Annotated in this window: 50 protein-coding genes (2 of these 50 running past the window's edge); 34 read left to right on the plus strand and 16 right to left on the minus strand. The window is 74.8% G+C overall.

Annotated elements, in window-relative coordinates; translation table 11 throughout:
* The 6 genes in view from EKG83_RS47675 to EKG83_RS13500 are tightly spaced (at most 17 nt apart) and all read left to right on the plus strand, a layout consistent with a single transcriptional unit that may run on beyond the window.
* Positions 1–76: the final stretch of an Agd3-related carbohydrate-binding protein gene (locus tag EKG83_RS47675; protein WP_228122599.1), read on the plus strand. The gene continues 1,991 nt to the left of window position 1, outside the view; only the last 76 of its 2,067 coding nucleotides appear in the window; the start codon falls outside the window, past its left edge; its stop codon occupies positions 74–76.
* The gene (locus tag EKG83_RS13480; protein ID WP_228122600.1) at positions 73–2,121 is read left to right on the plus strand and encodes a polysaccharide deacetylase family protein; all 2,049 of its coding nucleotides are present in this window, start codon (positions 73–75) and stop codon (positions 2,119–2,121) included. Before EKG83_RS47675 ends, EKG83_RS13480 begins: the two co-directional genes overlap by 4 nt.
* Entirely contained in the window at positions 2,118–3,569 is a 1,452-nt protein-coding gene (pelF, locus tag EKG83_RS13485; RefSeq protein WP_051765641.1) for a GT4 family glycosyltransferase PelF, read from the plus strand. Before EKG83_RS13480 ends, pelF begins: the two co-directional genes overlap by 4 nt.
* The gene (locus tag EKG83_RS13490) at positions 3,566–4,921 is read left to right on the plus strand and encodes a hypothetical protein (protein ID WP_033430839.1); all 1,356 of its coding nucleotides are present in this window, start codon (positions 3,566–3,568) and stop codon (positions 4,919–4,921) included. The genes pelF and EKG83_RS13490 overlap by 4 nt, the downstream gene beginning before the upstream one ends.
* A gap of 17 nt (positions 4,922–4,938) precedes the next feature.
* Positions 4,939–5,679 carry a nucleotidyltransferase family protein gene (locus EKG83_RS13495; RefSeq protein WP_033430840.1) on the plus strand — a complete coding sequence of 247 codons (741 nt, stop codon included), beginning with the start codon at positions 4,939–4,941 and terminating at the stop codon, positions 5,677–5,679.
* Positions 5,667–6,584: an NAD-dependent epimerase/dehydratase family protein gene (locus EKG83_RS13500; protein WP_211269078.1), complete on the plus strand. Its 918-nt coding sequence runs from the start codon at positions 5,667–5,669 to the stop codon at positions 6,582–6,584. Before EKG83_RS13495 ends, EKG83_RS13500 begins: the two co-directional genes overlap by 13 nt.
* A gap of 56 nt (positions 6,585–6,640) precedes the next feature.
* Here EKG83_RS13500 and EKG83_RS13505 read toward each other — a convergent pair whose 3' ends face one another.
* Positions 6,641–7,525, minus strand: a complete 885-nt coding sequence (locus tag EKG83_RS13505; protein WP_228122601.1) for an endo alpha-1,4 polygalactosaminidase — start codon at positions 7,523–7,525, stop codon at positions 6,641–6,643.
* A gap of 227 nt (positions 7,526–7,752) precedes the next feature.
* On the opposite strand from EKG83_RS13505, the gene EKG83_RS13510 reads away from it, so the two are divergent.
* Together EKG83_RS13510 and EKG83_RS13515 are read left to right on the plus strand one after the other, a co-directional pair.
* A complete protein-coding gene (locus tag EKG83_RS13510) occupies positions 7,753–8,379 on the plus strand; it encodes a hypothetical protein (protein ID WP_194283014.1) in 627 nt (208 codons plus the stop codon).
* Positions 8,380–8,439: 60 nt separating this feature from the next.
* Entirely contained in the window at positions 8,440–10,242 is a 1,803-nt protein-coding gene (locus EKG83_RS13515; protein ID WP_033430841.1) for a hypothetical protein, read from the plus strand.
* Positions 10,243–10,303: 61 nt separating this feature from the next.
* On the opposite strand, the gene EKG83_RS13520 is transcribed toward EKG83_RS13515, so the two are convergent.
* On the minus strand, positions 10,304–11,476 hold the full coding sequence (locus EKG83_RS13520; protein WP_063741324.1) for a DUF4041 domain-containing protein: 1,173 nt from the start codon (positions 11,474–11,476) through the stop codon (positions 10,304–10,306).
* Between the two features lie 231 nt (positions 11,477–11,707).
* Here EKG83_RS13520 and EKG83_RS47680 point away from each other — a divergent pair, with 231 nt between their 5' ends.
* Entirely contained in the window at positions 11,708–11,902 is a 195-nt protein-coding gene (locus EKG83_RS47680; RefSeq protein ID WP_033430842.1) for a hypothetical protein, read from the plus strand.
* Here EKG83_RS47680 and EKG83_RS13530 read toward each other — a convergent pair.
* Entirely contained in the window at positions 11,872–12,882 is a 1,011-nt protein-coding gene (locus EKG83_RS13530) for a helix-turn-helix transcriptional regulator (protein ID WP_051765642.1), read from the minus strand. The two genes, EKG83_RS47680 and EKG83_RS13530, sit on opposite strands and share 31 nt — an antisense overlap.
* Before the next feature lie 110 nt (positions 12,883–12,992).
* On the opposite strand from EKG83_RS13530, the gene EKG83_RS13535 reads away from it, so the two are divergent.
* Complete coding sequence (locus tag EKG83_RS13535; RefSeq protein ID WP_033430843.1) at positions 12,993–13,388, plus strand: RidA family protein; 396 nt, start codon at positions 12,993–12,995, stop codon at positions 13,386–13,388.
* A 92-nt stretch (positions 13,389–13,480) separates the two neighbouring features.
* Positions 13,481–14,464 (plus strand): GNAT family N-acetyltransferase, encoded by a 984-nt coding sequence (locus EKG83_RS13540; RefSeq protein ID WP_033430844.1) that lies wholly within the window; start codon positions 13,481–13,483, stop codon positions 14,462–14,464.
* Positions 14,465–14,477: 13 nt separating this feature from the next.
* On the opposite strand, the gene EKG83_RS13545 is transcribed toward EKG83_RS13540, so the two are convergent.
* Positions 14,478–15,203, minus strand: coding sequence for an alpha/beta fold hydrolase (locus EKG83_RS13545; RefSeq protein ID WP_033430911.1), 726 nt, complete (start codon positions 15,201–15,203; stop codon positions 14,478–14,480).
* 151 nt (positions 15,204–15,354) lie between these two features.
* Between EKG83_RS13545 and EKG83_RS13550 the strand changes: the two genes are divergently transcribed.
* Together EKG83_RS13550 and EKG83_RS13555 are read left to right on the plus strand one after the other, a co-directional pair.
* Positions 15,355–15,768, plus strand: a complete 414-nt coding sequence (locus EKG83_RS13550) for a winged helix-turn-helix transcriptional regulator (RefSeq protein WP_033430845.1) — start codon at positions 15,355–15,357, stop codon at positions 15,766–15,768.
* Between the two features lie 52 nt (positions 15,769–15,820).
* Positions 15,821–16,453: a TOPRIM nucleotidyl transferase/hydrolase domain-containing protein gene (locus tag EKG83_RS13555; protein ID WP_211269079.1), complete on the plus strand. Its 633-nt coding sequence runs from the start codon at positions 15,821–15,823 to the stop codon at positions 16,451–16,453.
* Between the two features lie 39 nt (positions 16,454–16,492).
* On the opposite strand, the gene EKG83_RS13560 is transcribed toward EKG83_RS13555, so the two are convergent.
* Entirely contained in the window at positions 16,493–17,173 is a 681-nt protein-coding gene (locus EKG83_RS13560) for a TetR/AcrR family transcriptional regulator (RefSeq protein ID WP_033430846.1), read from the minus strand.
* A gap of 68 nt (positions 17,174–17,241) precedes the next feature.
* Between EKG83_RS13560 and EKG83_RS13565 the strand changes: the two genes are divergently transcribed.
* Positions 17,242–18,357 carry an FAD-dependent oxidoreductase gene (locus EKG83_RS13565; protein WP_033430847.1) on the plus strand — a complete coding sequence of 372 codons (1,116 nt, stop codon included), beginning with the start codon at positions 17,242–17,244 and terminating at the stop codon, positions 18,355–18,357.
* 35 nt (positions 18,358–18,392) lie between these two features.
* Here EKG83_RS13565 and EKG83_RS13570 read toward each other — a convergent pair whose 3' ends face one another.
* The 5 genes from EKG83_RS13570 to EKG83_RS13585 all read right to left on the minus strand — a co-directional run bounded on the left by EKG83_RS13570 (position 18,393) and on the right by EKG83_RS13585 (position 23,551).
* Complete coding sequence (locus EKG83_RS13570; RefSeq protein ID WP_063741325.1) at positions 18,393–20,087, minus strand: M14 family zinc carboxypeptidase; 1,695 nt, start codon at positions 20,085–20,087, stop codon at positions 18,393–18,395.
* Between the two features lie 75 nt (positions 20,088–20,162).
* On the minus strand, positions 20,163–20,288 hold the full coding sequence (locus EKG83_RS49000; RefSeq protein ID WP_265590332.1) for a hypothetical protein: 126 nt from the start codon (positions 20,286–20,288) through the stop codon (positions 20,163–20,165).
* A 51-nt stretch (positions 20,289–20,339) separates the two neighbouring features.
* Complete coding sequence (locus tag EKG83_RS13575) at positions 20,340–20,627, minus strand: hypothetical protein (RefSeq protein WP_033430848.1); 288 nt, start codon at positions 20,625–20,627, stop codon at positions 20,340–20,342.
* A gap of 161 nt (positions 20,628–20,788) precedes the next feature.
* Complete coding sequence (locus EKG83_RS13580; RefSeq protein WP_051765644.1) at positions 20,789–22,303, minus strand: ankyrin repeat domain-containing protein; 1,515 nt, start codon at positions 22,301–22,303, stop codon at positions 20,789–20,791.
* Positions 22,304–22,555: 252 nt separating this feature from the next.
* Positions 22,556–23,551: an aldo/keto reductase gene (locus EKG83_RS13585; RefSeq protein WP_033430915.1), complete on the minus strand. Its 996-nt coding sequence runs from the start codon at positions 23,549–23,551 to the stop codon at positions 22,556–22,558.
* A 120-nt stretch (positions 23,552–23,671) separates the two neighbouring features.
* Between EKG83_RS13585 and EKG83_RS13590 the strand changes: the two genes are divergently transcribed.
* From EKG83_RS13590 to EKG83_RS46840, 5 genes are all read left to right on the plus strand, one after another.
* The gene (locus EKG83_RS13590) at positions 23,672–24,511 is read left to right on the plus strand and encodes an MmyB family transcriptional regulator (RefSeq protein WP_033430916.1); all 840 of its coding nucleotides are present in this window, start codon (positions 23,672–23,674) and stop codon (positions 24,509–24,511) included.
* A gap of 198 nt (positions 24,512–24,709) precedes the next feature.
* Positions 24,710–26,044 (plus strand): NAD(P)/FAD-dependent oxidoreductase, encoded by a 1,335-nt coding sequence (locus EKG83_RS13595; protein ID WP_033430849.1) that lies wholly within the window; start codon positions 24,710–24,712, stop codon positions 26,042–26,044.
* The gene (locus tag EKG83_RS13600) at positions 26,041–27,642 is read left to right on the plus strand and encodes an aminotransferase class I/II-fold pyridoxal phosphate-dependent enzyme (RefSeq protein ID WP_033430850.1); all 1,602 of its coding nucleotides are present in this window, start codon (positions 26,041–26,043) and stop codon (positions 27,640–27,642) included. Before EKG83_RS13595 ends, EKG83_RS13600 begins: the two co-directional genes overlap by 4 nt.
* A 98-nt stretch (positions 27,643–27,740) precedes the next feature.
* Complete coding sequence (locus EKG83_RS13605; RefSeq protein ID WP_153278051.1) at positions 27,741–27,911, plus strand: hypothetical protein; 171 nt, start codon at positions 27,741–27,743, stop codon at positions 27,909–27,911.
* Positions 27,912–28,631: 720 nt separating this feature from the next.
* Entirely contained in the window at positions 28,632–29,000 is a 369-nt protein-coding gene (locus tag EKG83_RS46840; protein ID WP_051765645.1) for an STAS domain-containing protein, read from the plus strand.
* Positions 29,001–29,008: 8 nt separating this feature from the next.
* Here the strand turns inward: EKG83_RS46840 and EKG83_RS13615 are convergent, their stop codons facing one another.
* The gene (locus EKG83_RS13615) at positions 29,009–30,451 is read right to left on the minus strand and encodes a sugar porter family MFS transporter (RefSeq protein ID WP_051765647.1); all 1,443 of its coding nucleotides are present in this window, start codon (positions 30,449–30,451) and stop codon (positions 29,009–29,011) included.
* Positions 30,452–30,852: 401 nt separating this feature from the next.
* Between EKG83_RS13615 and EKG83_RS13620 the strand changes: the two genes are divergently transcribed.
* The 7 genes from EKG83_RS13620 to EKG83_RS13650 all read left to right on the plus strand — a co-directional run bounded on the left by EKG83_RS13620 (position 30,853) and on the right by EKG83_RS13650 (position 39,884).
* Positions 30,853–32,289 carry a mannitol dehydrogenase family protein gene (locus EKG83_RS13620; RefSeq protein WP_033430851.1) on the plus strand — a complete coding sequence of 479 codons (1,437 nt, stop codon included), beginning with the start codon at positions 30,853–30,855 and terminating at the stop codon, positions 32,287–32,289.
* 13 nt (positions 32,290–32,302) lie between these two features.
* Complete coding sequence (locus tag EKG83_RS13625; protein WP_033430852.1) at positions 32,303–33,052, plus strand: HAD family hydrolase; 750 nt, start codon at positions 32,303–32,305, stop codon at positions 33,050–33,052.
* On the plus strand, positions 33,049–34,386 hold the full coding sequence (locus EKG83_RS13630) for a hypothetical protein (protein ID WP_033430853.1): 1,338 nt from the start codon (positions 33,049–33,051) through the stop codon (positions 34,384–34,386). The genes EKG83_RS13625 and EKG83_RS13630 overlap by 4 nt, the downstream gene beginning before the upstream one ends.
* Complete coding sequence (locus EKG83_RS13635; RefSeq protein ID WP_033430854.1) at positions 34,373–35,179, plus strand: inositol monophosphatase family protein; 807 nt, start codon at positions 34,373–34,375, stop codon at positions 35,177–35,179. Before EKG83_RS13630 ends, EKG83_RS13635 begins: the two co-directional genes overlap by 14 nt.
* A gap of 283 nt (positions 35,180–35,462) precedes the next feature.
* Complete coding sequence (locus tag EKG83_RS13640) at positions 35,463–36,440, plus strand: nucleoside hydrolase (RefSeq protein WP_033430855.1); 978 nt, start codon at positions 35,463–35,465, stop codon at positions 36,438–36,440.
* Positions 36,441–36,506: 66 nt separating this feature from the next.
* Positions 36,507–37,991: a mannitol dehydrogenase family protein gene (locus EKG83_RS13645; protein WP_033430856.1), complete on the plus strand. Its 1,485-nt coding sequence runs from the start codon at positions 36,507–36,509 to the stop codon at positions 37,989–37,991.
* A 372-nt stretch (positions 37,992–38,363) separates the two neighbouring features.
* Entirely contained in the window at positions 38,364–39,884 is a 1,521-nt protein-coding gene (locus EKG83_RS13650; protein WP_153278053.1) for a non-reducing end alpha-L-arabinofuranosidase family hydrolase, read from the plus strand.
* A gap of 82 nt (positions 39,885–39,966) precedes the next feature.
* Here EKG83_RS13650 and EKG83_RS13655 read toward each other — a convergent pair whose 3' ends face one another.
* The gene (locus EKG83_RS13655) at positions 39,967–41,097 is read right to left on the minus strand and encodes a Vgb family protein (protein ID WP_033430920.1); all 1,131 of its coding nucleotides are present in this window, start codon (positions 41,095–41,097) and stop codon (positions 39,967–39,969) included.
* A 469-nt stretch (positions 41,098–41,566) separates the two neighbouring features.
* Entirely contained in the window at positions 41,567–43,018 is a 1,452-nt protein-coding gene (locus EKG83_RS13660) for an amidase (protein WP_033430857.1), read from the minus strand.
* 99 nt (positions 43,019–43,117) lie between these two features.
* Here EKG83_RS13660 and EKG83_RS13665 point away from each other — a divergent pair, with 99 nt between their 5' ends.
* The 7 genes from EKG83_RS13665 to EKG83_RS13695 all read left to right on the plus strand — a co-directional run bounded on the left by EKG83_RS13665 (position 43,118) and on the right by EKG83_RS13695 (position 50,198).
* Positions 43,118–43,660: a GNAT family N-acetyltransferase gene (locus EKG83_RS13665; RefSeq protein WP_051765652.1), complete on the plus strand. Its 543-nt coding sequence runs from the start codon at positions 43,118–43,120 to the stop codon at positions 43,658–43,660.
* A 40-nt stretch (positions 43,661–43,700) separates the two neighbouring features.
* Positions 43,701–46,472: an AfsR/SARP family transcriptional regulator gene (locus tag EKG83_RS13670; protein WP_033430858.1), complete on the plus strand. Its 2,772-nt coding sequence runs from the start codon at positions 43,701–43,703 to the stop codon at positions 46,470–46,472.
* Between the two features lie 82 nt (positions 46,473–46,554).
* A complete protein-coding gene (locus tag EKG83_RS13675) occupies positions 46,555–46,890 on the plus strand; it encodes a hypothetical protein (protein ID WP_033430859.1) in 336 nt (111 codons plus the stop codon).
* Positions 46,891–46,893: 3 nt separating this feature from the next.
* The gene (locus EKG83_RS13680; RefSeq protein ID WP_051765656.1) at positions 46,894–48,333 is read left to right on the plus strand and encodes a PPE domain-containing protein; all 1,440 of its coding nucleotides are present in this window, start codon (positions 46,894–46,896) and stop codon (positions 48,331–48,333) included.
* Positions 48,330–49,100, plus strand: a complete 771-nt coding sequence (locus EKG83_RS13685; RefSeq protein WP_033430923.1) for an ESX secretion-associated protein EspG — start codon at positions 48,330–48,332, stop codon at positions 49,098–49,100. Before EKG83_RS13680 ends, EKG83_RS13685 begins: the two co-directional genes overlap by 4 nt.
* A gap of 28 nt (positions 49,101–49,128) precedes the next feature.
* Complete coding sequence (locus tag EKG83_RS13690) at positions 49,129–49,449, plus strand: hypothetical protein (protein WP_033430860.1); 321 nt, start codon at positions 49,129–49,131, stop codon at positions 49,447–49,449.
* A complete protein-coding gene (locus tag EKG83_RS13695) occupies positions 49,446–50,198 on the plus strand; it encodes a hypothetical protein (RefSeq protein ID WP_033430861.1) in 753 nt (250 codons plus the stop codon). The genes EKG83_RS13690 and EKG83_RS13695 overlap by 4 nt, the downstream gene beginning before the upstream one ends.
* Positions 50,199–50,261: 63 nt before the next feature.
* Here the strand turns inward: EKG83_RS13695 and EKG83_RS13700 are convergent, their stop codons facing one another.
* The 3 genes from EKG83_RS13700 to EKG83_RS46845 all read right to left on the minus strand — a co-directional run bounded on the left by EKG83_RS13700 (position 50,262) and on the right by EKG83_RS46845 (position 54,411).
* Complete coding sequence (locus tag EKG83_RS13700) at positions 50,262–51,734, minus strand: cellulose binding domain-containing protein (RefSeq protein ID WP_194283015.1); 1,473 nt, start codon at positions 51,732–51,734, stop codon at positions 50,262–50,264.
* 286 nt (positions 51,735–52,020) lie between these two features.
* Positions 52,021–53,649: a tannase/feruloyl esterase family alpha/beta hydrolase gene (locus EKG83_RS13705; RefSeq protein ID WP_033430925.1), complete on the minus strand. Its 1,629-nt coding sequence runs from the start codon at positions 53,647–53,649 to the stop codon at positions 52,021–52,023.
* Between the two features lie 282 nt (positions 53,650–53,931).
* Positions 53,932–54,411: a hypothetical protein gene (locus tag EKG83_RS46845; protein ID WP_051765660.1), complete on the minus strand. Its 480-nt coding sequence runs from the start codon at positions 54,409–54,411 to the stop codon at positions 53,932–53,934.
* Between the two features lie 315 nt (positions 54,412–54,726).
* Between EKG83_RS46845 and EKG83_RS13715 the strand changes: the two genes are divergently transcribed.
* Positions 54,727–57,335 carry the 5' portion of an AfsR/SARP family transcriptional regulator gene (locus EKG83_RS13715; protein ID WP_033430862.1) on the plus strand. Its footprint extends 262 nt past the window's final position, so the window shows 2,609 of its 2,871 coding nt (coding positions 1–2,609); the start codon lies at positions 54,727–54,729; its stop codon lies beyond the right edge, outside the window.

Raw genomic sequence — 57,335 nt, forward strand, 5'->3', positions numbered from 1 at the left:
CGGCGCCGACACCGTCAGCCGGGTGCCGATCACGGCCGGGGTCGCCCTCGTGGCCACCGCGGCCCCGCGCGCATGAGCCCGGTCGGCGCGCGGCTGCGCATCCCGCTGCTGGTGGCCGTCACCCTCGCCGTGGTGGTGATCACGCTGACCAGCCCGCCGCCACCGGACCCCGGCGCCGCGACCGGGGAACCGGTCCCGGCCGCCGCGCCGCTGCCGGCCGCGGTCAAGCAGCGGGTGCCGGTGCGGTCGGCGCACCCGGCGGGCGGCGCGCCGCGCCCCGGCGACCGGGTGGCGCTGCGCCAGCTCGTCGTCGCCGCCGGCGCGGACGACGCCGGCCTGGCCACCTGGCGGGCGGTGCTGGACGGGATCGGCACGCCGTACGACGTGCTGGTGGCCGACCGCGAGCCGCTGACGCCCGGGCGGCTGGTCGGCCCGGACGGCGTCGGCCGGTACAACGGCGTCCTGCTGGCGGACGGCGGCGGGTACGCCGGCGCGCTCGACCCCGCGGAGTGGGAGGCGCTGTGGGCCTACGAGCGCGCGTACGGGATCCGCCAGGTGGCGCTGAACGCGCGCCCCGGCGCGTTCCCCGAGGACCACTGCCTGCGCGACGGCCCCGCGGGCGAGGTCGGCGCGGAACCGGTCCGGCTCGCGCTGACCCCGGCCGGCACGGGGGTCTTCGACCACCTGCGCCCCGAGGCGGTGGTCCCGCTGACCGCCACCCACCTCCTCCGGGCCGGGTTGGCGCCCGGCTGCGCCGCCGAACCCGTGCTGTCCGCGCCGGACGGCGTGGCGGGGGTGGTGAGCCGGTCGCCGGACGGCCGCGAGCGCCTGGCGCTGACCTTCGCCGCCGGGCCGGACACCGCGGCCACCGCGCTGCTGGGCTACGGCCTGGTGCGCTGGGCCACCCGGGGCGTGCTGCTCGGCGAGCAGCGGCACTGGTTCACCGTCGACGTGGACGACTGGTTCAACGCCACGACGCGCCGCCGGGCCGGCGGCGAGGTCGAGCTGTTCCGGCTGGGCGACCGGGACGCGGTCGCGGCCCGCGACCGGCAGCGCGCGCTGCGCGCCCGGTACCCGGTGGCCGCCGGGTTCACCCTGACCCTGCCCTACAACGGCGGCCTGTTCCGCACCGGCGCGCCGGCGACGTGCGCCGGGAGCGGCACACCGGACCCGCTGAGCAGCTGCTCCAAGAGCCTGGTCGGCGAGTTCCGGTGGGTCAACCACACCACCACCCACCCGCGGCTGGACGACACCTCCTACGAGGTGAGCCGGGACGAGATCCGCCGCAACCTCGACATCGCCGCCCGGGGCGGGCTGCCGGTGCCGCCGGAGGTCCTGAAGACCCCGGAGTACTCCGGGCTGGGCGTGCGCAACCCGGACCCGCGCTCCACCGCGCCGCCGACCGACGTCGGGCTGGCGGGTTCCAACCGGGCGATGCTCGACGCCGCGCACGACCTGGGCGTGCGGTACGTGCAGGGCAACATGTCCTTCGCCGGCCACCGGCCGGGCTGCTTCAACTGCGGCACCCGCCACCCGCTGCGGCCGGAGCTGCTGGTGGTGCCGGACTGGCCCACCGCCGTCGCGTTCGAGGCGACCGAGCCGGAGGAGCAGGTCGCGCTGCGCGCCGCCGCCGCGCCCGGCCGCGACCAGTCCTACGGGCAGTTCGTGGACTCCGAGGCCGACGTCGCGCTCCGGCACGTCATGGCCGGCTCGGCGTACGCGCACACCCTGCACCAGGGCAACCTGCGCGAGTACGCGCCGGGCCGGAGCCTGGCGTTCGACTGGGTCGAGGCCGTGGTGGCGGGGTACGCGGCGCTCTACCGGGTGCCGTTGGAGGGCCCGGACTGGCGGGCGCTGGCGCGCTACGTCGAGGACCGGACGGAGCACTTCGCCGAGCTGGCCGCCGGCCGCGACGCGGTGTGGGACCGGGCCACCGGCGAGGTCGCCTACACCGCCGACGGCGACCGGGCGCTGCTGCTGACCGGCGTCGAGACCCGACCGGCCGGCGACGCCGACCGGTCCTCCGCCGACGAGGCGGAGACCTACGGGTCGGACGAGGTGTCGCGGCTCGGCCTGACCCGCGGCGGGCGGGTCGTCCTGAGGGCGAGCCCCCGGCCATGACCACCTGTCGGCGGGCACCGGTCACCGGGGCGGCCACCCCGGCGCGGGCGCCGCGGGTCACGCTGGTCGCCGAGGGCGCCTACCCGTACTGCGCGGGCGGGGTGAGCCTGTGGATCGACCAGCTCGTGCGCGGTGTGGCGGGGTACGCCTTCACCGTCGTCGCGCTGACCGTCGACGGTTCGGAGCGCCCCGGCTGGCCGGTCCCGGCGGGCGTGGAGGTGGTGAACCTCCCGCTGTGGGGTCCGCGGCCGCGCCGGCCGCGGGGCAGGCCGCGCGGGATCGCGGACGCGCACGAGGCGTTCCTGCGGTCCTTCATCCCGACCGCCGACGGCGGCGCGGACGCCATGCTCGCGGCGCTGCGCCGGCTGTTCGAGCTGGCCCAGTCCGCGGACCTGTGCTCGGCGCTGGTGGCCAACGACGCGGTGGACCGGCTGATGGCCGTCGCGGCGGACGCCGGGCACCCGCTGTCGCTGCGCGACGCGGTCACCGCCACCGACCTGCTGGAGCACCTGCTGCGCCCGCTGTCGCACCCGCCGGTCCGGACGGACGTGTGCCACCTGGCGATGAACGGGCCCAGCGCGCTGGTGGGCATGGCGGCCAAGTGGGCGCACGGCACCCCGCTGATGATGTCCGAGCACGGCGTGTACCTGCGCGAGCGGTACCTCGGCGCGATCGAGGAGCAGGCGCCGCCCGCGGTCAAGCGGCTGCTGCTCGCCTTCCACCGCGCGCTGACCGGCGCCGCGTACCGCTGTTGCGACGCCCTGGCGCCGCACTCGGCCTACAACCGGCGGTGGCAGCTGCGCAACGGTGCCGACGAGGGGCGCGTGCGGACGATGTACAACGGCATCGACCCCGAGGTCTTCCCGGTGGCGCCGGGGGAGCCGGACGAGCCGACGATCGTCTTCGTCGGCCGGGTCGACCCCCTCAAGGACCTGCACACCCTGATCCGGGCGTTCCGGATCGTGCGCAGCGAGCTGCCCGAGGCCCGGCTGCGGGTGTTCGGGCCGGTGCCGCTGGTCAACCGGGGCTACCACGCCGGCTGCCTGGACCTGGTCGACCGGCTCGGCCTGTCGGGCGCCGCGGTCTTCGAGGGCCGGATACCCCACCAGGTCGACGCCTTCCACCAGGGCCACCTGGTCGCGCTGACCAGCGTGTCGGAGGGCTTCCCGTTCAGCCTCATGGAGGGGATGTCGACCGGCAGGCCGCCGGTGTGCACCGACGTCGGCGGTGTGCCCGAGGCCGTCGGCGACGCCGGGATCATGGTGCCGCCGCGGGACTGCGCCGCGTTCGCGGGGGCGTGCCTGCGCCTGCTCACCGACGGCGAGCTGCGCCGCCGCCTGGGCAGGCTCGCCCGGCAGCGCGTGCTGGAGAACTTCACCCTCCGGCGGTGGAACGACGGCTACCGCGCCAGGTACGCCGAACTGGCCGCGCGCAGCCGGTCGGGATGACCGTCGCCGAACTGGCCGGGCGGGTCGCCGGGGTGCTGCCCGACCCGGCGGACGAGCTCCAGGTGGCGGCGGTGCTGGAGAGCCAGGGGATCACCGACCAGGCCGCGGTCGAGGTGTACGGGGTGGCCGACGTGTTCGAGCTGGCCCGGCGGGTGTACGACCGGTTGCCGCGCGAGCCCGGCCCGGCGCCCGGCGCCGGCGCGCGGGATCCCCGCTCCTGGTACGACGTGGCGCACGGCCCGCTGTACCTGGCGCCCGCGGCCGCCTACCCGGCGCTGGCGACCGCGCTGGGCGCCCCGGCGGCGGTGCGCGTGCTGGTGCTGGCCACGACCGTCGGCTGGCTCTGGGGCGCGGGCGCCGGCTGGGCGGCGCACCGGGTGCGCCGCTCGGGCGCGGGCCGGGCGGCCGGGCGGCTGCTGCGCGTGCTGGCCGTCGCGGGCCTGGCCCTGGCGGCGGTCGGCGCGCTCGTGCTGCTCCCGCCCGGTGGCGGCCCCGCGCCGGCGCTGTTCGCGGTGGTGCTGACGGCCTACCAGATCGCCTCGGGCATCCTGGTCTTCTACCGCCGGGAACCGCTGGTCCTGCTCGTCGCGCTGCCCGCGGTGCTGGGCGGTGCGGTGCACCTGCTGCGGGGCCGCGCCGACGACGTCCCGGTGCTGCTGTTCGGCTTCGCCTCCGCGGCGGCGGCGCTCGGCCTGGCGCTGCTGGCCACGCTGGGCGCCGAGGACGCCGTGGGCGTGCGGCCGCCGGGTGCGCGGGTGCTGGTGCTCGGTGCGCTGCCCGGCGTCGGGTACGCGGCGCTGTGCGCGGCCTTCCTGCTCCACACCGACGTCCGGTTCGTCGGCGGCGCGCTCGACCTGGCCGTGGCGATGGCGCCGCTCGCGCTCGGCATGGGCGTCGTGGAGTGGCGCGCCAACCGGGTCTTCGAGCAGGTCGGGGAGCTGCTGCGGGAGGCCCGCCCCACCGCCTGGTTCCGCGACGCGGTGTGGCGCCTGCTGCTGCGGGAGCTGGCCACCTGCCTGCTGGTCCTCGGCGCGCTCGCCCTGGTCCTGCTGGTCTGCCTGGGCCGGGCGGGCCTGCTGACCTCCCGCGGCGCGCTGCTGGTCGACGCGCACGTCGTGCTCGGCGGCGCGTTCTTCCTGGGGTTCGTCCTGGCCCGGACCGGCTGCCTGGCGCGGCTGCTGGCCGTGCTGGCCGGCGTGCTGGTCGCGAACGTCGTCCTGGCCGGGCTCGTCGCCGACGCGTGGGCGCCGGACGCCCACGTGCCGGTGTTCCTGGTGTGCTGCACCGCTTTGTCGCTGCTCATGCTGTCGGCGCTCCGCGCGAGCGTCGGGGACGTCCACCACTACCGCTGACGAGGAAGGGATTCCACATGCACGCGGTGATACTCGCGGGCGGCCGAGGGGTGAGGCTGCGGCCTTACACCACGGCGTTGCCGAAGCCCTTGGTGCCCATCGGGGAGGAGTACGCGATCCTCGACATCATCCTGCAACAGCTGCGGGCGCACGGGTTCGACCGCGTCACGCTGGCGATCGGCCACCTCGGCTCGTTGATCCGCGCCTTCGTCGGCGACGGGTCGCGGTGGGGCGTCGCGGTGGACTACTCCGAGGAGGAGGCGCCGCTGTCCACCATCGGCCCGCTGCTGAACTTCCTGGACCAGCTGCCCGAGAACTTCCTGGTGATGAACGGCGACGTGCTCACCGACCTGGACTACGTCGCGCTGCTGGAGCACCACGTGGCCCGCGAGGCGCCGCTGACGGTGGCCACCCGCCGGCGCGAGGTGCGGATCGACTTCGGCACGCTGGAGGCGGTCGACGGCCGGATCGTGGAGTTCGTCGAGAAACCGGTCCTGTCGTACGGCGCGAGCATGGGCGTGTACGCGATGGCGCGCAAGACGCTCGCCCCGTACCCGCGCAACGTCCCCTTCGGACTGGACGAGCTGGTGCTGGACCTGCTGGCCCGGGGCGAGGAGCCGGCCGCCTACGAGTTCGACGGCTACTGGCTGGACATCGGCCGGCCCGACGACTACGACGAGGCCAACCGGTGCTTCGACCGGTTCCGGTCGACGCTGCTGCCCACCGGACCGCGGCGGGTGCGCTCGTGCGCCGGGTGACGGTGCTGCTGTTCGGCGCCTCCGGGCACCTCGGCCGGTGGGTCGACCGGGCGCTGTCCGCCCGGCCGGGGCGCGTCGCGGTGGTGCGGGTCGGCCGCGCCGCGCCGCGCGGCCCCGGCTGGGTCCGGCACGACCTGGCCGCCGACGACCCCGCCGGGCTCGCCGGCCTGCTGGCCGCGGTCGCGCCGGACGCGGTGGTCAACTGCGCCGGCCTGCTGGACGGCACGGCCGCGGAGCTGGTCGCGGCGAACGTGACGGCGGTGGCCCGGCTGCTCGACGCGGTGCCCGCGGCGGCGCCGGGCGCCCGGCTGGTCACCGTCGGCTCGGCGGCCGAGTACGGCGTGGTGCCGGAGGGCCGCGCGGTCGCCGAGGACGCGCCCGAGCGCCCGGTGTCCCCGTACGGGATCACCAAGCTGGCCGGCACGGCCCTGGTGCGGGCGGCGGTCGCCGCGGGCCGGCTGGACGCGGTGGTGCCGCGGGTGTTCAACCCGGTCGGCCCCGGCACGCCCACCGGCACGGTGCTGGGCCGCGCGGCGGCCGCCATCCGCACCGCCGCGGCCACCGGCGGGACCGTCCGGCTGGGCCCGCTGGACGCCCACCGCGACTTCGTGGACGTGCGCGACGTCGCCGGGGCCATCGCCGCCGCCGCGCTGGCGCCGGGACCGGTGGGCCCGGTGCTCAACGTCGGCACCGGCACCGCGGTCCCGGTGCGCGAGGCGGTCGGGCTGCTGGTCGAGGCGTCCGGCTTCGGCGGGCGGGTGGTGGAGGCGGACCCGGCGCCGGCCAGGTCGGGCGCGGTGCGGTGGATCGCGGCCGACCCGACCCGGATCCGGCGGGCGCTGGGCTGGGGGCCGCGGCACGACCTGGCGGCGTCCGTGCGCGACCTCTGGGCGTGCCCGGCGTGACCGCGCACGGCCTCCGGGGGTGCCCGTGCCCCTCACCGGTCGGCGCGCCCCGCGGTTCACCGGCACGGCGTGCCGATCACGTCCAGGGACCGCACGGTCACCGTCCCCGCGAACCCCTCCTCGCGGTAGCGGCGGCACGCCTCCACGACGTTCTCCGGGACGATCGCGTAGTCCACGGCCAGCACGGTCTTCCCGGCCTCGCGCACCTTCCGGGTCGCCGCCAGGTCGGTGGCGCAGAAGTCCGCCGCGCACGGCTGGTCGGTGGCCTGGAAGAACAGCTCCTCCACCCCGATGCCGTCGATCGAGTCCAGGTACCCGGGGTACTCGGCCAGCTCGGGGGAGTTCTGCGGGTAGACCCGGAAATCCCGGTCGGTGCCCTTGCCGTACGCGCTGACCCGCCCGACCAGCCCGACCATGAGCCGGGCCAGCTTCGCGCGGTCGAACCCCGGGACCAGCGCCTGGTCGATCTCCTCGTACGCCAGGGGCGTGTCCAGGTAGACGCCGTCGAAGCCGGCGCGCAGCGCGCGGTCCACCCGGGGCCGGACCGCCAGGTCCCACCACTCCGGTGCCCAGTACCGCACGAAGTACTCCCCGGGCCAGCTCGACCACTCGTTGAGCAGCAGCCCGGCGTCGCGGATCGCGGTGAAGTCGGGGCGGAAGGACTCCACCGAGCCGATCTCGAAGTAGGCCAGCACCTGTTTGCCGGACGCGCGCAGCCCGGCGACCTCCTCGGCGCTGAAGTAGGAGTCGCCGGCGTCCCGCGCCAGGTCGATCACGGCGTAGTCGGCCGGGGTGCCGGTCAGCGCGTTGAGCCGGCCGTCCTGGTAGTCCTGCAACTGGTAGACGAGTCCGCCCTCGGCGGACTCGACCGTGGTGCAGGCCGCCGCGCCCAGGACGAGCAACGCCGAGAGCATCGCGAAGAACCGGCTGTGTAATTTCACCATATTGAACGGTTTTTTCACCCGATCGGGTTTTCCGATGTCGGAATTCGAGGGCCGGTCAGGGCCCCGACCTCCCCGTGCGAGAACGCGAGCCCCGGTGGAAATGGCTTCCGGGAAATCGTATCGCCGGATTGCGGCGATCGCACTTCCGCCGAGCCCGGGCGCGGTCCGCACCACCCTCCGAAGCCATCTGCCGGGTGACACCCCGATCTGCTAGCTTCCGGGGAATGCGCGGAACTCCTGGTCGTGCGGTGGTCGCGGTCGCGGCGCTGGTCCACGTGCTGGTGCTCGCCCTGGTCGGTTCGGCCGCCGTGGCCCACGCGGGCGGTCCGCCGCCCCGGCGCGGCCACGAGTGCGCGACCCCGTCGATCGACCGGCTGCAGCAGTGGCTGGCCTCCGGCGAGGGCGCCACCGTCCCGGCCACCGGCAGCCTGCTCGTGCGCGAGCACCACCGGTACGCGGCCGAGGTGGCGTTCCTGGGCACCGACTGGCACGTGGTCGTCGTGTGGCTGGGCAACCGGTTCGAGGCCCAGGCGGACCTGTCCGACTCGTCCGGTTTCTGGCTGACCTACAGCGCGACCGACGACCTCTACGTCCAACTGCGCCCCGCGTCCCACTGGAGCGGCGGCGACAAGTGGCTGACCCCGGTCCCGTCGACCGGCGGGAGGACCGTGCGCAGGTTCTTCGGCTTCGCCCCCGACAGGTGGACGTGGCTGCCCGAACTGGGGCAGCCGTCGCACTCGTTCGCCTCGGCGCTGGGCGAGGCCCGCGGCCTGGTCTTCGTCGGCAAGACCCCGAACGACATCACCTTCCGGGGTCTGCGCGTCGACCACTACCGCCCGCCGTGCCTGTGAGGCCCTGAAGTCGGCACTTCTGCGGTCCGCCCCGGGCCGGGTTGTGCTTGCCTGGGGCGCGTGGACGAGCCTCGGCGCAGCGCGGACCCGCACCACGACACCCCGGACGGCCGGACGGCCCGCCGGGCGCTGCGCCCGCGGCGGACCTGGCCGTGGCCGGACCTGGAGGCGGTGGTCGCCCTGGTGGAGCGCTGCGCCGAGGCGGGGATCGACCTGGGCGGACCGCTGCGCAGGCTGACGTGGCCGGTGGTCCGGCGGACCAACGCCGGGTTCGTGGCGACCCTGGTCGAGCGCCGGGTAGCCGTTCCCCGGGACGTCGTGGAGGCGGCGGGGGAGGCGCTGCGCAAGCTGGTGAACGGCCACGCCGCCGACGGCCCGTGGCGGCTCTACGCCGGGTGGTACGCGGGAGTCGCACCCGACCTCGCCGTCACCGTCCTGCAGAGGCTCGCGGCGAACGGGTCCAGGCGCGAGGCCGAGCGGTACCGGGCCTGGCTCTTCCTCCACGAGAACTTCCCGGAGGACTCGGACTGGGTCGCCGGTGAACTCGCCTCCGACCCCGGGGTGTCCCCCGCGGTCTGCTGGGCGGTCGACGACGTGCTCGCCGCACGCGATCCCGCGACCGCGGTGGCCGTGTTCGCCCGGGTCGCCGACCGGTCGCCCGACGGCGCGGTCCGCAACCGGGCGGCCGGGCACGTCGAGCGCCACGACGCCGCGGCGGCGCTCGACCTGTTCGCCACGACCGGCGCGAACCGGGCGCTCGGTGACGCCCACCGGCTGGCCGCGTCGCGCCGCGTCCTGTCCCACGACCGGTACCGGGGTGTCGACCTGCTCGTCGACCTCTTGGAGAGCGCTTCGGTGGACGCCGTGCGCGGCGAGGTGATGAACGACCTGCACGGCGTCGCGCCGAAGCGCCTGGAAGCCCGCCTGGACGTGCTCCGCGGGACCGGTGCGCCCCCGGTGCGCGTGCAGACCACCCGGTACCTCCGCGAACACCTCGGCAGGGGACCGGAGGTGACGGCCGAGCTGGCGGCGGACCCGACCATGCCACCGCGGGACCGGTTCCTGGCCCTGGAGCGGGATCCGGAGGCGGCGACCCCCGGCATCCTCCTGGGCGTCGTCGACAGCTTCGAAGAGCACGGCCAGGACGAGGTGCGCGCCCTCACCCTGCTGGCGAAGCTGTTCCCCGACGCCGCCTTCGGCCGGATCGGCGACTACACCACCGACCAGCGGGTCCCGTTCCGCGTCAGGGCGGAGGCAGTGGCCCGAGCGGCCCGGTTCCTGGGCCCGCGGCGCACGACCGACCTCTACCGGGGCATGGCCGTGGCGGACGAGGCGACCACGGCGCAGCGGGACGCCGTGGTGTCGGCGATGACGAAGATCGACCCGGTGCGGGGCGGGCAGGTCTGCGAGGAACTCGCCCGACGCCGCGACCTGCGGTTCGAGGACCGCCTGCGGTTCGCGCGCGGGATCGGGCACCGCAAGGCCCTCGCACTGGTGCGGGAGTTCGCGCGCGATCCCGACGAGGCCGCCGCCGTGCGCGTGGAGGCGGCGCGGGAAGCCGCCTCGAAGGGCACCGTCGACGACAGGCGCTACCTGCGGAGGCTGGCCGCCACCCCGTCCGTGTCGTACTCGCTCCGCGAACGCCTCGTCGAGCAGTTGGCGCCCGAGGACCGGACCGCCGTGCTCAGGACGATCGCCGACAGCGCGGCGGAGGACGAGGACGCGCGGCTGAGGGCCGCGGTCGCCCTGGGCGAGTCGGACCGCGAGGCCGCGACGACGAGGCTCCACGCACTGGCGGAGGACCGCAGCATCCCTCCTGCGATCAGGAACCGGGCACGTCACGCGGCACAGCGGCTGCAGTGACGTACGTCATCGCGTGCCCGCTGCAATGAAAATCTTTCATGCTCTATAACTTCAGTGTGGGCTAAAATGTGATTGCGTCGCAGAACGCGTCCGACGAGAGCTCGACGCCCTCAGACGACGTCCAGCCGAGGCGCGGCGGGCGCGGCCCGCGCCGCTCGGTCAGGTCGCCGTCCGCGCCAGCGTCGGTGCGCGTGGCGGCCAACGGCACGGGCCGGGGGTGCGGTGCCGCGCCGTCGCCGTGACGCCGGCCGGGCTCGGAGGCGCGCCACTCGACGGCCTCCGCGGTCTCGGTGTACTCCAGGACGTGGTCGTTGCCCCACTCGGCCAGCAGGTCGCGGACCTCGGCCGGGGTGGCGTAGAAGAACAGGGCGTGGGTGTCGAACCGGAACGGCCCGGAGGCGTCGCCGAGTTCCCGGACGCGGTCCATCGGTTCGAGCCGCCGCGTCATGCCGATCTTGACCACGTCGGGTCCGAACGCGCCGACGTTGGAGATCACGTACACGTAGCCCGCCCGCACGTTGGCGGCCCGCTGCTCGACGCCGGTGATGGCGTCCTCGACCGAGGCGAGCTGCTCCCGTGCCCGGGCCAGTCCTTCGTGGTCGCCCTTCGCTTCGAGCTTGGCCACGACGGTGGCGTAGTGGGAGCGTTCCTTGGCCGGGCGGGCCCGTTCCCGTTCGATCTCCTTCATCACCTTGGCCTCTTCGCGGAGCTTCTCGCGCTCCGCGCGGGCCGCTTCGCGTTCGGCCTCCGCCTTGACGAGGTGGTCGGCGGTCAGGTCGATCTCGTGCAGCCGCAGCCGCTTCTTCACCGCCTCGCGGGTGTGCGGCTTGACCGCGCGCACCGCGTTGTCGGCCTCGGTGTCGTAGGCGCGCGGCATCAGCTTGGCGATGTCCCGGCCGAGCTTCTGGCCCTCCTCGACCGAGCCGTTCACCGCCCAGTCGACCTGGCAGGCCACCGCGTCGCCCTTGTAGGCGAGCGCGCTGTCCAGGGGGTGCGCGTACTCGTAGATCCCGACCTCGTGGAGCGGGGCCGGTTCGCGGGTCTCGACCAGTTGCGACTGCCACGTGCCGACCTCGGCGGCCAGGCGCTGCCGCGACGCCCCCAGTGCCGGGGTGCCCGCGCCGCGGAGCTGCCCCACCCAGCCGCGCAACTCCGCGATCGCGGCGTGCGCCGAGGCCGACTGCTGCTGGAGCGCGGCGACCTCCGCGCTCTCCCTGTTGCCGAACAGAGCCACCCCGGTCCTCTCCACGAGCCGCGCCGGGGAGCGCGGGACACGTGCGGTCCCCGGTCGTGTCACCCCGGATCGGCCAGGCGTCGGGCCCGGTGATCGGGCCCCTGACGGGACCGTCCGGCCCGCACGGCGCCCCGTGCCCTGCCCGAGGCGGGGATCGCCGACACCCCCAGTACCGGCGACCCCCGCGCGTGCGGGCCGTCGTCACCGGCTCCCGGTTCGAACGTGGTCGGTGTGGACCGTAGGCCACCCGCGACGGCGTGGCATGGGTCGTTCGACCGACCGCCGTCCGGCCGCACGCGCCGGGGCGAACGGTCCAGCGCGGCGTGGCTGCCGCCCGACTTCGTCTCCGAGGACCACGCCGCCGGGCCGGCCTCCTCGTTGGCGAACCTCGCCGCCTACCTGGAGGACGGTGCCCGGGGCTCCTGATCGGCCGGGGAGCACGCCCCGTAGCGGGCGGCGATCGCGGCGGCGCGGTCGTGCAGGGCGGTGCGCAACCACTGCGGGGAGAGGACTTCCGCGTCCGCGGCGAGCTGCCACAGCGCCCACCGGGCGTGCCGGGCGTCCTGGAAGGTCACCTCCAGCCGCAGCCGGCCGTCCGCGTCGGTCTCCTCGGCCAGGACGGCCAGCGCGGTGCCCGCCAGCTCCTGCCGCCGCGCCGGGTCGACGCGGGCCAGCACGGCGACCTGGTCGCCGCCGGTGCGGAAGCGCGTGCCGCGCTCCCGCCAGGCCCGGTCCAGGTCGACCCGGTCCGGTCGCCGCGCGGGTTCGTCGAGTTCCTCGGCGGCCAGCACGCGGGACAGCCGGTAGGTGCGGTCCTCACCGGACCTCGTGGCCAGCAGGTAGCCCTGGTCGCGCACGGTGACCAGGCCGATCGGGTCGACGGTGCGCCACCGCGGTTCCCCGCCCGCGGCCGCGTAGCGGATGCGCAGCCGGTGCCCGGCGAACACCGCGCGCCGGACCTCGGCGACCACGGCGTCGGGCAGCTCCTCGGCGGCCACGCGGCGGGAGAGGAGGTCGGTCTCCGGGTCGATGAGCAACCGCTCGGCCACGCAGTCCGCGGCGGCCCGGTGGCCCTCGGGCAGCGCGTCGACCACCTTGAGCATGGCGGAGGCGAGGGCCGAGCCGAGGCCGAACGCCTGCGCGCCGCGCCGCGAACCGGCGATCAGCAGGGCCAGGGCCTCGTCGTGGTTGAGCCCGGTCAGCTCGGTGCGGAAACCGGGCAGCAGCGCGAAACCGCCGTGCCGGCCGCGTTCGGCGTAGACCGGGACACCGGCCGCGGACAGCGCCTCGACGTCGCGCAGCACGGTGCGGGTGGACACCTCCAGCTCGCGGGCCAGCGTGGCCGCGGACAGCCGACCGCGCCGGCGCAGCAGCAGCACCAGCGAGACCAACCGGTCGGCGCGCACCGGAGAACACTATCGGAATACACGACACAGGGTGTCGTGATTGGCGGGGAGGCTTCCGGCTCGAAGCGGCCGTCGGGCCGCGTGCTGTCGAGAATGGAGCTGATGTGGCTGTGGAGCGAACGGCGGTCAACCCGTGGCAGTGGTCGGTGGGGCTGGGGTACAACCAGGGTGAGATCGTCTCCGGCCACACCCGGACCCTGTACTGCGCCGGGCAGACCGCGATGAGCGGTGACGGCGAGCCCCTGCACGCCGGTGACATGGCGGCACAGCTGGCGCTGAGCCTGGACAACCTGGAGGCCGTCCTGGCCGGGGCCGGCATGTCCCTGGCGAACCTCGTGCGGCTCAACGTCCACACCACCGACGTCGACCTGCTCCTCCGGCACTACGGGGTGCTGGCGTCGCGGCTGGGCGCCGCCGGCGTGGCGCCGACCACCACGATGCTCGGGGTGACGCGACTGGCGATCCCCACCCTGGTGGTCGAACTGGAGGGCACCGCCGTCGCCTGACGCGGCGCCGCCCGCCCGCGCCGGTCCACCCGGCGCGGGCGGGCGGTCAAACCAGGCGACAACCCGCGCGCGCGGCGGTTACCGTCGCCGGCGTGCACCCCGGTTCCCTGACGTGGCGGCCGCTCACCCGCGAGGACGCCAAGGCGTCGGCCGACCTGCTCAACGCCATCGAGGCCGTCGACCGGATCGGCGAGAACTACACCGAGGAGGACACCCTCCAGGAGCTGGTCGACCCGTACGCGGACCTGGAGCGCGCGAGCCTGGCCGCCTTCGACGGCGACGTGATGGTCGGCTACGTGAAGGTCCGCCACAAGCCGTCCGCGGTGGGGGTCCACCGGGTCTTCCTCGACGGCGGCGTCCACCCCGACCACCGCCGCCGGGGCGTGGGCACCGCGCTCGTGCGGGCCGGCGTGGCGGCGGCGGGGGTGGTGCACGCGCTGCACCACCCGGCGCTGGCGCTCGTGGTCGACGTCCACAAGGCCGAGCACATCGCCGGCCTGCCGCAGCTCATGCGCTCGCGGGGTTTCACGCCCGTCCGCCACTACCGGCGCGTGGAGCGCCCGCTCGACGTCCCGCCCGGCACCGCGGTGATCCCCGACGGGCTGCGGGTCGAGCCGTGGTCGGAGCACAACGACGAGGACTTCCGGTTCGTGCGCAACGAGTCCTACGCGGACCACTGGGGTGCCGCGCCGATGCCCGCGGACTCCTGGCGGAACAAGATCACCAACCAGACGTTCCGGCCCGAGGTCAGCTTCCTGATCCGGGACGCGGCGAGCGGGACCCCGGTGGGCGTGCTGGTGACCATGCACTGGGAGGCCGACGCGCTGGCCACCGGCATCCGCGACGCGCACTTCATGATCGTCGGGACGCTGCGGGAGCACCGGGGGCGCGGCGTCGCCGGCGCGCTGGTCGGCCACGCCTTGGAGGCGGCGGCCGACCGGGGCTACCACCGCGCCAGCGCGAGCGTGGACTCGGCCGGTCCCTCCGGGGCGCCCGGGCTCTTCGAGAAGGCCGGCTTCACGCCGACGATGCGGTACGTGCGCTGGGCGCTCGAAGTACCCGCTCCCGCGTCCTGAGGCGCCGAGGCGCTCAGCCGACTTCCAGCAGCAGTTCGCTCAGCTCGACGGGCGTGGTGATCATGCAGTCGTGACCGGTCCGCAGCTCCCGCACCCGGGCCGGGGAACCGTTGGGCTGCACCGCGGGGACGGGCCGCCGGGTGATGCCCGCCGGCACCGCCCCGACGCAGTGGACGTGCGTCCGCGGGATCGCGGCCGCGGCCGGGTTGTCCAGCCGGACCGGTTGTTGCAGGCAGCGCACCGGCTGGTCCGAGAGCATCCCGCGCAACCACGCCACGTCCGCCGGGTCGGTGACCCCGAACAGGCCGTGGGGCGGCGGCAGCTCGGGCAGCGGGGGGATCCGCCAGCCGTCGCCGTCGCGGGCGGCGAGGTCGATCAGCTCCTTCGTCACGGGCTGGACGTCGATCGCGGTCTCGCCGTCCTCGGGGACCATCGCGTCGAGGTAGACCAGGTGCGCGATCCGGTCGGGGACCTCGTTGGCCGCGGAGGAGATGACCAGGCCCGCGTAGCTGTGCCCCACCAGGACCACGTCGGACAGGTCCTCCCCGGTGATCAGCCCGACGACGTCGGCGACGTGCGTGTCGAGCCCCACCTCCGGGCCGAGCAGGTGCGCCTTGTCGCCGCACCCGGTCAGCGACGGCGCGAACACCCGGTGCCCGGCCGACTCCAGCAGCGGCACCACCCGCTCCCAGCACCGTCCGCTGTGCCAGGCGCCGTGCACGAGGAGGAATGTGGACATGGTCTCGGCGACCTCCGGTTCGGGACGTGGCGCGGCACCGGTGGTTACCATTGGTAACCCGGTACCGCTCGGGAACTGTGATCATCGTGATCGCCCGCCGAGCCCCCGGCAATAAGGCACATTCCCGTGCCCCGGTTCCCCGGAGGTAACCATGGCGACGACGAGCGGCGGGCCGAGGCCGGACGACGCGTGCCGGACCCGCGTGGTGCTCGACATCGTCGGTGACAAGTGGTCGCTGCTGGTCGTGCGCAACCTTCGGCACGGACCGCGCCGCTTCACCGAGCTCAAGCGGGACATCGACGGGATCAGCCAGCGCATGCTCACCGTCACGCTGCGCGGCCTGGAACGCGACGGCATCCTGACGCGCACCGTCCACAACGTCATGCCGCCCCACGTCAGCTACGAACTGACCCCGATGGGCAAGACGCTGCGCGAGGCCGCCGCGCCCCTGCTGGAGTGGAGCGTCGCGCACCTGGCGCACATCGACGACGCCCGCGCCCGGTACGACGCCCGTGCCCGGTCGGACCGGGGCGTCGCTCCCCCGGGGCGGTCCGGGGGCACGTGACCCGGGCGAAATCCGGTGGCGCCGACCGGCCGCCGTGGGCGACGGTGGGCGCGTGCCGGGACAGGGCGAGGACCTCCTCGCGGGTTACGTGACGGGGCCGGCGGCCGCGACCGAGGCGACCGCCGCGGCGTTGGCGCGGGCGGGCGGCGCCCGCGCCGTCGTGCTCGTCGAGGGCGTCAGCGACCAGATCGCGGTCGAGACCGCCGCCGCGCGACTGGGCCGCGACCTGGCGGCCGAACACGTCGTGGTCCTGCCCGTCGGCGGCGCCCACGGCGTGACCCGCCACCTGCGGCGGTTCGGCGCCGAAGGGGTGCGGCTGGCCGGGCTCTGCGACGCCGGTGAGGCGCACGTCGTCGCGCGGGGCCTGGCCGCCGCCGGCCTCGGCCCGCGCACCGACCTGGAGCGCTCGGGCTTCTTCGTCTGCGTCGAGGACCTGGAGGACGAGCTGATCCGCGCCGCCGGGACCGAACGGGTGCTCGGGGTCCTCGACGGGCACGGGGACCTCGGCGCGTTCCGCAAGATCCAGCGGCAACCCGCGTGGCGGGGGAGGGACGAGGCGGCGCAACTGCGCCGCTTCCTCGCCGCCGGCTCGCGGCGCAAGCTCCGCTACGCCCGCCTGCTGACCGGGGCCGTCCCCTTGGACCGCATCCCGCGACCGCTCACCGCCCTGCTCGCCGCCGTCTGACACTGCCGTCCGACGCCGCCGTCCGACGCCGCCGCGCGGTCACCCCTCAATGCGGGCCCCGATGCCGTCGAGGAGGAAGTCCAGGCCCAGCCGGAAGGTCTCGTCGGCGTCCAGGTGGGCGGCGTCGCGGACGACCCCGGCCAGCGCCGGGAACCGGCCGGTGGCGAAGGTTCGCTCCAGGTAGGGCCCGAAGGTGGCCTGCCACTGCCGCTTGTCCATCCCGGTGGCCCGCTCGGCGCGCCGCTCGGCGATCTCCCGGCGCACCGCGCCGATCACGTACGCGTCGACCGCGCCGACCACCGGCATCACCAGGTCGAGGTCGACGCCGCCCAGCGCGGCCACCACGGCCTCGCCCCTGGCCAGCGCGTGCGGTCCGAGCTGGGGCCGCCCGCCGATCAGGTCGGCCAGCCACTCGTGCCGGTGCACGGCCTGCCGGGTGCTCTCGGCGAGGGAGCGCAGCACCTCCCGCCACCCGTCCCCGGTCGGCCGGATCTCGGCGTAGACCGCGTCGACCACCAGGTCGAGCAGTTCCTCCTTGGTGGCGATGTAGCCGTAGAGCCGCATCGGCCCGGCACCCAGCGCGGCGGCGACCTTGCGCAGCGACACCGCCTCCAGGCCGTCCGCGTCGGCCAGCCGGAGCGCCGCCCGCACGATCCGCTCCCGGCTCAGCGGGGCCGGCGACGGTCGCTCCGGCGGCTCCGGCCGCTCCCACACCACCATGCGGGTGACAATACAACGCATGGCGCGATACGGTGTATTGAGAGATACAGTGTATCGAAGGGGGAGCCATGACCATCGCCATCATCGGCGCCGGCCTGGGCGGCCTGGCCCTCGCCCGCGTGCTGCACGTGAAAGGCGTCGACGCCGTCGTGTACGAACGCGACGCCTCGCGCGACGCCCGCGGCCAGGGCGGCATGCTCGACATCCACTCCGACACCGGGCAGCGGGCGCTGCGCGAGGCCGGCCTGATCGACGGGTTCCGCGCGATCGCCCGCGGCGAGGGGCAGGACCTGCGCCTCCTGGAGCCGGACGGCACCCTGCTGCTCCAGGAGGACACGCCCGACGACGCCCCGCTGGACCGGCCCGAGGTCGACCGCGCCGACCTGCGCGACCTGCTGCTGGACTCCCTCCCCGACCACGCGGTGCGGTGGGGGCACGCGTTCGAGCGCGCCGACGACGGCGTGGTGCACTTCGCCGACGGCGGCAGCGCGACGTACGACCTGCTGGTCGGCGCCGACGGTGCCGACTCCCGGGTCCGCCCGCTGCTCACCGACGCCCGCCCGGCGCACACCGGCCAGCACGCCGTCGAACTCGGCATCCCCGACGTCGACCGCACCCACCCCGACCTCGCGGCGCTGGTCGGGCGCGGTAACTACTGGGTGCTCGGCGACGGGCGGTCCCTGTCGGCGCAGCGCAACGGCGACGGCCGCGTGCGCGTCTACCTCAGCTTCTACCGCACCGCCGAGGACTGGGTCGACACCTGCGGCATCCCGTTCGGCGACCCGCCCGCCGCGCGGGCGCGGCTGGTCGAGGAGTTCGCCGACTGGGACCCGCGCTCCACCGCGCTGATCGCCGCCTGCGACGACGTGGTCGTGCCGCGCGCGATCACCACCCTCCCGGTCGGCCTGACCTGGCCGTCGAAGCCGGGCGTCACGCTGCTCGGCGACGCCGCGCACCTGATGCCGCCGGTGGGGCAGGGCGCCAACGCGGCCCTGCTCGACGGCGCCCTGCTCGGCCTCGCGCTGGCCGCGCACCCGGACGACCTCCCCGCCGCCGTCGGGGAGTACGAGCGCGAGATGTTCGAACGCGCCGGCGCCGCGGCCCGGATGTCCGCCCGCATCCAGGAGATGCTGACGGCACCGGACGCCGCCCGGCGGATGCTCGCGTTCTTCCGACCGGCCTGAGGGGACCGCCGGCGGCGATCCCTCTCGGCAGCGGGCTACAGCGACAGGCTCCACCGGTCGAGGACGCCCGTCCCCACCCAGATGGCGTTGTGCACCCGCAGCTGCCAGGTGCCGTTGCGGGACTCGCGGGACAGGTCGACGGTGAAGGAACCGCCGGGGTCGGGCAGGGTGCTCACGAGCTGGTGCCGGAGGCGGTAGGACGTGCCGTCCGGGGCGATCAGGTCCAGCGTGATGACGGAACCCGAGAGGTTCTTGAAGTGCACCTCGACGCGCGAGGCGGACCGGGCGTCGCCCTGGCAGCCGGTGACGGTGAGGTTCACGGTGACCGGCGGGGTGCGGGTGACCACCGGGACGTCGGTGTCGTCGACCCGCGTGGCGCACTGGGTCGGCGGTTCGGGCACCGGCGCGTAGGGAGCCGCGGTGTGGCGTGCCGCGTGCAGCAGCATGGGCAGCGCCTTGGGCCAGAAGAACCCGTCCTGGCACGAGTGGGCGGGGAAGAACCCGCCGCACGCCTCCTCCGGCGCCGGGCCCACCTCCCACACGAAGGAGGCCACGCCGAGGTCGTCGTAGACCCAGTCGTCGGTGGTGCCCGACGCGGAGTACAGCACCTGGCCGGACTGCCCGTACTGCCAGCCGGGGCCCGCCAGCCCGGCCAGCTCCTGGGCGAGGTCCCGCAGCGCCGCGTCGTTGCCGGTGCGCCGGTCGGGCGCGCCGCCGCTCCAGGGGAACAGCACGTAGTTGCCGTAGCTGTGCAGGGACAGCACCAGGCCCGTGGTGTCGGTGGGCGCGGCCTGGGCGGGGTCGGCCGCGCGGCGGTCCCGGTACAGGGAGCGCCACAACGCCTCCAGCGCCCGGGTCTCCGGCTCCGACTCCGGCGCGCTGCCCCGGTAGTTCTGGTCGCACTGCTGCTCGGAGGCGTTCTGGAGGCCCCAGTTCGAGCCGGTGTTGCGGTTGAGGTCGACGCCGGGGTGGGAGTGGGACGCCGTGCCGCAGGTGGTGCCCTGCAGGTCGGTGTCGTTGCCGTTCTTGCGGTGGGAGATCGGCGAGTCGCCGCCCCGCTGGACGTTGTCCACGCCGTCGGGGTTGGCGATGGGCACCACCCAGAACTCGGTGGTGTCCAGCAGGGTGGCGACGGCGGGGTCGGTGCCGCCCACGAGGTGGTCGATCCAGCGCCAGGCGATCTCGCCGGTGGTCAGCTCGCGGGAGTGGAGCTGACCCATGACGAAGAAGCGGGGCTTGGGCGCGTCGGGGGACAGGGCGCAGTCACCGGGCCGCTTGCGGGTGATGCAGATGGCGCGCAGGTCGTGCCCGCCCCGGTTCCGGGTCTTCAGCCAGGAGTCGCCGTAGTCGACGACGGTGGCGAGGTCGGGGTGCTCGCGCGCCACCTGGTCCAGGTGCCGCTCGTGGGCGCCGACGGTGCGGTACCCGCCGTAGAAGGTGTCGGCGTCGGCGGCTTCGGGCGGGTCGGGCAGCACCTGGTCCAGGGTGGCGGCGAACCCGGCCCGGTCGAGCGCGGCGCCCGTGGTCGAGTCGCCGAGCACGAACAGGTCGTCGCCCTCGCGGTGCTCCACCACGTCGAAGCCCCCGGCGAACAGGGCCTGCTCCGTGCCGAGCGGGGCGTGCACCTGGTAGAGGTGCGGCCGGTCGTCCGGGGTCGCCGCCGCCGGGCCGACCGCCACGAGCGTGGCGGCGGCGCACAGCAGGGCGAGCCGTGATCGGTGTCGCTTCATCGGATCCTTCCTGGACGGACGGGAAGCGGCGGTGCCGACCACTCTGCTGGCGTCCGCCGGCGCGGGAGCTGTCGATCACGACAGGAAGGCGAAATCTGCCCGAAAGGACAACGAGGTCGCCCGCTCTCCGGCCGCGGTCGCCGCAACGGTGGACGGCCTGCCGACGATCGCCGTCGACAGGCCGTCCACCTCGTCGGACACGCCGGAGGCGGTACCGGGAATCCTCTTCGGCGTGAACGGGCGAGACCCGGCTCAGTAGACGTTCACGAAGCCCCACCAGCGCCCCGGGTACCCGGTGCAGTACCCCGAAGTCGCGGGAGTGGCGGCGATGTTCCGCTTGACCCCCTCGTCGCACTGCGCCTCCGTCGCGTAGGACGACAGGCAGCGGTAGCCCGGCCGGGCCGTCGGTGCGCCGGGCGGGCAGGACAGGATCACCACATCGGACACCGACACCGGTGCGGCCTGCGCCGGAGCCGCCGCGGTGCCCAGGGCCAGTACGGCACCCATCCCCGCCCCGACCAGCAACTTGCGGACAACCATGCTTCCCCCTCGAGGAATTCGTGAGGGTGGCCGACTGTCGGACCGGCCACCGCGACACCACGGTGCACTGTTGATCTGGGGAGAATCTGGGACGCGTTTCGAACCGCAGTCGGGGGTCGAACACGACCCGCCTCGCCCCGACCGCCGCCCGGAACCCCCACTCACCCGCCACTCGCCGAAGGCGTCGTCACCGGCCCCAGCAGGTCGGCCGTCGACGACTGGTGGAAGTGCCGGGCCCAGTCGAGCGGGGTCGCGTCGAACCGCCGGTCGCGCAGGTCGGGATCGGCGCCCAGGGCCAGCAGCCGACGCGTGAGTTCGACGTCGCCCGCCATCGCGCCGCGGTGCAGCGCGGTCTCCCATGCCTCTTCGACCGGCGCGTCCCCGCGACCGTAGGCGTTCACGTCGAACCCCAGCCCCACCAGCAACCCGACCGTCTCGACGGACCCCCGGGCCGCCGCCCACACCACCAGCCCGGGACGGCTGCGACGGGCCTCCGCCACCACCCCCGGATGCTCGGCGCGGACCCGGTCGACCGCGGACCGGTCCCCGCGGAACGCCGCCGCGACCAGCTCGCCCACCGGATCGGGACCGGGCGGCACGGCCCCCCGCGCGACGAGGTGGTCGGCGATCTCCGCGTCACCACCGAGTCGCGCCAGCTCGACCGCCGTCCGGCCGTCGCCGGGGCTCCACGCGGGCCCGTCGTCCTCGAACGGCGAGCGGAAGTCGACGCCGTGCTCCACCAGCAGCCGCACGCGGGCCGGCTGGTGGTGCTCGACCGCCCAGCGCAACTGGGTGCGCAGCATCCGCGCGGGCGTGCCCAGCTCCGGGACGCGCGCCCGCCACGGCCCGCCGTCGCCGGTGCCGAGCCCGTACTCGAACAGCAGCTCCAGGTGCGAGTCGTCCGGCTCGAACATCCTGTTGTAGAGGGCCTGGGCGTCGTTGGGGTCGGCGCCCGCGTCGAGCAGCAACCGGCCCAACGCGCGCCAGTGCGGGTGGCGGGGCTGGCGCCGCGACCCCAGCTCGCCGTGCCCGAACACCCCGGTCAGCAACGTGAACGGCGACGGCAGGGCGTCGAAGAGGTAGCCGTCGTCGGGGTCGGCGCCCGCGTCGAGCAGCAGCCGGGCGACCGCGAGCACCCGCTCGGCCGGCACCGCCTCGTCGAAGCGCGAGTAGACGAGGTGGAACAGCGGCCGCCACCGGAACGGGCCGCCCCGCTGCGCCACCAGCCGGGGCTGCTCCGCGAGCAGCCGGCCGACGTCGTCCGGGCGGGCGGCCGCCGCGGCGGCCCAGATGTGCCGGGAGGTCAGCCCGGGGTGCTCGGCCAGCAGCCGGCGGGCCCGCGCCCAGCGCCCCGGCCCGTCCTCGCGGCTGTAGGTCAGGCACGCGAGGCGGCAGAACTCCTCCGCCGGGTCGGCCGCGGGCGCCGCGCCGAGCCGGGTGTCCCAGCCGTGCTCGGCCGCGGTGCCCAGGTAGCGCACGAGCCGGGGCCAACTGGCGAACCCGTGCTCGCGGGCGACGACCAGCTGCGCCGCGCTGAGCCGGGGACCACCGGCGTGGTGACGGGCCAGCCGCGCGAGGGCGTCGGGGTCACCGGCCCGGGCGGCGCGCTGGAGGGCACGGGCCTGCCGGCGGAAGTTGTCGAGGTGGGGGCGTTCGGGCATGGCCGAGGTCGGCACGGCGGTCTCCTCCCAGTCTGCCTGGTGTCCGCTCGGTCAGGCCGAAAGGAGGGCGGTGGGCACACGCGGTGCACGAGCCAGGTGGGCTGAGCCCATTCCCGCGGACCGGTGGCTCCCTGGCAGCCGGCACCACCCTAGCCCAGCCGCCCGCCGAGGTGGTCCCGGAACCGGCCCCGGCCGCAGCGGGGCGCGGACCACACCCGGGCCCGTGCCACCGCAGCGCCGCGGACACCCCCTCGTGCCCTCCAGGGCTCAGTTCCCCACGCCGAGGCCGGCCATGAACGCCGACGGGTACCGGTCACCGCGCGCAGAGCCCGCGGGCACCGCCTCCTCGATCTCGGCGAGGTCCGCCGCGGTGAGGTCCAGCTCCGCCGCGGGCAGCGCCTCGGCCAGCCGCTCGCGGGTGCGGGCGCCGACCAGCGGCACGATGTCCCGACCCTGCGCGGCCACCCAGGCGATGGCCAGCTGGGCGACCGTGCGGCCCCTGGCCTCGGCGACCCGCCGCAGGGCCGCCACGAGCGCGAGGTTGTGCTCCACGTTGTCGTTGGAGAAGCGCGGGTTGGCGCCGCGGCTGTCGCCGGGACCGGCGGTGTGCCCGGCCGACCAGTGCCCGGAGATCAGGCCGCGGCCGAGCACGCCGTACGCGGTCAGGCCGATGCCCAGCTCCCGCAGGGTCGGCAGCACCTCTTCCTCCACCGCGCGGGAGATCAGCGAGTACTCGATCTGCAGGTCGGAGATCGGGTGCACGGCGTGCGCCCGGCGGACCGTCGCCGCGTCGACCTCGGAGAGACCGATGTGCCGGACGTACCCGGCGTCGACCATCTCCTTGATCGCGCCCACCGTCTCCTCGACCGGCACCGCCGGGTCCAGCCGGGCCGGGCGGTAGATGTCGACGTGGTCGACGCCCAGCCGGGTCAGCGAGTAGGCCAGGAAGTTCTTCACCGCCTCCGGCCGGCCGTCGTGCCCGCCGAACTCCGACCCCGGCCCGCGCAGCATGCCGAACTTGACGCTGAGCCGGTAGCCGTCCCGGTCCCGGCCGCGCAGCGCCTCGGCGAGCAGCAGCTCGTTGCGGCCCATGGCGTAGAAGTCGCCGGTGTCGATCAGCGTCACGCCCGCCTCCAGCGCGGCGTGCACGGTGGCGATGCTCTCCGCGCGGTAGGCCGGCCCGTAGGCGCCCGACATGCCCATCGCGCCGAGCCCCAGCGCGGAAACGACCGGCCCGGCGCTGCCCAGGGTGCGGGTCCTCATCACGTCCTCCTTCGTCATGCACCCACCCTGCGCCCGCACCGCGACGCGCGGGAGAGGAGCGTTCATCCTGGGAGAACCGCTCCCTGGCTCGACCGGCCCGCCGGGAGGACCATGGGGACCGTGCACCGCGACCAACTCGCCGACTTCCTGCGCCGCCGCCGCGCGGCGATCCGACCGGCCGAGGTCGGCATCGCCGACGGCCCCCGCCGCCGCGTCCCCGGCCTGCGCCGCGAGGAGGTGGCGATGCTCGCCGGCGTGTCGGTCGACTACGTCGTGCGCCTGGAGCAGCGCCGCAGCAGCCGGCCCTCGACCCAGCTGCTCGCCGCGCTGGCCAGGGCGCTGCGCCTGTCCGACGACGAGCGCGACCACCTGTTCCACCTGGCGGGCCACCGCCCGCCGCCCGCCGACGGGGTGGCGGGCGCCGGCCTGACGCGCATGCTCGACCTGCTGGGCGACACCCCGGCCCTGGTGCTGTCCGACCTGGGCGAGATCCTGGCCCGGAACCGGGCGGCCGCCCTGCTCACCGGCGACCACACCGACCACACCGGCGACCGGCGCTACGCCGTCTACCGCTGGTTCACCGACCCCGCCACCCGCGCCGCCCACCCGCCGGAGGAGCACGAGCACCACGGCCGCCGGTTCGTGGCCGACCTGCGCGCGACCGCCGGCCGCCGGGCTGGCGACCCCGCCGTCACCGGACTGGTCGACCGGCTGCGAACCCGCAGCACCGCCTTCCGGCGGCTGTGGGCCGAGCACGAGGTCGCGGTCCGGCGGACCGACCGCAAGACCGTCCGCCACCCGCGGGTGGGCCGCCTGGCGATGGACTGCGAAACCCTGGTCACCCCCGACCAGAACCAGCAGCTCCTGGTGCTCACCCCGGCCGACGCCGAGTCCCGCGAGCGACTGGACCTGCTGCGGGTGCTCGGTACCGAGGAGTTCCCGGCCACGCCCGTGCGGTGAAGCCCCTGCCGGAAGCGCGGACGGCGTGGGGAATCGACACCGCCGTGCGAAGTGGACGCGCCGGCGTGGGACATCCCCTGATCCAGGCGCCCGATGTTCCCCCGATTTCCGTCGTGAATGGACGGTCTCGCGGGGCGAAAGGGGGTGCTCTGCCATTTGGCTCTGTACAGGGTATTGGGGTCCTGTTGGGATGGCCGCATGTACAACGCCATTGTGATAGGTGGTCGGTGTGCCGGGGCGGCCGTGGGCACGCACCTGGCCCGGCGGGGACTCCGGGTGTTGGTGGTGGACCGCTCGCGGTTTCCCAGTGACGTGCTGTCCACGCATTTCATCTGGCCGCACGGCGCCTCCTACCTGAACCGGCTGGGCGTGCTGGAGAAGGTGCGCGCCGTGACGCCCGCGCACACCGAGGTCACCGTCGTCAACGACGGCATCGCCTTGCGCGGCAGCGTGCCCGAAGAGCTGCTGCGCAACCAGTTCCGGCTGCTGCACGACGACGACAGCGGGATCACCGCGGAGTACTTCTCGGTTCGCCGGCACGTGCTGGACAAGCTCCTGGTCGACAACGCGATCGAGGCCGGTGTGGAGTTCCGCGAGGGGTACACCGTCAAAGAGCTCTTACAAGACGAAGACGGGACGGTCATCGGCATCAAAGGGCGGGACGGCACGGTCGAACGCGCGCAGGTCGTGATCGGGGCCGACGGGCGAAACTCTTTCGTGGCCCGCGCCCTCGGGCTGGAGAAGTTCGACGAGCGACCGCGCTGCACCTTCGCCTACTGGAGCTACTTCAGCGGCATCCCCGACGCCGACGCGCAGATCCACCGCCGCGGCAGGCTCGGCATGGCGATGGCCTCCACCAACCACGGGCAGACCATGGTGCTGACGTGGGGCCCCAGCGAGTGGGCCGCGGACTTCCGGGCCGACGTCGAGGGCAACTTCCACCGCGCGCTCGGGCTGATCAGCGGGGAGGCGGCGGACACCGTGGCGCGGGCGCGACGGGAGGAGCGCTTCTACGGCACGCTCGACCAGGCCGCCTTCCTGAGGCGGCTGCACGGGCCCGGCTGGGTGCTGGTGGGCGACGCCGAGTCGTTCAAGGACCAGTGCACGGCGCTCGGGATCACCCACGCCCTGCGCGACGCGGAGCTGGCCGCGGAGGCGGTCGGCCGGTGGCTCGGCGGCGAGACCGACCGGGACACCGCCATGGCCGGGTACGCGGCCAAGCGGCGCAGCCAGACCGCCGCGGCCTACTACGACTACGTGTGCACGCTCGCCGAGATGAAGCCGCTGCGGCACGACGAGCTCCAGCTGTTCGCGATCCTGCGCGGCAACCAGGCCGAGATCGACCGCTTCATCGCCACCCACGTCGACGTGGCACCGGTCTCCGAGTTCTTCGACCCGTCCAACGTGTTCCTGCTCAACGACACGGCCAAGGAGTCCTCGCGCGACCACGGCGCCTTCACCGACTTCGAGGCGACCTACCGCGAGCACCAGCGGAACCCGTTCTCGCGCGTGGCGGCGGAGGCGACCCGATGACCGGCACCCTGGCACACCAGCGCGAGGACGGCGAGGTCGTCGCCGCGCTCATCGCCGCGGCCGACGCCGCCGGCACCGACCCGGTCGCCGCGGCCAAGGCGGTCGCCGCGGCCGCGCGCGAGGTGTCCGACATGATGCGCAACTGGGCGAGCCACATCCCGTGGGAGGACCTGGAGGAGCTGGACGCCCTCCCGGCGGACGAGGTGGTCCGCTTCTTCGACGAGGACTACCCGGCGGTCCGCGCCGACCTGGAACCGATGTGGGAACCGGCGACGACGGCCGCGCCCGCGATCGACCCCGACGAGGACTACGCGCTCGACAAGAACGCCTACGACTTCTTCCGGCCCGTCGGGGCCAACCTGCTGCGCCGCACCGAGGAGTTCCACGGCTGGGTGGAGGCGCGCAGGCGCACCGAGACCTGGCAGTACTCCCGGGTCCTGGAGGCGGCGCCCGGCGGGTTCGCGACCATCACCAACGACCAGAGCAAACCCGCCCGGGGCATCAACTTCAACTCCCAGGACTACCTGTCGTTCAACGCCCACCCGGAGATCCGGGAGGCGGCGGTCCGGGCGATGCGCGACTTCGGCCCGCACAGCGCCGGGTCGCCGATGGTGCTGGGCAACACCCGCATCTCCGACGAGCTGGAGGCCGCCCTCGGCGAGCTGGTCGGCCTGGAGCACGTGACGCTGTTCTCCAACGGGTGGTCGGCGGGGTTCGGCACCGTCACCGGCCTGGTCCGGCAGGAGGACCACGTCCTCATCGACCGCCTCGCCCACTCGTGCCTGCAGAGCGGTGCCCGCGCGGCGACGAGGAACATCACCCGCTACACCCACCTCGACGTCGAGGCCGTGCGCACCCACCTGGCCCGCATCCGCGCCACCGACACCCACAACGGCATCATGGTCATCACCGACGGCCTGTTCTCGGTGGACGCCGACTGGCCGGACGTCGCCGCGCTGCAGGAGGTCTGCCGCGCCCACGACGCGACCCTGCTGGTCGACGTCGCCCACGACCTGGGCTCGATGGGCCCCGGCGGCACCGGCGTCCTGGGCATGCAGGACATGCTGGGCGAGGTCGACCTGGTCATGGGCGCGTTCTCCAAGACCTTCGCCTCCAACGGCGGTTTCGTCGCGGCCAGGTCGCCCGCGGTCAAGCAGTACATCAAGATGTTCGCCGGGTCCCACTTCTTCTCCAACGCCCTGTCGCCCGTGCAGACCGCGGTGGTGCTCAAGGCGGCGCAGATCATCCGCACCGACGAGGGCGACGCCCTGCGCGCGCGGCTGTTCGCCGCCATCCACGCGCTGCGCGACGAGCTGACCACGCGCGGGTTGACCTGCATGGGCTCGCCGAGCCCGATCGTGCCGGTGCTGATCGGGAACGAGAAGCTGGCCCGCACGGTCAACCGCCTGCTGTTCGACCGCGGCGTGCTCGCGTTCATGGTCGAGTTCCCGGTCACCCCGACCGGCGCCTCGCGCTTCCGGCTGCAGGTGCAGGCCGCGCACGAGCCGGAGCAGGCCAGGGCGGCGGCCCGCGTCATCGACGAGGCGCTTCGCGACGCCAAGGAGTACCTGTCCAGCGCGTTCGGCAACTCGTTCTAGCGGAACGGGGCGCTCGTGGCCTGCACGGGCGCCCCCGCCCGCCGCACCGACCACAGGCCGGCCGGTTTGGCCACCTGCCGGCCGGGTAGCCGCCCGCCATGTCCGAAGCAGACGACGCACCGCTCAACCCCGAAGCACCGCACGCGCCGGGCACGCCCGACCTCGACGACCTGGACGTCCCGGAGCCCGACGTGCCCGAGCCGGCGCGCGAGGCGCCCGACTCGCAGGACGTGCGGGAGGGCGCCGCCGCGGTGGAGCCGCCGGACTGAGGACCCCGGACGCGGGGACGCCCCCGGTCCACCCGCACGGGGGAAGAACGGCGGGACCGGGGGCGCGATGGGGGGTCGGCGCGGCGGTCGCCTCTCGGCGAGTGGCACGACGCGGCTCCAGCCGAACGGTGTTCCGCGAAGGCGATGTGGGTGAGGCCCGGGGGACGCGGACCGCACCGACCGCCTCATACAACAGCCGCCGCCCGGTCCGCTGTTCCCCGCGGGAGGTGTCCTCGGTCTCACCCGGGCGACGCGTGCCGCCGGCCGGCGCGGTGCGCGGCCCGCCCACCCCGTGGCCGGTCGGCGCGGAGCCCGCGGGTGCGCTCGCGGCGGGCCGGCTCGGCCACCCGCACCCCGACGCGCTCCCGGAGAGCGCGGGGACGGCTCGCCGGCGGCGACGACCAGGTCCGCGTCCGCCCGCCGCGCCCGCTCGCCCGCCGCGCCCGCCTCGCCGCCCGGCAACCACGAACCCGCCACCGGCCCCTCCTCCCACCGTGCGGGTGGAGGGCTGCCCGCGCGCCGCGGCACCGGAGGGGCGGCCGCCGACCCGGAACGCGCGGGCACCACGGGGTTTGGGGATTTTTCCCGCGGGTAGGGGCCAGGGCCGGAGGTACCGTCGGTTCACCCGCCGGTGGACACCGGCAGCTGCGGAGAATCGTCCAGGTCGAGCACCGTGCTCGAATGACACGGCCGTGGCCTCCGATGACGAGGAGAGCCCACATGCACGAGCACACCAACCCACGTCTCACAACCGTCGGACTCGACCGCGGCATCTCGCTGGTGGGCATGTCCGGTGCCCTCGACGCGGCGTCGCACCGGCAGGTCGCGGCCGAGCTGGACGCCGTTTTCGACATGCGCCCGGCGGGGATGCTGCTGGACCTGCGCGACGTCGACTTCCTGGGTTCGGCCGGCATCGCGCTGCTGCTCAACGCCCACCACCGGGCCGGCCGGGCGGGCATCCCGTTCGCCGTCGTCGCGGACGGCCGCCCCGTGCTGCACCCCCTGCGGATGAGCCAGGTCGACGGGGCGCTGCCGCTGTACCCGACGGTGGACGGCGCGCTCGCCGCGCTGCGGCTGGTCTGGGCCTGACCCCGCCGTCACCGGCCTCCCCGCGGCGGTGACGACCGGCGTTCGCCGGCGGGCGCGGCGAAGTCGCGGGGGCGGAAGCGCCCGGCGCGCAGGTGGTGCTCGATCTGTTCGAGGCTGTGGCCGGTGAGCTCGGGCATGCGGCGCCGGACGAAGGCGAACGCGGCGACGTTGAAGCCCGCGTAGAGCCACATGGTCGGGCCGGGGCCGATGGCGTCGACGACGGTGAGCAGGGTCAGGGTGATGAGCAGGTTGGTGCTCCACAGGGCGGTGGCCTGGGCGCTGGTGCCCGCGCTGCGCACGGCCAGCGGGTAGATCTCCGAGCCGGTGAGCCAGCCCATCAGCTGCAGGCCGCCCGCGTTGAAGAACATGAAGGCGACGAGGCAGGCGACGATGAACGGGGTGCTGTCGCGCCCGCTGTGCCCGGTGGCGAACAGCGCGCCGAGCACGGCCAGGCTCACCGCGGCCCCGGGCACCATCACCAGGGTGAGCCTGCGCCTGCCGACGCGGTCGACGATCGCCAGCCCGACGACCATCATCACCAGGTAGGTGACGCCGAGGGCCACGCTGACGCGCAGGGCCGCCGTGGTGGAGAACCCGTTGTCGGTGAGGATGGTCGGCGCGTAGTAGATGATCATCTCGATGCCGCTGAGCTGCGTGAACACCGCGATGCCGCAGCCCACGACCAGGGCGGGGCGCACCCACGCCCGGCGCAGCCCCGACCAGCCGCGGTCGCGCGCGCCCGCCTGCCGTTCCCGGTCCTCCAGGTCGACGATGCCGCGCAGCTCCTCCTCGACGTCGGCGCCGTCGGCCCGCACCCGGCGCAGGGTCCGCCGGGCCGCGTCGCGGTCGTCCCGCTTGACCAGCCACCGGGGGCTCTCGGGCAGCTTCAGGGTGAGCAGCAGCATGAGCAGGGCCGGCCCGGCGGCGGCTCCGATGGACACGCGCCACGGCACGCTCTCGGTCGCGCCGACGAGGGTGGAGATGACGATCCCGACGCCGATGCCGAGCTGGAAGGTCAGCACCAGTCGGCCCCGGCGGGCTGCGGGCGCCAGTTCGGCGATGTACATGGGCACGGTCTGGGTCGCGCCGCCGACGGCGAAGCCGAGCACGACGCGGCCCAGCGCCAGGGTCACGGCGGTGGGCGCCACCGAGCACAGCAGGGCGCCCGCGGCGAACACCCCGGAGATCAGCAGGACGGTGCCGCGCCTGCCGCGCCGCTCCGACAGCTCGCTGCACGTCAACGCGCCGAGCACCGCGCCGAGCAGGATCGCCGAGGCGATCACCTGCTCCATCCCGTTGCCGGTGGCGAAGTCGCGGCGGACCTGGAGCAGCGCGCCGGAGATGATGCCGGTGTCGTAGCCGTACAGGAGCGACGAGGTGGCGGAGACCACGGCCGCCGCCACCACCGGGCCCGTCAGGCGGGCGGGCGCGCAGGTGGTGCCGGACGCCATCGCAGCCTCCCGGTCGGTCCGCGGACGCGGCGAGTACCCGGGCGGGGACGCGGAAAACGGCGGGGAGGGCGAATCCACCCGCGAGTGGCCGGAGGGGCGAAACCCCGGTCGCACCGGTGGAAGTGCGGCGGGTGGCCCGCGCGGGGTGCCGAGGGTCACCCCGTGTCGCTCGAACGGGTTGTTTTTCCGGAAAGGCCAGTGGTATCCGGCCCAGACCCGACGACGGCACCTGCCGCGGTGGCGCCACCGCCGGGGATCGACAGCAGTTCGGCGAAGCAGACGCCGGGCCCGCCTTCGCGGCGGCCGGGCGCTCGGCGACCCGGTCGCCGACCGTCCACGCGGTACTCGCAGGTCCGGGGTGGACCTGTGGTGGCCGCGCCCGAACCCTGTGAGGAAAGCGCATGTCCGACACACCAGCGGCTGTTCCGCTCGCCAACGACCTCACCGCGCTCGACCCGGCCACCGGGCTGCGGTTGCCCGCCTACGACCGCACGCGCCTGCGGCCCGCGGTCGTCCACTTCGGCGTCGGCGGTTTCCACCGGGCCCACCAGGCCGTCTACTTCGACCAGCTCGCCGAGCTGGGGTTCACCCAGTGGGGGGTGATCGGCATCGGGATGCACCGTCCCGAGATGGGCGAGGTCCTCGACGCGCAGGACAACCTGTTCACCGTGGTCCAGCGCGGTTCCGGGGACGGCGAGGCCAGGGTGGTCGGCAGCATGGTCGAGTACCTGCTGCTGGCCGACGACCCCGACGCCGTCCGCGAGCGGCTGGCCGACCCGGCGATCCGGCTGGTGACGCTGACGGTCACCGCCGACGGCTACCGCGTCCCCGACGACCCCGGTGAGGCACGCGACTCGGTGTTCGGCCTGGTGGTCGACGCCCTCGACGCCCGCCGCCGCGCCAACCACGCCCCGTTCACCGTGCTGTCCTGCGACAACCTGCCCGACAGCGCCGCCGCGGCGCGCGAGGCGACCGCCGCGCTGGCCCGCGGGCGGGACCCGGGGCTGGCCGCGTGGATCGCCGAGCGGGTCACCTTCCCGGGCAGCATGGTCGACCGCATCACGCCCACCACGACGCCGGAGGACCGCGAGGAGGTGGAGCACGACTTCGGGGTGGACGACCGGTGGCCGGTGATCACCGAACCGTTCCGCCAGTGGGTGATCGAGGACGCCTTCTGCAACGACCGGCCCCCGCTGGACCGGGTGGGGGCGCGGTTCGTCGACGACGTGGCGCCCTACAAGCTGATCAAGAGCAGGCTGCTCAACGGCACCCACTGCGCGCTGGGCTACCTCGGCCACCTGGCCGGGCACCGCAGCACCGACGGGGCGATGGCCGACCCCGCGGTGGCCGGTTTCGTCGAGCGCCTGATGCGCACCGAGATCGCCCCGCTGCTGCCCGCCGACGTGCCCGGCATGGACCTCGGCGACTACTGCGGCACGCTGCTGGAGCGCTTCCGCAACCCGGCCATCTCCGACCCGCTCTCGCGGCTGTGCCGCCGCGGCTCGACCAAGGTGCCCGACTACCTGCTGCCCTCGCTGCACGACGCCCGCGCCCAGGGCGGCCCCCGCGTCCTGCTGACCTTCGCCGTGGCCACCTGGCTGCGCTACCTGCGCGGGGTCGACCTGCGCGGCGAGCCGATCGACGTGCAGGACGCCCGCGCCGGCGAACTGCGCGAGGCGGCCGAGCGCGGCGGTGACGACCCCCGCCCGCTGCTGGACCTGACCGACGTCTTCGGCGACCTGCGCGACGACGCCGACTGCGTCGCCGACCTGCGCCGGTTCCTGACCGCCCTCGACCGCGACGGCCTGCCCGCCGCGGTGACCGCCCTGTCGCGCTGATCCCGGGAGACCCATGAGCACCCCCGACCTGACCGGCACCACCACGCTGCTGCTCGACGCCGACGGCACCCTGTTCCCCTCCGAGGAACCGGCCTTCGACGCCTCGGCCCGCGTCACCAGGGAGTTCGCCGACCGGTTCGGGCTGACCGGCGACTTCTCGCCCGGGCACCTGCGCCGCACCACCACCGGCAAGAACTTCCGCACCACCGCCGGCGACCTGCTCGCCGCGGCCGGGGTGACCGCCGACCCGGACGAGCTGGAGCGGTGGGTGCGGCGGGAGCAGGACGAGGTCTCCGCGCACCTGGGCCGGGTCCTGCGACCGCGGCCCGACGTGCTGGCCGCCCTGTCGGAGCTGCGGCGGCACTACCGGCTGGCCGTGGTCAGCTCCAGCGCGCTGGCCCGCCTCGCCGCCTGCTTCACCGCCGCGGGCCTGGACGACCTGCTGCCCGCGGACGTGCGCTTCAGCGCCGAGGACAGCCTGCCGACCCCCACCAGCAAACCCGACCCCGCCGTCTACCTCCACGCCCTCGACCGGCTCGGCGTCGGCCCCGGGCAGGCCGTGGCGGTGGAGGACTCGGCCACCGGGGCGGGCTCGGCGGTGGCCGCGGGCATCACCACCGCCGGCATCGTGCAGTTCGTCCCCGACGACGAGCGCGCCGACCGCGTCCGGGCGCTCGACCGGGCGGGCGTCGCCCGGGTCGTGCGCTCCTGGGAGGAGCTGACCCGGCACCTGCTCGACGACAGCCTCGCGGTGCCGACGTGAACGGGCGGCGGCGCTCCCCGGCGGTTGCGTGGGCGAGCACCGACCTGCGGACGGCCCCGCTGCCCCGGGAGGGCGAGGGGCCGCGGCGGGGCGCGCCGGCACCGCGCGGGCGCCGGTCGCTGGCCGGCTACCTGCTCGTGCCGCGCCCCGGGGACGCGGTCAAGGGCCTGCTCGTGCCGGTCGCGTTCGGGCTGGGCGCGCTGGGGGTCGGGAGCCTCGACCGGGAGGCGGTGGTCCGGGCCGCCGTGGTGTGGGGAGCGCTGGAGCTGCTGGTGTACCCGGCGCGGTACCAGTGGAACGACGTGCGGGGGTTCGCCGCCGACCAGCGCCACCCCGGTGAGCGGGACCGGGGGCGCCTGCCCGGCCCGCTGAGCCGCGCCCGGCGCAACGTGGCGGCCAGCGTCGCCGCGGCCCTGGCGAGGCTCGCCGCCGTCGCGTGCCTGCCGCTGCTCCTGCCCGGACTCCACCTCGGCGGGGTGCTGGCCGCCACCACCGCGGCGGTGTTCGGCGTCGCCGCGGTCTACGAGGCCCTGCGGGCGCGCTGCACGGGCCGCACGGGGCACGTCCCGCCCGCCCCGGGGCCGGGCCTGGTCGCGCTGTGGGTCGTCGTCGGCGCGGGCTACGCCGTGCGCGGGACGGCGGGGCTGGCGATGGCCGTGGACCTCGGCGGCCACCCCGGTGCGGCCGTGGCCGCCGTCGTGGCGCTGTGGGCGTTCGGCATCGCGTTCGTGACCGGCAGGTGGGCGCTGGAAGCCACCGCCTTCGCGCGGGTCGACCGCGGCCGGCTGGTGTGGGCCGCGCGCGCCGACCAGGCCCGGGAGCACCTGCTGGGCCTGGTGCGCTGGCTGCCGTCGCCGCCCGCCGGGCAGGACCCCGCGGACTGGGCGGCCCTGCGGGGCCGCACCCCGCCGGCGGCACCGTGGAACCTGGCGCTGGTGGTGTCCGCCGCGGCCGCGGCCCTGACCGGGCGGCTGCTCACCGGTCCGGCGCCGGCCGCGCACGCCGTCGTGGCCGCGGTGGTCGGCGGCGTGGCGGCGCTGGGCGCGGTGCTCGTGCCGCGGGGGCGCGTGGCGGTGGTGCTCGCCGGTGCGGCGGTCCAGCTCGCGGTGCTGGTCGCGGCGGGTGCGCCGCGCCCCCCGGCGGCCGTGCTGCCCTGGGTCGCGGTCATGGCCGCCTACCTGGTGTTCAGCGCCGGGAGCCGGAGCACGGTCGGCGCGCCGACCCGGCTGGCCCGGTCCGCCGCGGCGGCCGCCCTCGCCCCCGTGGCCCGCGCCGTGGTCGGCCGGGCCACCTGGCAGGTCCTGCGCGGGGCGGAGCGCCGTGGACCCCGATGAGCTGCTGTCCGTCGCCCGCGAGGCCGCGCTGGAGGGGGCGCGGACGGCGATGTCGTGGTGGGGCGGCGAACTCCTCGTCGAGGAGAAGGCGGGTCCGGACGACCTGGTCAGCCAGGCCGACCGCGACACCGAGCGGGTCATCCGGTCGGTGCTGGCGCGGCACCGCCCCGACGACGGCGTGCTCGGCGAGGAGGACGGCGCCACCACCGGCACCGGCGGCGTCCGCTGGATCGTCGACCCCGTCGACGGGACGACGAGCTACCTCTACGGGCGGTCCGACTGGGCGGTCAGCGTCGCCGCGGCGGACGCGGCCGACGGCAGGCTGCTGGCCGGTGTGGTGGTCGAGCCGGTGACCGGCCGGGTCACCGAGGCCCGGGCCGGCGGCGGCACCTCGGCGGACGGGAGGCCGGTCCGGCGCCTCGCGCGGCGGGACCTCTCCCGCGCCCTGGTCGAGCTCAACCTCGGCCGCCCGCCGCAGCGGGTGCTGGCCGGTCGCGTGGTCGACGCCCTCGTGCCCCGCGTGCGCGACGTGCGCCGCGGTGGCAGCGCGGCCGCGGCGCTCGCCCGGGTGGCCACCGGTCGGGCGGACGCGGTGTGGGCGCCCGGCCTGCAGCCCTGGGACTGCGCCGCAGGCGTCCTGCTGGTCCAGGAAGCGGGCGGGACGACCGGCGACCTCGACGGCCCCGCGCCGGGCACCTGGCCGGCCAGCGGCGACGTGCTGGCCGCGGCGGGCCCGCTGTGGACCGCCCTGAGGGAGGTCCTGGCCCCGGTGTGGGCATCGGGGCCGGCCTGACACCGGCGATGCGGGGCGCACCGCGCGCCCGACCGACCCCGGAATTCGAGCACCCTCGTTCTGACCTGCGATGATGCCGCTCACCCAGGGGTGCGCGACGATCCTGTCGCACCGCCGCCGACGAGTCGACCGGGGCGGTAAAGATCCATTCGGCCCAATTCCAAACGCGATCCTGGTCACAATCCCTTCTCCTGCGACGGCCGCGATGTCTTCATGGCAGGGCTGCCGCGTGCCGGGGCCCGCGGCGTCCGCGCCCACCCGAACGAGATCAGGTTGCTTTGCGATGAGGATGATCCTGGACACCGACCCGGGCAACGGCGTCCCCGGTGCGGACGTCGACGACGGCCTGGCCATCGGGCTCGCCCTGAGGTCACCGGAGATCGAGCTGGAGGCCATCACGGTCGTGGCCGGGAACGTGGCCGTCGACCGGGGCGTGCGGGGCGCGCTGGAGGTCCTGGAGGCCGCCGGCGCGACGCACGTGCCGGTGCACCGGGGCGCCTCGCGACCGCTGGTGCAGGACCCGACCGCGTGGCGGGCGCGGCTCGACGGCCGCCGCGACGAGGAGTCCGCGCGCGAGCACTGGCGGCACCTGCCCGTCTCCCGCACGGCCCTCGCCGCCGACCCCACCCCCGCCGCCCGGGTGCTGGTGGACCGCGTGGACGAGCGGCCGGGTGAGATCACGGTGCTGGCGATCGGACCGCTGACCAACATCGCCACCGCCATGGCGATCGACCCGGAGTGGTCGCAGAAGATCAAGCAGCTCGTCGTCATGGCCGGCGCGTTCGACGTGCCCAACGTGCTCCACGAGCTGAACGCCGCCTACGACCCCGAGGCGACGCACGTCGTGCTCAACAGCGGTGCGCCGCTGCTCATCGTCCCGCTCGACGTCACCCTGCGCACCTTCATGCGCCTCGGGGACGTCGACCGGCTCGACGCCGCGGGCACGCCCCTGGCGACCTACCTGGGCCGCACCGCCCGCCCGTGGATCACCTGGCTGGCCGAGCGCTTCGGGGAGGACGGGTGCGCGCTGCACGACCCGCTCGCGCTCGCGGCGCTGCTCGACCCCGCCGTCATCGGCACCCGCACCGCCCGCGTCGACGTCGAGCTGAGGGGCAGGCTGACCCGCGGGCGCATGGTCTCCTGGGACGACGAGGTGCTGCGCGGCGACCTGGAGCTGCCCGACCTCAGCCCGGTGCTGATCGCGGACCGCGTCGACAACGACCTGTTCATGCCGCTGCTGCTCGACCGCCTCACCTCCTGACCCGCCCCACCTCCTGACCCGCCCCACCGCACTCGCGCAGACCCCGGTCCGCCGGATGGACGACCCATGCCGCTGCTCAACGCCCGCACCCTCGCCGACCACGCCGCGCGCGTGCCGGTGCCCACCTACGACCGCCGCCGCGTCCGCACCGGGATCGTGCACTTCGGCGTCGGCGGCTTCCACCGGGCCCACCAGGCCGTCTACCTGGACGAGCTGATGCGCCGCGGGCAGGCCCTCGACTGGGGGATCTGCGGCGTCGGCCTGCTGCCCGGGGACCGCGCGATGCGGGACGTGCTCGCCGCGCAGGACCACCTCTACACCGTGGTGGTCAAGCACGCCGACGGGACGCGCGAACCGCGCGTCATGGGATCGGTCGTGCGGTACCTCTACGCCCCCGACGACCCCGCGGCCGTGGTGGACCGGCTGGTGGACGAGGCGACCCGCGTCGTGTCGCTCACCATCACCGAGGGCGGGTACAACGTCGACCCCGCCACCGGGCGCTTCGACGCGGACAACCCCGCGATCCGGGCCGACCTGGCGCCGGGCGCGGTGCCGAGGTCGGTGTTCGGGCTGGTCGTCGAGGCACTGGTGCGCCGCCGGGAACGCGGCCTGCCGCCGTTCACGGTCGTGTCGTGCGACAACCTCGCCGGCAACGGGGACGTGGCCCGGGACTCCTTCACCGCCTTCGCCGCCCTGCGCGACCCCGGGCTCGGCGAGTGGGTGCGCCGGGAGGTCCGCTTCCCCAACTCGATGGTCGACCGCATCACCCCGGTGACCACGGACGCCGACCGCGCCGGCCTCGCGCGCGACCACGGCGTCGAGGACGGGTGGCCCGTGGTGTGCGAGCCGTTCGCCCAGTGGGTGCTGGAGGACTCCTTCACCGCCGGCAGGCCCCCGCTGGAGGAGGTGGGCGTCCAGCTCGTCGCCGACGTCGAGCCGTACGAGCTGATGAAGCTGCGGCTGCTCAACGCGGCCCACCAGGTGCTGTGCTACCTCGGCGCCCTGGTCGGGTACCGGTTCGTCCACGAGGTCTGCCGGGACCCGCTGTTCGCCGCGTTCCTGCTGCGCTACCTGGAGCGCGAGGCGACCCCGACGCTGCGACCGGTGCCCGGCGTGGACCTCGACCGCTACCGCCGCGGGCTGCTGGAGCGGTTCCGCAACCAGGAGGTGGCCGACACCCTCGCCCGGCTGTGCGCGGACACCTCCGACCGGGTACCGGAGTTCCTCCTGCCGGTCGTGCGGGACAACCTCGACGCCGGCGGGGAGGTCGACCTCGCCGCCGCCGTCGTGGCGGGCTGGGCCCGGTACGCCGAGGGCGTGGACGAGCGCGGCGAGCCGATCGAGGTGGTCGACCGGTTGCGCGAACCGCTCGCGGCCGCCGCCCGCCGGCGCGACGACCCGCTGGCGTTCCTCCGCCGGCGCGAGGTGTTCGGCGACCTCGTCGACGACCCGCGGTTCACCGCGCCCTACACCCGCGCCCTGGAGGCGTTGCGCACCAGGGGGGCACGGGCCCTGCTCGGGGAGCTGGTCGCCGCGCCGGCCTGCGCCTGACCGGCGCACCCGACCCGCCGCGCGCACCGCCGCACCGACTTCCGCGCGGTCGCCGTCGACGAACACCGCCGCGCCCGGCATTTCGCCGGCGTCGGCGCGGGATATGGCAACGCTCACCAGAGCTAAAGAAATCCGCTCCGGTTTTAGCAATCGACAATGCCTTCGACGGTCCGCCGGCCCGGTTGTGCGAAACTTTTTCGCGCCTTCTTGACCGGCCGTGTGCCATGAGCCACAGTCTGATGAACGTGGCAGGTGTCGCGGTAGCGATGTCACGCCCCCCGTGCGAACCCCGTGCCCAGGGGATCGCGAGTTTGGATTGTTAACGCTAACAACAGAGTCGACCACCCCGCCTCAAAGAAGAGGAGCACGCCCATGGCCGGATCAGGCCACCCGCCCACCGCCGTCCCACGACCCCGCGGGCGCCGCCTGGCCGGTGTCGTCGCCGTCGTCGCCGCGCTGCTCGGCGGGCTCGTGGTCGCGCTCGGCGCGGCACCCGCGTCGGCGGCGACCGTGGACACCACCGCGTGGTACGTCCTGGTCAACCGCAACAGCGGCAAGGCGCTGGACGTCTACAACCTGGCCACCAACGACGGCGCGCGGATCACCCAGTGGACCCGCAACGACGGCAACCAGCAGCAGTGGCAGTTCGTCGACTCCGGCGGCGGCTACTACCGGCTCAAGTCGCGCCTCTCGGGCAAGGTGCTCGACGTCTACAACCTCTCCACCGCCGACGGCGGCGCGATCGTGCAGTGGACCGACAACAACACCACCAACCAGCAGTTCCGGCTGGCCGACTCCGACGGCGGCTACGTGCGCCTGATCAACCGCAACAGCAACAAGGCGGTCGAGGTCCAGGGCGCGGCGACCAACGACGGCGGCAACATCGTCCAGTACACCGACTGGGGTGGCGCCAACCAGCAGTGGCAGCTCGTCCGGATCGGCGGGACCGGCCCGACGACCACCACGACCACCTCGCAGGGCGGCTCGTGCTCCCTCCCGTCGAGCTACCGCTGGACGTCGACGGGCTCGCTGGCGAACCCGAAGTCGGGCTGGCTCGCGCTCAAGGACTTCACCGCCGTCAACTACAACGGCAGGCGCCTCGTCTACGGGTCGACGGTCAACTCGTCCGGGCAGTACGGCTCGATGAACTTCGGGACGTTCACCAACTGGTCGGACATGGCCTCGGCCAGCCAGAACGGGATGAACGCCGGCACGGTGGCGCCGACGCTGCTCTACTTCGCCCCGAAGAACATCTGGGTGCTGGCCTACCAGTGGGGCCCGACCGCGTTCAGCTACAAGACCTCCACCGACCCGACCAACCCGAACGGGTGGTCGGCGGCGCAGCCGCTGTTCACCGGCAGCATCTCCGGTTCCGGCACCGGCCCGATCGACCAGACGCTGATCGGTGACGGCACGAACATGTACCTGTTCTTCGCCGGTGACAACGGCAAGATCTACCGAGCCAGCATGCCGATCGGGAACTTCCCGGGCAACTTCGGCTCGTCGTACACGACGATCATGAGCGACTCGACGAACAACCTGTTCGAGGCGGTCGAGGTCTACAAGGTCCAGGGCCAGAACCAGTACCTGATGATCGTCGAGGCGATCGGGGCCAACGGCCGCTACTTCCGGTCGTTCACCTCCAACAGCCTCAGCGGCTCGTGGACCCCGCAGGCCGCGAGCGAGGGCAACCCGTTCGCGGGCAAGGCCAACAGCGGTGCCACCTGGACCAACGACATCAGCCACGGTGACATCGTCCGCACCAACCCCGACCAGACCAAGACCATCGACCCCTGCAACCTCCAGTTCCTCTACCAGGGCAAGAACCCCAGCGCCGGCGGCGACTACAACCTCCTGCCCTGGCGGCCGGGCGTGCTGACGCTCCAGCGCTGACCGCCTGACGCGGGTACACCCCGGCCGGCGCCCCCACCCCTCACCGGGTGGGGGCGCCGGCCCGTGAGGTGGTCGAGGTCGGTCATGTGGCGGCGATGTCCAGCTTCCCGATCCTGTTGCCGGTCAGCAGGCCGAACCAGACGGCGCCGGGTTGGTGGACGTTGATGTCGCAGGGGTAGGAGGCCGACGACGGCGTGCTCCACATCCGGACCTCGTGGGTGACGGGGTCGAACCGGGCGACCTGGTTGCCCAGGCCGAACAGCGCCGGGAAGCTGACCGAGAAGTAGATGTCGCCGTCGCTCGCCTCGGCGATCGGTCCCGGCATCGGCAGCGGGTTGCCGATGCTGCCGACGCCCAGCCCGTTGAGGATGCCGGTGAGCAGGCCGCCCACGCCCAGCAGCGGGTACTCGGTGATCTGCCCGCCGGCGGGGTCGATGCGGGCGATCTTCATGCCCAGGGCTTCACCGACCCAGATGGTGCCGTCGGCGGCGGTGCGCACGCCGACCGGGAACGAGGCCGGCGTGGGCATCGAGTACTGGGTGAACGCGTGGGTGTCCACGTCGAGCGTGGCGACCTTGTTCAGCTGCGGCAGGTCGAACACCACGGTGCGCCCGGGACCCGGTTTGATGATGCCGAACAGCGCCCCGACCTGACCCAGGACTTCGCCGGGCACGCGGTACTTGCTCCACGCCCCGGTGGCCGGGTCGTAGCGGCCGATGGAGTCCAGCCCGCCGAGGGTGAACCACAGCGCGCCGTCCGGCCCGAGGGCGAGGTCGTTGGCCAGCCCGACCCCGCTGTGCAGCGGGATGCCCAGCGGTTGGAGGGTGAAGGCACCCGCCCACGGCAGCGGGAACTCGGTCATGGAGCCGTCGGCGGTGTCGACGCGCAGCAGGCTGTTGCCCGTCACCTGGGGCATCCACAGGTCGCCCGCCGGGTCGAGGTCCATGCCGCCGGGCACGGACAGCGGCATCGGCGTGGAGAAGTTGGCGAACTGCCCGGTGGCCGGGTCGAACCGGGCGACCTGGCTGCTCAGGTACTGCTCGACCCACAGCGCCCCGCCGGGGTCGAACTCCACCTCGCACACACCCCCGACGGGCAGCGACGAGGGGACCGGGCCGTACTCGGTGATCGGCGTCGCCGCGCCGGCCGGGACCGGCGCGAGCACCAGCACCGCGGCGACCACCGGCGACAACTTCCGCGGTGCTGATCTCATGGCCACTCCCGGGATCGGCTGTCCGGCCACACCAGGTCTTCACAGAGTAAAGCTCTTCGGCCATCGGGTGAGATGGGTAAGCACCCGAACGGCCCAGTCGCCCTGTCGGGTTCTCGCCACGGACCGGAGACGGTCGGACCGGGTGGCAGAGATCCGGTCGAGCCGGACGTCTTGCGGCAAGCGGAACACCACGGGTAGCCGATCACGGCGGGACGGTGCGCACGTCGCGCATTCCTCAGGTAGGCGCGAACCGAAATCCCGCCACACGAAGGACAAGGCCGCTCCGACTGATCCCGGAGGAAGTTCCCCTCCCGCCCGAGGGTCTCGATCTCCGGGGGCGTGAAGCGCGTGATCTGCTTCATGAACCCGTCCTTCGCCGGAAAAAGCCGAGCCGAGGGCTCGCGCGGTGAGTCGTCGGCGGGGACGGGAGTTCCCGCCAACGCCCGTTCCCGCCGCATCCCGGTACGCCCTACTTCGGCGCCTGGAAGCCGCCGATCTCCCGCTCCAGCAGTTCGGCCAGCCGCAGCGGGGTGCGGTCCTCGAACACCGGGCCGATGAGCTGCACCCCGACCGGCAGCCCCTCGGGGGACCGGCCCGCGGGCACGGCGGTGGCGGGCAGGCCGGGCATGGTGGCCAGGCCGGCCCAGACGAGCTGGTCGAAGTAGGGGTGCTCGGCGCCGTCGACGGCGATGCGCCGTTCCATCGGGTTGGGGTGGTGGTCGTGCGGGAACGCGGGCGTCGGCGTGATCGGGCACACCACGGCGTCGAACTCGGCGAACAGCCGCCGCCAGCCGTGGCGGTGGAGTTCGCGGCGGTTGTTCGCCTCGATCCAGTCGCGGTGGCTGAACACCAGGGCGCGCAGCCGTGCGGTGTCGAGGCTGTGGTCGTCCGCGGCCAGGCCGGCGATGCGGGTCAGCAGTTCCTCGTGCGATTCCATGGGGAAACGCGCGACGGAGCCCGAGACCAGCAACTGCATGTAGAGCGTCGCGGCTTCGGTGAGGTCGGGCAGCAGCGGGCTGTGCCGTTCGACGCGGGCGCCGCCGTCGGCGAGCGCGTCGGCCACCCGGTCCACGGCCGCCCGCACGGCGGAGCCGGTCGGGATGAGCGGGTGGTCGTCGAGGACGAGGACCCGGAAGTCGCGGAGCCGGTCGTGGCGGGCGGGCGGCAGTGCCAGGCGGTGCGCCTTGCCGAGGGTGAGCGGGTCCGGTCCGGCCATGACGTCGAGCAGGAGCGCGAGGTCGCGGGCGGTGCGCGCCATCGGGCCGACGACGGCGAGGTCGAGGTCGACCGGCAACGCCGGCTCGGACGGCGCGACCATGCCGCGGTTGGCCGCCAGCCCGAGGGTCGGCTTGTGCGCGTAGACGCCGCAGAAGTGCGCGGGGGTACGCAGCGAGCCGGCGATGTCGGAGCCGATGGACAGCGCGCCGAACCCGGACGCCAGGGCCGCCGCCGACCCGCCGGAGGACCCGCCCGGCGTGCGAGCGTGGTCCCACGGGTTGTTGGTGGTGCCGTAGATCTCGTTGAAGCTCTGGATGTCCTGCAGCCCCAACGGCACGTTGGTCTTGCCGAGCACCACCGCGCCCGCGGCCTTGAGCCGCGACACCTGCACCGCGTCCTCGGCCAGCACGTGGTCCCGGTGCGGCGGCATGCCCCAGGTCGTGGGCAGCCCGGCGACGTCGTACGACTCCTTGACCGTCACCGGGACGCCGAGCAGCGGCCGGTCCTCGCCACGCGCGCGTGCCAGGTCGGCGCGGTGCGCGGCGGCCCGCGCGCGGTCGAAGTCCGGCACGCAGATCGCGTTGACCACCTCGTCGTCGCGCTCGATGCGGGCGATCGCCTCGTCGGTCAGCTCCACCGAGGTCACCGCGCCGGCGCGCAACGCGGCAACGAGTTCTTCGGCCGCATGAAAGCTCCATTCCATGAATTCGAAGCTATCGGCCTGCCGTGGGAGCCATAAAATTCCTTTTTGCGCAACGGAATGTCTGAGGAATCTCGGCGGTCGTGCGGTAGCTTCCGCGGGGTGAGCGCTTTGCAGGCCGAGGTCATCGCGACGGAACGGCTCGACCTGGTGCCGTTGCGCGTGGAGCACGCCACCGAGATGGCCGAGGTGCTGTCCGACCCGGCGCTGCACGCGTTCACCGGTGGCGCCCCGGATTCCCCGCGGGAGCTGCGGCGTCGCTACGGTCGCCTGACCGCGGGCTCCCCGGACCCCGGGGTGGACTGGCTGAACTGGGTGGTCGCGCTGCGCGCCGAGGACCGCCTCGTCGGCACCGTCCAGGCCACCCGCGTCCACGACGACCACACCGAGATCGCCTGGGTGGTGGGGACGCCGTGGCAGGGGCGCGGCATCGCCGCGGAGGCGGCCCGCGCGCTCGTCGACTGGTTGCGCGGCAAGGGGGTTCGCACCGTCGTCGCCCACGTGCACCCCGACCACCACGCCTCCGCCGCGGTCGCGACCGCGGCGGGTCTGGCACCGACCGACCGGTACCACGACGGCGAGGTCGAGTGGCGCTCGACGCCCCGCACCGACCCGGCAGCCGACGGACCGCGCGACCGCGGGTGACGGCCGGTATCGCGGTTGTCCGGTCTGGGATCATGTCGGGGTGGGAGAGGCGCGTTTCGGGGTGCTCGGCGAGGTCCTGCTGGAGATCGACGGGCAGCCCGTGGACGTGGGGCACGTGCGCCAGCGGCACGTCCTCGTCGCGCTGCTGGTCGACGCGGGCCAGGCCGTCCCGGTGGAGCGCCTGGCCGAGCGGGTGTGGGGCGACCGGCCGCCGTCCGACGTGCGCAACGCCCTGTACGGCTACCTGTACCGGCTGCGGCGGGTGCTGGCGGGCTCCGACGCGGGGATCACGCGTTCCCCGGCCGGTTACGCGCTGCGGGTCGACGGGGCCGCGGTGGACCTGTTCCGGTTCCGCGAGCTGGTCCGGCGCTCCCGCACCGAGGCCGACGAGGACGCCCTGGCCTCGCTGGAGCAGGCCCTGGGGCTGTGGCGGGGCGAGGCGTTCGCCGGGCTGGGGCTGCCGTGGCTGGACGAGCTGCGCCGGACCCTGGAGCACGAGCGGCTGGGTGCGGAGCTGGACCGCAACGACGTCGGCCTGCGGCTGGGGCGCCACCACGCGCTGCTGCCCGGCATCTCCGCGCTGGCCGCCCGGCACGAGCTCGACGAGCGCGCCGCCGGTCAGCTGGTGCTCGCGCTGCACCGCTGCGGGCGGCAGGCCGAGGCGCTGGAGCACTACCGGCGGGTGCGGGCGCGGCTGGTGGAGGAGCTGGGCGCCGAACCCGGGCCGGCGCTGCGCGAGGCGCACCGGCGGGTGCTGGCGGGCGATCCGCCGACCGGCGGTGAAGAGCCGGACCCGGAACCACCGGGGCGGGACCGGGCCCCGGTGCCGCGCCAGCTCCCCGCCCCGCCGACGCCGTTCGTCGGCCGCGCCGCGCAGCTGGCCCTGCTGGACAAGGCGCTGACCCCGCCGGGCGGTACCGGCGGCACGGTGCTGATCTCGGCGATCGGCGGCGCGGGCGGGGTCGGCAAGACGTGGCTGGCCCTGCACTGGGCGCACCGCAACCTCGACCGCTTCCCGGACGGCCAGCTCCACGTGGACCTGCGCGGCTTCGACCCGGTCGAGGAACCGGTGCCGCCCGCCGTCGCGCTGCGCGCCTTCCTGGAGGCCCTGGGCGTGGCACCGGGCGCGGTGCCACCGGACCCGGCGGCGCGCACCGGCCTGTACCGCAGCCTCGTGGCCGACCGGCGGCTGCTGGTCGTGCTGGACAACGCCCGCGACACCGCCCAGGTCCTGCCGCTGCTGCCGGGCAGCGCCTCGTGCACCGTGCTGGTGACGAGCAGGCACCAGCTGACCGGCCTGATCACCGGGCACGGCGCCCGGTCGCTGCGGCTGGACGTGCTGGACCGGGGCGACGCGCGCGAGCTGCTCGCCCACCGGCTGGGCCACGACCGGCTGGCCGCCGAGGCCGCGGCCACCGACGAACTGCTCGACCACTGCGCCGGGCTGCCGCTGGCCCTCACCGTCGCCACCGTGCAGGCGTCCGCCGACCCGGACCACCCGCTGTCCGCCCTGGTCGAGGAGTTCCGCGACGCCGCGCTGCGGCTCGACGCGCTGGACGGCGGCGAGCTGAGCACCAACCTGCGCGGCGTCTTCGCGGCCTCCGAGCGGGCCCTGCCGCCGGCCGCCGCCGAGGCGTTCGCGCTGCTGGGCCTGGCGCCGGGCCCGGACATCGCCCGGCCCGCGGCGGCCCACCTGCTGGACCTGTCGCCGGCCGCGACCCGCGCGGTGCTGCGCGAGCTGCGGCGCGCCCACCTGGTGCAGGAGGACCCGCCCGGCCGGTACCGGATGCACGACCTGGTGCGGCTGTTCGCCGTGGAGCGCGCGGGCGACCGGGTCGCGCCGGTGCGGCGGCTGGTCGAGTGCTGCGCGGACACCGCGCTCGTGGCGGACGCGCTGCTCAACCCGCACCGCCCGGTGGTGCCGCCGGGCGGTGCGGCGCTGCCCCTGGCCGACCGGGAGGAGGCGTTGGCCTGGTTCGACGCCGAGCACGCCAACCTCGTGGCCGCGCGGCGGGCGGCCGTCCGGCACGGCTGGGACGAGCTGGTGTGGCGCCTGGCCTGGGGCACGACCTCCTACCACGCCACCAGGGGGCGGCTGCGCGACCTGATCACCGCCTGGGAGGAGGGCCTGGCCGCGGCCGAACGCCTCGGTGACGAGCCGGGCCGGGCGGCGGCCCACCGCATGCTGGGCGACGCGTGCGCCCGCATCGGCGACCCGGTCGGCGGGGTGGCGCACCTGGAGGAGGCGCTGGTGCTGGCCGAGCGGTCGGGCTCCGAGACCGACCAGGCGCACGTGCACCGCACCCTGGGCATCGCCTGGGAGCAGCGCGGCGACGTCCGCCGGGCGCTGGAGCACGCGACCCGCTCGCTGGAGCTCTACCGGCGGCTGGGCAACCCGGTGTGGACGGCCACCGCGTTGAACTCGGTGGGCTGGTGCCACGGGCTGACCGGCGACTACGACCGGGGGCGCGCCCACTGCGAGCAGGCGGTGGAGCTGGCCGGGCGCGGCGGCTACCGCGACGGCGTGGCGGACGCGCTGGACAGCCTGGGCTACCTGGCGGTGAAGGCGGGGCGGCACGGCGAGGCGATCGACCACTACACCCGCGCCCTGGAGCTGTTCCGGGCCTCGGGCAACCACTTCCAGGTCGCCAACACCCTGGTGAACCTGGGGGACGCGCACGCGGCGCGCGGCGTGCCGGCGGAGGCCCGGGCGGCGTGGCAGGAGGCGTTGCGCCTCTACCGCGAGCACCACCGGGTGCAGGCCGCGCAGGCGGTCCAGGAGCGGTTGGCCCGCCCGGAGAACATGCCCTGACCTGCGTATACAAGATCCTCCACAGATTACCGCGAAACCCCTGGCGCACAGTGGTGGCGAACCGTCGCGAGGGGGGAGGGTCATGGACGCGGGTGGCACGGGCACCGGCATCGTGGTGGGCAAGGAGAACGTCCTGGAGATCGGGGCGGCGTTCCAGGCCGAGGCGCGGCGACTGGACGAGCTGGTCGGCGGCCTCGCCGAGCGGATGGTCACCCGGCCCGCGCTGGGCGACCCGGCGAGCGTCGACTACGCCGAGGAGCTGAACCAGCGGCTGACCTTGCGCGAGGACTCCTACACGGCGCGCGCACGGGGGTACGTGGCCGAGTTGCGGGGGATCGCGCGGCAGTGCGAGGCGTCGGCGCGCGCCTACGGCTTCACCGACGACGAAATCGCCGCGGCGTTCGGCAAGGGGGGATGAGCGGTGGCGGTCGGGTACTACCGGTACGAGGGTTTCCCGCTGGAGCAGAAGATCGAGTGGATCCGGCAGGGCGCCGGGCCCGCCGCGCTGGCGGACGCGCGTGCGGCGCTGGTCGAGCTGACCGACGCGCTGGTCGAGTCCGAGCAGCGGCTGCGGGACCTGGTCGCCCGGCTGGGCGGCGAGTGGGAGGGCAGCGCCGCGGTCGAGGCGGCCGCCGCGGTGCGGCAGGCGGCGCTGTGGTCGGGGGACTCGGGCGCGCTGACGCAGACCGCGGGCGCGCAGGTGGACCTCCAGGCCGAGCAGGTGCAGCGGACCACGTACGCGATGCCGGGATCGGCGCCGCGGCCGGAGTACGGCTTCGACGACGCGCTGGGCGACAGCTTCAACCTGAGCACGCAGAACCTGTTCGACGTGCAGACCGACTTCGACGAGCAGGTGGCGCGGCGGCGGGCCGCGGACGCGGAGGCCAACCGCGTCCTCTACGAGCACGAGGCGGCGTGCCGGGCGAACGTCGAGTCCCTGCCGGTGCTGGCGGAGATGACGCGGGTCACCGCGGAGTTCGAGCCGCCGGCCACGGTTCCGCCGCGGGTGGTGCCGGTGGAGCTGCACGAGCTGACCCGGGAGCTGGTCACGCGGGAGCGCGACGGCGAACCGCGGCGCACCGGGGACGACGAGCCGCGCGGCCGGGGCGACGAGCGCGACGACAAGCCGGCGGACAAGCCGGACGACGAGCGTGACGACAGGTCGGGCGACGAGCGCGGCGGCAGGTCGGACGGGCGGGACCGCGAGCCGGGGGAGGTGCCGCCGCACGGGCCCCGGAGCGGACCGGAGGAGGTCCTCGGACCGCAGGCGCGGCAGGACCTGGTCAACACCTCCGCCGTGGCGCCCCCGGTCGAGCAGCCGGGCACCCGGCCCCCGGTGGGCGGGGACGTCCACCAGCCCGCGCCGCGGCCCGGCGTGCCCCAGCCCGTGGTGCCCCCGCTGCCGGTGGGCGGGATCGGCGGGCGCGACGTGCCGAGGCCGTCGACCGGCCGGGCCGGCGGGATCGCCCCGCCCGGCTCCCGCCCGGGGGGATCGGCGGGCGGACCGGTGGTGGGCGGCCGGGGCGGGGTGCCCGGCGGGGTCGCGCGCGGCGGGGTCGCGCCCGGCGCGGTGGCCGGCGGGCGCGAGGCGCACCCGGCCCCCGGCGGTCGGTCCGGCGTGCTCGACGGCGCGCGGGGCGCCACGGCGGCCGGGCAGGTGCCGCGCGGTCGGCCCGGCGCGCTCCCCGGCGGGGCGTTCGGGCAGCCCGGTGTCGCGGGGCGGGGTGGTGAGGGCCCGGCCGACGCCGACCACACCGACCGGTACTACGTGCGCGACGACGACCTGTTCGGCGTGGACGACCGGCCGGGCGTGGCCCCGGCCGTGCTGGGGGAGGACGAGGACCCGAGGTGGTCGTCGTGACCGGGGCGGTGCAGGCCGGGGTGGTGCTCGCCGCGGTGGAGTTCGAGGTGTGCTGGTCGCACCTCGGGCTGGGGGAGCTGCCGCCGGTGCTGGACGCGCCCAGCCCCGGCCGCACCCGCGCGGAGCGGAACGAGCTGGTGTGGCGGGTGCTCGACGACCTGCGGCACCGGGGCCTGCTGCGTGGTCGGGACCTCCACCCCGACCTGGTGGCCGGCTTGACCGCGCTCGCCCGCTTCTCGTGGGCGGTGGACGCCCGCGTGCTCGGCGCGCGCCGGCTGCGGGCGCGGGCGGCGGCGACCGGGCGGCACGGCGTGCTCGCGGTGTGGGAGGGGGACGTCGTCGCGCTGCGGCCGCTCCCGCCCGACGCGCTGGTCGCCGAGGTCGTCCGGCTGGCCGGGGACGCCCCGACCGGCCGCGGCGGGTCGGCGAACGTGCGGGCCGCGTCGCTCGACGCCGCGGTGGCGGCGGGCGGGGACCTCGACGGGCTGGCCGCGGCGCTGGAGGCGCGCGGGGAGCGCCCGGCCGACGCGCGGGCCGTGGCGCGGATGTGCCGGGACGCGCACACCCGCGGCCAGTTCGGGGTCCGGGTCACCGGCCGCGACGGCAGGCCGCGGTCGGCGCCGCGGGTGGTGGCCTTCCACGACACCCCGGCGGGTAGGCACCTCCAACTGCGCCGCGGCGGGTGGGTGACGGTGCTGCCGGCGACCGCCGCGCAGCTGGCGGTCCAGGTCGGGCAAGTGGTGGACGAGGCGCTGGCGGTGCGCTGACCGCACCGGCGGCGGAAGGGGGAGGGACGTGTCGGGCAAGCAGGTCGACACGCGGGTGCTGCGCGCCCAGGCGGCAGCGGCGGGGAACGCCCTGGACAGGTTCGCCAAGGCGCGCACCGAGCTGACCGAGCTGGCCAAGGTGCTGGCCGGGGACCACTGGGGCAGTTCCGCCGAGGCGGCGGGGCTGCGCGACGTGCTGCTGTCCACGCTGATCAACCGCATGGCCGAGGTCAACCAGCTGACCGCCGCGGCGCTGAAGGTCCGCGACGGCCTGCTGGAGACCGCGGACGACGAGGAGCGCACCGAGGAAGCGGTGGCGGACCTGTTCCGACCGGGGAGGATCACGTGAGCCCGCTGGCCTCGCGCAACGACGAGCACGCCGAACTCGTCCGCTTCCTGCTGCCCCTGATCCCGGTGCTGGCCGTGTTCGGGATGAACGCCTTGGACGAGGTGGAGAAGCTCAACATCCGTTACGAGGTGTACGAGCAGCAGCGCCAACGGGCCGAGTCCGCGTTCAAGGCGGTGCGCGAGGGCGCCCAGATCATGGCGGACGTGCGCGACGAGGTCGGTGCCGGCTGGAAGGGCGAGGCGGCCGAGCTGTTCGACCGCTACGCCGGGAAGGCGGTGACCGCGGCGGACGCCGAGACGTCCCTGGTGGACCTGGAGGACCAGGCGATCGGCAACGTGTTCGCCGAGGTGAAGAAGATCGTCGAGACGGCCGCCAACGCGCTGATGAGCCTGTTGCAGAGCCTGGCGGCGGTGGTCTCGCCGGCGGCGGGCGCCGCGGTCGCGCTGGACCGGCTGGTCAGCGGCGGTGAGGGCGCGGACGTGTCGTTCGCGGTGGACGTGACGGCGGCCCTCGAAATCGTCCTGAACGCGATGAAGGAGATCAGCGGCCTGTCGAAGGTGTTCGAGGAGGCGGGCGAGGGGCGGCAGGCGGTGCAGCGGTTCCGGGACGCGGACGGCCGGTCGCTGGGGTCGTTGCTGCTGCTGGAGGCGAAGGACTTCCGCATCGACCCGAATTACTCGACGGGCGCGATCCCCACCGGGCTGGAGGAGCGGGACCGGGCGGACGAGGACGCCTGGGCGCCCCGCTGAGCGCCCCCGGGCACGACGGCGGCTGCCGGGCCGCGTCGCCCGGCAGCCGCCGTCCCCTGCCTGCTAACAGGTGCCGTTCGACTCCTGCAGGCCGGTGTTGGCGCCCGCCGTCCGGCTCACGATGTTCGGCACGCACTCGGCGCGGTCGAGGGTGTAGCCGTAGGGGATGCCGACCGTGGTGGTGGACTTGACGTCGGGCCCGGCGGGGTTGGTGTCGCTGCCGGGGGACGACCAGGTCACGTTGTCGAAGATGTTGCCGCCGACCTGCCAGTACCCGGCCTCGCTGGTGTAGAAGGTGCCGAGGACGTCCTTGGAGTTCTTGAAGTAGTTGTTGTCCACCTTGGCCTTGGCGCCGGCGCGGGAGTTGATGCCCGACTCGTTGAGGCTCACGTAGTGGTTGTTGTAGATGTGGGCGATGCCGCCGCGCAGCAGCGGGGTGCGCGAGTCGATGTTCTCGTACAGGTTGTGGTGGAAGGTGACGAACCCGTTGGAGCGGTCGCTCTCGCTGGACCCGATCAGCCCGCCGCGGCCGGAGTTGCGCAGGGTGCTGTAGGACAGGGTCACGTACTGGGTGTCGTCCTTCATGTCGAACAGGCCGTCGTAGCCCTCCGACTCGCCGCCCGAGGCGAGCAGGTTGACGTGGTCGACCCAGACGTTGCGGACGTTGCTCTCCATGCCGATGGCGTCGCCGCCGTTGGACGTGGGGGAGCCGGACTTCTTGACGTTCCGGATCGTGACGTTGCGGATGATGATGTTGCGGGACTCGCGGATGTGGATGCCGAGCTGGTCGAACACGGCCCCGCTGCCGACGCCGATGATGGTGACGTTGCTGATCCGCTTGAGTTCGATGACCCCCGCGGCCGTCTCGCAGCTGTCGCCCGAGACCTTGGCGGTGTTGCCGTGGTTGATGGTGCCCTCGACCTGGATGGTGATCGGGGTGGAGCTGGCGGCCCGGCTGCACAGGGCCTGGTGGATCTGGGTGCCGGTGGTGGCCCGGACCGTCGCACCGCCCTGGCCGCCGGTGGTCCCGCCGTTCTGGGACGCGTAGCCGGTCGCGACGCCCGCGGGCGGGTTCGTCGTCGTGGTGGTGGAGGTCGTCGTCGTTGTCGTCGTCGTGGTGGTGGTGGTGGTCGAAGTCGACGTGGAGGTGCTGGTGGGCTGTCCGGTGCAGGCCACGCCGTTGAGCTTGAACGAGGTGGGCGCGGGGTTGGAGCCGCTCCAGGAGCCGTTGAAGCCCGGCGTGACCGACGCCCCCGTGGCCAGGGACCCGTTGTAGCTCGCGTTGCGCACCGTCACCGCGCTGCCGGACTGCGAGAACTCACCACCCCACAGCTGCGTCACCCGCTGCCCCGCCGGGAACGACCACTCCAGCGTCCACCCCGACAACGCGTCGCCCAGGTTGGTCACCGTGACGTTGGCGCCGAAACCGCCCTGCCACTGGTTGGTCACGGAGTAGTCGACCCGGCACCCGACCGCCGCATTGGCATTGGTGCCGGCCGCCACCACCAGCCCCCCGGTCAAAGCCGCCACCGACATCGCTGCGGTAATACCGGCGGTCCGACCCCTGGTGTGTTTGCCAATGCGCAGACTCATGCGTCGCCTCCTTGCGAACAGCACTACCGGACAGCGGTCCCGGCGCCACCGACCATTGCCGGCTCGTGGTATCCGCCGTGGTCAGCGCGTCCTGGGAACGCTCCCAGGGAGCATTGCGCAAGATTGTGGAACAGGCAACAAAATTCACATCGGTGAACGGCCGACTTCATTCAAGGACGTGAACTCGGAATTTCGCACCCTGATCATTGCGCCTCCGCGCCCAATGGGATCAGGGCGCGACCGGCCCGGGCACGCGGTGCAGGTAGGTGCCGACCCAGTCGACCGCGTCACGGGTCGGGCGGGCCGGCGGGGCGGGGCGGAAGTTGGCCGCGTCGTCGATGCTGCCAGTGCCGTCGTAGCGGGCGGTCAGCGGGTACGGGAACACCGGCCGGGTGCGCACCACCTCCCCGGCGGCGTTCCGGCCGACGGCGACGACCCGGTCGGGCGCGGTCCCGCGCTCGACCCACGCCAGCAGCGCGGGGAACGGGTCGAACGCGGTCAGCCCGGTGCCGCCGGTGCAGTGCTGGAGGCCGGGCACCATGAACACCCGCGCCCAGCGGCGGACGTCCCCGCCGTCGTGCCGGGCCAGCCGTGCGTAGTAGTCGAGCAGGCCGCGCGGCGGGACGCCCTGGTCGCCCCAGCCGTGCCAGAGGATCAGCCGACCGCCGGCGCGGCGGAACTCGCCCAGGTCGAGGCTCATCGCGTTGCCGCGCGCGCCCTCCACGCCCAGCCGCGCGAACTCGCGGGCGGTGAACTCGAATTCGGCCAGCGACGAGTGCGGCGTGCCCATCGGGTAGCCCATGTACCTGAGGTAGTCGTCCGCGAGCAGGGTGGCCAGCGAGGAGCCGCCGAACTCCGGGATCGGCACGACCCAGCCGGCCCAGGCCGGCTCGGAGCCGCGTTCCTGACCGGCCGGGTAGAGCCGCCTGCCGTGCGCGTCGGTGGGGCCGGCGTACAGCCTGCGCACCACGTCGACCTGGGCCGGGGTGAGGCACGTCGGCCCGTCGACGCCGGTCGGGCAGCGCAGCGCGGCCGGGTCGTGGTCGCACCGGCGCGGATCGTCGATCTGGCCGTCCACCAGGCCGTCGAGGTGGTCGCAGTGCCTCATCACGGCGTCGTGCAGGGCGGGCAGCCGGTCGGCGGTGAGCACCGGGCGGCCGTCCGCGCCGGTGTTGGTCCGGGCCAGCCACGCCTGGTAGACCAGCAGCGGGGACTGGTAGTTGACGGGTGCGCCGGCGACGATGCCGTCGAAGTCGTGCGGGTACCGCTGGGCCAGCAGCAGCGCTTCCCGCCCGCCGTTGGAGCAGCCGCCGAAGTACGAGAACGACGGCGGGGCGCCGTAGAAGTCCTCGATGAGCCGCTTGGCCGCCATCGACACCACGTGCGGCGCGCGGAACGCGAGGTCGTCGCGGGCGGCCTGGTCGTCGGCCGCCCAGGTGCCGTCCGCCGAGGGCACCGGGCCGCCGGCGACGTGCCCGTCGTCGGTGGCGGCGACCGCGAGGCCGCCGATCTCCGCACCGCAGTCGGGGAACGACGGCGACACCAGCGCACCGCAGTACCCGCCGCAGCCGTACTGGAGGTAGCGGCCGGTGTAGGTGGTGGTGGGCAGCTTCAGGTGGAACCGCACCCGCGGCTCGACGTACCCGAGTACCGCGCAGTGCGCGGCCTCGGCGCCCGCGGCCACCGGCTCCGCCCGCGTCACGTGCGCGCGGGTGCCGGGTATCGCGAAGCTCCGGACCAGGTCGGCGCACTCGGCCACGGGCCGGACCACGCCACCCCTGGCGGCCGACGCGACGGAGGCGCCGGAGGTCAGGGAGGCCAGCAAACCGACGACCACCAGCAAGCGGATCACGCGCACCTCGTTCTCGGTCGGGGACGAGCACGCCGGCCGCGCCGTGACCACCCGCCGGTCCCGCGAGCCATCCCGCCACCGACCGGCACCACCACGCCCCTGGCACGCGGTTCGACGGTAACCCCACCCCGGTGGCGTCCGACAGGGCTTCGGGAGCCGCACGAGCGGATCACCGCAGTCATCGACCCGGGTGCCCCGTGCCGCTCGAAGAGCCGTCGTCAGCGGTGGATCACGGGTGCCGCCGCGTCGCCGGCCGGAGTCGTCCCCCGGCCGGCGACGCGCCGCCGATCAGTGCGCGGTCGAGGTCCACCACCGGATCTGCCCGGTCCCGATCTGCTGGATCCTGAGGCTGCCGTCCGCCCGGACGGAGAACTCGAGGTCCGGGTAGCAGCAGGTCCTCGACGCGAACGGGCGTCCGCGGCTGACGTACACGACGAGGTTGCCGTCCTGCTGGAAGATCCCCTCCTGGCCCCGGTGGTCGGTGCCGCTGGCCCAGCGGGCGCGCCCGATCTCGTCGTAGAGCACGAGGTTGCCGTCCTGCTGGAAGATGAGCCTGGACTTCCCGACCTGGACGTAGTCGTTGTAGTAGAAGTGGGTCCCCTCGGAGAGGAACCAGTTGCCGTCCGTCAGGCGGGGGGCCGGTGTGCCGGGTTCGAGGTGGACGGACGCGAGAGGCGCGTACTCGGCCATCGGCGCGACGTCCGCGGTCGCCGCCGGGGCCCCGGCCAGGCCGACCACCAGCACGCCGAAGAGGGTCAGCAACCGCATGAGGCGGGAACGCGCCCCGCCGGCCCGAGTGGTCGGTGCACCTGTTGTTCGCATGGGGAATCCTGTTCTTCGTCGACCTGCCTGGGATGTTCTCCAGCGCATTCCGGAAAAATCGGGAAAGCGACCGCGACCGGCGGGCCGGTTCTCCCCCTCCGGCGCCGCCCGCCCCGATCCCGGGGACAGCATCGGCACCCGGTTCAGTCCGTCAACACAACGTCGTGCGAATCCCCTGTTCAGTGGTGCTGGGCAGGGGCCGGCGGGCATAGACAGGACTTCCCGGGGGCCCGCGGTGCGCGGGAGGGGGAGGGCTGTGCGATGACGGTGGAGCTGCGGGTGCTGGGCGAGGTCGAGCTCCTGGTCGACGGGACGAGGCCGGACCTCGGGCACGCTCGGCAGCGGTGCGTGCTGGCGGTGCTGCTGGTGCAGGCCAACCAGGTGGTCGCCACCGATCAGCTGGTGGACTGGATCTGGGGCGAGCGGCCACCTCGACGGGTCCGGCAGCTGGTCAGCAACTACGTCTCCCGCCTGCGCCAACTGCTGGCCGCCGGCGGTGTCGTGGACGAGGTGGTGGTCGAGCGGCGCGGCAAGGGCTACGTCCTGCTGGTCGACCCCGACCGCGTGGACGTGCACCGGTTCCGCCGCCTGGTCGCCGAGGCCCGCGCCGAGACCGACCGGACCCGCGCGCTGGAACTGCTGGAGCGGGCCGCGGGGGTGTGGCGGGGTGAGGCGTTGGCCGGCCTGGACACCCCGTGGACCACCGCGGCGCGGCGGGGCCTGGAGCGCGAGCGGTTCGCCGCCGACACCGACCGCCTCGACCTGGCGCTGCGGGCCGGGCGGCACGGCGCGCTGCTGCCCGAGCTGACCGACCGCGCCGCCCTGCACCCGCTGGACGAGCACGTGGCCGCCCAGCTCGTGCTCGCCCTCTACCGCGCGGGTCGCCAGGCCGACGCCCTGGACCACTACCGGCAGCTGCGCACCCGGCTCGCCGACGAGCTGGGTTCCGACCCCGGACCGGACCTGCAGCACCTCCACCGGCGGATCCTGGCCGCCGACCCCGCGCTGGCCACCCCGACGACGAGGGCGGACCGGCCACCGGTGGCACCACGCCAACTGCCGGCCACGCCCGCGCCGTTCACCGGTCGCGCCTCCGAACTGGTCGAGCTGGACCGCGCCCTCTCCGCCGCCGCCCCGGACGGCGGGGGCCCCGCCGCACGACCGGGCGCGACGTCGACGAACCCGGCGGCCGGGACGGTGCTGATCTCGGCGATCGGCGGGGCGGGCGGGATCGGCAAGACGTGGCTGGCGCTGGCCTGGGCGCACCGCAACCTGCACCGGTTCCCCGACGGGCAGCTGTTCGCCGACCTGCGCGGCTTCAGCCCCGCCGGGCCGCCGACCGAACCGGCCGACGTGGCGCGCGGGTTCCTCACCGCCCTCGGCGCCGACCCGGACGCGCTCCCGGCGGACCTGGACGCCCTGGCCGCGTCGTACCGCAGCCTGGTGGCCGGGCGGCGGATGCTGGTCGTGCTGGACAACGCCGCAGGCGCCGAGCAGGTCGTGCCGCTGCTGCCGGGCAACGCGACCTGCGCGGTGCTGGTCACCAGCCGCACCAGGCTGGCCTCCCTGGTCGACCGGTGCGGCGCCCGCCACCTGTCCCTGGACCTCCTCACCCGCGGCGAGGCCCGCGCCCTGCTGGCCGCCCGCCTCGGCGACCGGCGCGTCGAAGCCGAGCCCCGGGTGACCGACGAGCTGATCGAGCTGTGCGGGCGCCACCCGCTGGCCCTGGCGATCACCGCCCGGCACGCCGCCACCCGCCCCTCGATCCCGCTGGCGGAGTTCGCCGCCGAGCTGCGCGAGCTGGGCCTGGAGGCGCTGGACCACGACACCGATCCCACGGCCGGCCTGCCCTCCGTGCTGTCCTGGTCCCTGCGCCGGCTCACCGAAGAGCAGCGGACGGTGTTCGCGCTGCTCGGGATCGCCCCCGGCCCGGACACCGACCTGCGTGCCGCGGTGTCCCTCACCGGCCTGCCCGAGGCGCGCACGCGCAAGGCCCTGCGCGTGCTGGAGGACCACTCGCTGCTCGACCGGCACCCGCACGGCCGCTACTCGATGCACGACCTGGTCCGCGCCTACGCCGCCACCACCGCCCGCGACCACCTCCCGGAGCCCGCGCGGCGGGCCGCGCTGGAGCGGGTGGTCGACTTCTACCGGCACACCGCGCACACCGCCGACCGGCTCCTGTACCCCCACCGCCCGCCGGTCCCGCTCGCCCCACCCGCCCCCGGCGCCCACCCCCGGCCGCTGCCCGACCAGGAGGCCGCGCTGGTCTGGCTGGACGCCCACCACCCCCACCTGCTGGCCGCGCAGCGCACCGCCGCCGACCACGGGTGCCACCAGGCCGTGTGGCACCTGGCCTGGGCGCTGAGCACCTTCCACCTGCGACGCGGGCACCGCCACGACGGGCTGGCCGTGTGGCGGGCGGCCGCCGACGCCGCCGAACACCTGCCCGACGCCGGCACCCTCATCCACGCCCGCTGGAGACTCGGGCACGCCCACGCCGAGCTGGGGCGGCACGAGGAGGCCATCGCCCACCTGCACGACGCCCTCGCCGTGGCCGAACGCCACCACGACCCCCTCCAGCACGCCCGGACGCACCACGCCCTCGGGTGGGCCTGGGAGCAGCGGGGGGACCACCGGCGAGCCCTGGAGCACGCCCGCCGAGCCCTGGTCCTCTGCCGCGGCCTGGACCAACCGGTGTGGGAAGCCGATGCGCTCAACTCAGTGGGCTGGTACGAAGCCCACCTGGGCCAGTACGACAACGCCCGCGGCCACTGCCGGGCCGCCCTCGCCCTGCACCGGCACCACCAGGACCTCGACGGCGTGGCGGACGCCCTGGACAGCCTGGGCTTCATCGACCACCACACCGG

This window comes from Saccharothrix syringae (assembly GCF_009498035.1).
Taxonomy (GTDB): Bacteria; Actinomycetota; Actinomycetes; order Mycobacteriales; family Pseudonocardiaceae; genus Actinosynnema; species Actinosynnema syringae.

Coding starts and splice junctions, on each gene's coding strand:
- EKG83_RS13575 (WP_033430848.1), bottom strand. CDS start 20,627: ATGGTTGTCCGCAAGTTGCTGGTCGGGGCGGGGATGGGTGCCGTACTG.
- EKG83_RS13585 (WP_033430915.1), bottom strand. CDS start 23,551: ATGAGGACCCGCACCCTGGGCAGCGCCGGGCCGGTCGTTTCCGCGCTG.
- pelF (WP_051765641.1), top strand. CDS start 2,118: ATGACCACCTGTCGGCGGGCACCGGTCACCGGGGCGGCCACCCCGGCG.
- EKG83_RS13495 (WP_033430840.1), top strand. CDS start 4,939: ATGCACGCGGTGATACTCGCGGGCGGCCGAGGGGTGAGGCTGCGGCCT.
- EKG83_RS46840 (WP_051765645.1), top strand. CDS start 28,632: ATGCACGAGCACACCAACCCACGTCTCACAACCGTCGGACTCGACCGC.
- EKG83_RS13550 (WP_033430845.1), top strand. CDS start 15,355: ATGGCGACGACGAGCGGCGGGCCGAGGCCGGACGACGCGTGCCGGACC.
- EKG83_RS13660 (WP_033430857.1), bottom strand. CDS start 43,018: ATGGAATGGAGCTTTCATGCGGCCGAAGAACTCGTTGCCGCGTTGCGC.
- EKG83_RS13640 (WP_033430855.1), top strand. CDS start 35,463: ATGAGGATGATCCTGGACACCGACCCGGGCAACGGCGTCCCCGGTGCG.
- EKG83_RS13655 (WP_033430920.1), bottom strand. CDS start 41,097: ATGAGATCAGCACCGCGGAAGTTGTCGCCGGTGGTCGCCGCGGTGCTG.
- EKG83_RS13650 (WP_153278053.1), top strand. CDS start 38,364: ATGGCCGGATCAGGCCACCCGCCCACCGCCGTCCCACGACCCCGCGGG.
- EKG83_RS13645 (WP_033430856.1), top strand. CDS start 36,507: ATGCCGCTGCTCAACGCCCGCACCCTCGCCGACCACGCCGCGCGCGTG.
- EKG83_RS13510 (WP_194283014.1), top strand. CDS start 7,753: ATGCGCGGAACTCCTGGTCGTGCGGTGGTCGCGGTCGCGGCGCTGGTC.
- EKG83_RS13620 (WP_033430851.1), top strand. CDS start 30,853: ATGTCCGACACACCAGCGGCTGTTCCGCTCGCCAACGACCTCACCGCG.
- EKG83_RS13480 (WP_228122600.1), top strand. CDS start 73: ATGAGCCCGGTCGGCGCGCGGCTGCGCATCCCGCTGCTGGTGGCCGTC.
- EKG83_RS13605 (WP_153278051.1), top strand. CDS start 27,741: ATGTCCGAAGCAGACGACGCACCGCTCAACCCCGAAGCACCGCACGCG.
- EKG83_RS13700 (WP_194283015.1), bottom strand. CDS start 51,734: ATGTCGGTGGCGGCTTTGACCGGGGGGCTGGTGGTGGCGGCCGGCACC.
- EKG83_RS13570 (WP_063741325.1), bottom strand. CDS start 20,087: ATGAAGCGACACCGATCACGGCTCGCCCTGCTGTGCGCCGCCGCCACG.
- EKG83_RS13625 (WP_033430852.1), top strand. CDS start 32,303: ATGAGCACCCCCGACCTGACCGGCACCACCACGCTGCTGCTCGACGCC.
- EKG83_RS13490 (WP_033430839.1), top strand. CDS start 3,566: ATGACCGTCGCCGAACTGGCCGGGCGGGTCGCCGGGGTGCTGCCCGAC.
- EKG83_RS46845 (WP_051765660.1), bottom strand. CDS start 54,411: ATGCGGTTGCTGACCCTCTTCGGCGTGCTGGTGGTCGGCCTGGCCGGG.
- EKG83_RS13615 (WP_051765647.1), bottom strand. CDS start 30,451: ATGGCGTCCGGCACCACCTGCGCGCCCGCCCGCCTGACGGGCCCGGTG.
- EKG83_RS13560 (WP_033430846.1), bottom strand. CDS start 17,173: ATGGTGGTGTGGGAGCGGCCGGAGCCGCCGGAGCGACCGTCGCCGGCC.
- EKG83_RS13565 (WP_033430847.1), top strand. CDS start 17,242: ATGACCATCGCCATCATCGGCGCCGGCCTGGGCGGCCTGGCCCTCGCC.
- EKG83_RS13545 (WP_033430911.1), bottom strand. CDS start 15,203: ATGTCCACATTCCTCCTCGTGCACGGCGCCTGGCACAGCGGACGGTGC.
- EKG83_RS13595 (WP_033430849.1), top strand. CDS start 24,710: ATGTACAACGCCATTGTGATAGGTGGTCGGTGTGCCGGGGCGGCCGTG.
- EKG83_RS13600 (WP_033430850.1), top strand. CDS start 26,041: ATGACCGGCACCCTGGCACACCAGCGCGAGGACGGCGAGGTCGTCGCC.
- EKG83_RS13675 (WP_033430859.1), top strand. CDS start 46,555: ATGGACGCGGGTGGCACGGGCACCGGCATCGTGGTGGGCAAGGAGAAC.